Annotated in this window: 39 protein-coding genes and 1 pseudogene; 19 read left to right on the plus strand and 21 right to left on the minus strand. The window is 72.2% G+C overall.

Features of this window, described 5'->3' with window-relative positions:
* A partial coding sequence (locus tag XM48_RS05495; RefSeq protein ID WP_052961317.1) for an ATP-binding cassette domain-containing protein occupies positions 1–1,414 on the plus strand: 1,414 nt, incomplete at its 5' end.
* Here the strand turns inward: XM48_RS05495 and XM48_RS05500 are convergent.
* Positions 1,411–3,168 carry an ABC transporter ATP-binding protein gene (locus tag XM48_RS05500; protein ID WP_052961318.1) on the minus strand — a complete coding sequence of 586 codons (1,758 nt, stop codon included), beginning with the start codon at positions 3,166–3,168 and terminating at the stop codon, positions 1,411–1,413. The genes XM48_RS05495 and XM48_RS05500 overlap by 4 nt on opposite strands.
* Complete coding sequence (locus tag XM48_RS05505) at positions 3,165–4,835, minus strand: ABC transporter ATP-binding protein (protein WP_046454802.1); 1,671 nt, start codon at positions 4,833–4,835, stop codon at positions 3,165–3,167. The genes XM48_RS05500 and XM48_RS05505 overlap by 4 nt, the downstream gene beginning before the upstream one ends.
* A gap of 99 nt (positions 4,836–4,934) precedes the next feature.
* Between XM48_RS05505 and XM48_RS05510 the strand changes: the two genes are divergently transcribed.
* The 11 genes from XM48_RS05510 to XM48_RS05560 all read left to right on the plus strand — a co-directional run bounded on the left by XM48_RS05510 (position 4,935) and on the right by XM48_RS05560 (position 16,823).
* Positions 4,935–5,747 (plus strand): AraC family transcriptional regulator, encoded by an 813-nt coding sequence (locus tag XM48_RS05510; RefSeq protein ID WP_046454803.1) that lies wholly within the window; start codon positions 4,935–4,937, stop codon positions 5,745–5,747.
* A 187-nt stretch (positions 5,748–5,934) separates the two neighbouring features.
* Entirely contained in the window at positions 5,935–6,993 is a 1,059-nt protein-coding gene (locus XM48_RS05515) for an iron-siderophore ABC transporter substrate-binding protein (protein WP_046454804.1), read from the plus strand.
* 8 nt (positions 6,994–7,001) lie between these two features.
* Positions 7,002–7,922: a siderophore-interacting protein gene (locus XM48_RS05520; protein ID WP_046454805.1), complete on the plus strand. Its 921-nt coding sequence runs from the start codon at positions 7,002–7,004 to the stop codon at positions 7,920–7,922.
* The gene (locus XM48_RS05525) at positions 7,919–8,983 is read left to right on the plus strand and encodes an iron ABC transporter permease (RefSeq protein ID WP_046454806.1); all 1,065 of its coding nucleotides are present in this window, start codon (positions 7,919–7,921) and stop codon (positions 8,981–8,983) included. The genes XM48_RS05520 and XM48_RS05525 overlap by 4 nt, the downstream gene beginning before the upstream one ends.
* Positions 8,980–10,080 carry an iron chelate uptake ABC transporter family permease subunit gene (locus tag XM48_RS05530; protein ID WP_231580813.1) on the plus strand — a complete coding sequence of 367 codons (1,101 nt, stop codon included), beginning with the start codon at positions 8,980–8,982 and terminating at the stop codon, positions 10,078–10,080. The genes XM48_RS05525 and XM48_RS05530 overlap by 4 nt, the downstream gene beginning before the upstream one ends.
* The gene (locus XM48_RS05535; RefSeq protein WP_046454807.1) at positions 10,077–10,931 is read left to right on the plus strand and encodes an ABC transporter ATP-binding protein; all 855 of its coding nucleotides are present in this window, start codon (positions 10,077–10,079) and stop codon (positions 10,929–10,931) included. The genes XM48_RS05530 and XM48_RS05535 overlap by 4 nt, the downstream gene beginning before the upstream one ends.
* A gap of 166 nt (positions 10,932–11,097) precedes the next feature.
* Complete coding sequence (locus tag XM48_RS05540) at positions 11,098–11,820, plus strand: VIT1/CCC1 transporter family protein (RefSeq protein WP_046454808.1); 723 nt, start codon at positions 11,098–11,100, stop codon at positions 11,818–11,820.
* 135 nt (positions 11,821–11,955) lie between these two features.
* Positions 11,956–13,179: a M20 family metallopeptidase gene (locus XM48_RS05545; RefSeq protein WP_231580814.1), complete on the plus strand. Its 1,224-nt coding sequence runs from the start codon at positions 11,956–11,958 to the stop codon at positions 13,177–13,179.
* A complete protein-coding gene (locus tag XM48_RS05550; RefSeq protein WP_197074152.1) occupies positions 13,172–14,011 on the plus strand; it encodes a GNAT family N-acetyltransferase in 840 nt (279 codons plus the stop codon). Before XM48_RS05545 ends, XM48_RS05550 begins: the two co-directional genes overlap by 8 nt.
* Positions 14,008–15,126 carry an o-succinylbenzoate synthase gene (gene menC / locus XM48_RS05555; RefSeq protein ID WP_046454810.1) on the plus strand — a complete coding sequence of 373 codons (1,119 nt, stop codon included), beginning with the start codon at positions 14,008–14,010 and terminating at the stop codon, positions 15,124–15,126. The genes XM48_RS05550 and menC overlap by 4 nt, the downstream gene beginning before the upstream one ends.
* Before the next feature lie 59 nt (positions 15,127–15,185).
* Positions 15,186–16,823, plus strand: a complete 1,638-nt coding sequence (locus XM48_RS05560) for a CdaR family transcriptional regulator (RefSeq protein WP_046454811.1) — start codon at positions 15,186–15,188, stop codon at positions 16,821–16,823.
* A gap of 44 nt (positions 16,824–16,867) precedes the next feature.
* On the opposite strand, the gene XM48_RS05565 is transcribed toward XM48_RS05560, so the two are convergent.
* From XM48_RS05565 to XM48_RS05610, 10 genes are all read right to left on the minus strand, one after another.
* Positions 16,868–17,794 carry a hypothetical protein gene (locus XM48_RS05565; RefSeq protein ID WP_046454812.1) on the minus strand — a complete coding sequence of 309 codons (927 nt, stop codon included), beginning with the start codon at positions 17,792–17,794 and terminating at the stop codon, positions 16,868–16,870.
* Between the two features lie 113 nt (positions 17,795–17,907).
* Complete coding sequence (locus XM48_RS05570) at positions 17,908–18,294, minus strand: hypothetical protein (protein WP_046454813.1); 387 nt, start codon at positions 18,292–18,294, stop codon at positions 17,908–17,910.
* Between the two features lie 129 nt (positions 18,295–18,423).
* Positions 18,424–20,511, minus strand: coding sequence for a prolyl oligopeptidase family serine peptidase (locus XM48_RS05575; RefSeq protein WP_046454814.1), 2,088 nt, complete (start codon positions 20,509–20,511; stop codon positions 18,424–18,426).
* Positions 20,508–21,806 (minus strand): erythromycin esterase family protein, encoded by a 1,299-nt coding sequence (locus XM48_RS05580; protein ID WP_046454815.1) that lies wholly within the window; start codon positions 21,804–21,806, stop codon positions 20,508–20,510. Before XM48_RS05580 ends, XM48_RS05575 begins: the two co-directional genes overlap by 4 nt.
* Before the next feature lie 5 nt (positions 21,807–21,811).
* Positions 21,812–23,665: an ABC transporter substrate-binding protein gene (locus XM48_RS05585; RefSeq protein ID WP_046454816.1), complete on the minus strand. Its 1,854-nt coding sequence runs from the start codon at positions 23,663–23,665 to the stop codon at positions 21,812–21,814.
* 43 nt (positions 23,666–23,708) lie between these two features.
* A complete protein-coding gene (locus XM48_RS05590) occupies positions 23,709–24,662 on the minus strand; it encodes an ABC transporter permease (protein ID WP_084821018.1) in 954 nt (317 codons plus the stop codon).
* A complete protein-coding gene (locus XM48_RS05595) occupies positions 24,659–25,609 on the minus strand; it encodes an ABC transporter permease (RefSeq protein ID WP_046454817.1) in 951 nt (316 codons plus the stop codon). Before XM48_RS05595 ends, XM48_RS05590 begins: the two co-directional genes overlap by 4 nt.
* On the minus strand, positions 25,606–27,708 hold the full coding sequence (locus XM48_RS05600; protein ID WP_046454818.1) for an ABC transporter ATP-binding protein: 2,103 nt from the start codon (positions 27,706–27,708) through the stop codon (positions 25,606–25,608). The genes XM48_RS05595 and XM48_RS05600 overlap by 4 nt, the downstream gene beginning before the upstream one ends.
* Positions 27,709–27,836: 128 nt before the next feature.
* The gene (locus tag XM48_RS05605) at positions 27,837–28,955 is read right to left on the minus strand and encodes a dipeptidase (protein ID WP_046454819.1); all 1,119 of its coding nucleotides are present in this window, start codon (positions 28,953–28,955) and stop codon (positions 27,837–27,839) included.
* Positions 28,952–30,439: a serine hydrolase gene (locus XM48_RS05610; RefSeq protein WP_084821019.1), complete on the minus strand. Its 1,488-nt coding sequence runs from the start codon at positions 30,437–30,439 to the stop codon at positions 28,952–28,954. Before XM48_RS05610 ends, XM48_RS05605 begins: the two co-directional genes overlap by 4 nt.
* A gap of 392 nt (positions 30,440–30,831) precedes the next feature.
* Between XM48_RS05610 and XM48_RS05615 the strand changes: the two genes are divergently transcribed.
* A complete protein-coding gene (locus XM48_RS05615; protein ID WP_046454820.1) occupies positions 30,832–31,170 on the plus strand; it encodes an MGMT family protein in 339 nt (112 codons plus the stop codon).
* A complete protein-coding gene (locus tag XM48_RS05620; protein ID WP_046454821.1) occupies positions 31,167–32,072 on the plus strand; it encodes a LysR substrate-binding domain-containing protein in 906 nt (301 codons plus the stop codon). The genes XM48_RS05615 and XM48_RS05620 overlap by 4 nt, the downstream gene beginning before the upstream one ends.
* On the opposite strand, the gene XM48_RS05625 is transcribed toward XM48_RS05620, so the two are convergent.
* Both XM48_RS05625 and tdh read right to left on the minus strand, forming a co-directional pair.
* Positions 32,069–33,286: a glycine C-acetyltransferase gene (locus XM48_RS05625; protein ID WP_046454822.1), complete on the minus strand. Its 1,218-nt coding sequence runs from the start codon at positions 33,284–33,286 to the stop codon at positions 32,069–32,071. The genes XM48_RS05620 and XM48_RS05625 overlap by 4 nt on opposite strands.
* Complete coding sequence (gene tdh / locus XM48_RS05630) at positions 33,286–34,329, minus strand: L-threonine 3-dehydrogenase (RefSeq protein ID WP_046454823.1); 1,044 nt, start codon at positions 34,327–34,329, stop codon at positions 33,286–33,288. Before tdh ends, XM48_RS05625 begins: the two co-directional genes overlap by 1 nt.
* Positions 34,330–34,428: 99 nt before the next feature.
* Between tdh and XM48_RS05635 the strand changes: the two genes are divergently transcribed.
* Positions 34,429–35,343: a LysR family transcriptional regulator gene (locus XM48_RS05635; protein ID WP_046454824.1), complete on the plus strand. Its 915-nt coding sequence runs from the start codon at positions 34,429–34,431 to the stop codon at positions 35,341–35,343.
* Positions 35,344–35,353: 10 nt separating this feature from the next.
* Here the strand turns inward: XM48_RS05635 and XM48_RS05640 are convergent, their stop codons facing one another.
* Complete coding sequence (locus XM48_RS05640; RefSeq protein ID WP_046454825.1) at positions 35,354–36,241, minus strand: neutral zinc metallopeptidase; 888 nt, start codon at positions 36,239–36,241, stop codon at positions 35,354–35,356.
* Between the two features lie 153 nt (positions 36,242–36,394).
* Positions 36,395–37,015: a hypothetical protein gene (locus tag XM48_RS05645; RefSeq protein WP_156174937.1), complete on the minus strand. Its 621-nt coding sequence runs from the start codon at positions 37,013–37,015 to the stop codon at positions 36,395–36,397.
* 483 nt (positions 37,016–37,498) lie between these two features.
* On the opposite strand from XM48_RS05645, the gene XM48_RS05650 reads away from it, so the two are divergent.
* Complete coding sequence (locus XM48_RS05650) at positions 37,499–38,395, plus strand: ABC transporter substrate-binding protein (RefSeq protein WP_046454827.1); 897 nt, start codon at positions 37,499–37,501, stop codon at positions 38,393–38,395.
* Positions 38,396–38,419: 24 nt separating this feature from the next.
* On the opposite strand, the gene pip is transcribed toward XM48_RS05650, so the two are convergent.
* Entirely contained in the window at positions 38,420–39,397 is a 978-nt protein-coding gene (gene pip / locus XM48_RS05655) for a prolyl aminopeptidase (RefSeq protein ID WP_197074153.1), read from the minus strand.
* Between the two features lie 104 nt (positions 39,398–39,501).
* Between pip and XM48_RS05660 the strand changes: the two genes are divergently transcribed.
* The gene (locus XM48_RS05660) at positions 39,502–40,515 is read left to right on the plus strand and encodes a hypothetical protein (RefSeq protein ID WP_156174938.1); all 1,014 of its coding nucleotides are present in this window, start codon (positions 39,502–39,504) and stop codon (positions 40,513–40,515) included.
* 208 nt (positions 40,516–40,723) lie between these two features.
* On the opposite strand, the gene XM48_RS05665 is transcribed toward XM48_RS05660, so the two are convergent.
* Together XM48_RS05665 and XM48_RS05670 are read right to left on the minus strand one after the other, a co-directional pair.
* Positions 40,724–42,820: an acyl-CoA dehydrogenase gene (locus tag XM48_RS05665; protein WP_046454828.1), complete on the minus strand. Its 2,097-nt coding sequence runs from the start codon at positions 42,818–42,820 to the stop codon at positions 40,724–40,726.
* Between the two features lie 229 nt (positions 42,821–43,049).
* Positions 43,050–44,054, minus strand: a complete 1,005-nt coding sequence (locus XM48_RS05670) for a DUF5937 family protein (RefSeq protein WP_046454829.1) — start codon at positions 44,052–44,054, stop codon at positions 43,050–43,052.
* Between the two features lie 78 nt (positions 44,055–44,132).
* Between XM48_RS05670 and XM48_RS05675 the strand changes: the two genes are divergently transcribed.
* A complete protein-coding gene (locus XM48_RS05675) occupies positions 44,133–44,489 on the plus strand; it encodes a cupin domain-containing protein (RefSeq protein ID WP_046454830.1) in 357 nt (118 codons plus the stop codon).
* 41 nt (positions 44,490–44,530) lie between these two features.
* Positions 44,531–44,821, plus strand: coding sequence for a DUF4287 domain-containing protein (locus XM48_RS05680; protein WP_046454831.1), 291 nt, complete (start codon positions 44,531–44,533; stop codon positions 44,819–44,821).
* A gap of 153 nt (positions 44,822–44,974) precedes the next feature.
* Here the strand turns inward: XM48_RS05680 and XM48_RS05685 are convergent, their stop codons facing one another.
* The gene (locus XM48_RS05685) at positions 44,975–46,816 is read right to left on the minus strand and encodes a DEAD/DEAH box helicase (protein WP_046454832.1); all 1,842 of its coding nucleotides are present in this window, start codon (positions 46,814–46,816) and stop codon (positions 44,975–44,977) included.
* A 6-nt stretch (positions 46,817–46,822) separates the two neighbouring features.
* Positions 46,823–47,382, minus strand: a pseudogene (locus XM48_RS18235) (hypothetical protein); the annotation flags it as partial.

Here is a 47,382-nt window from a genome sequence, read left to right on the forward strand (position 1 = left end):
GAAGGATCAGAAGCTCATCCAGGGGCGGGCGGACTACGCCTACGTGGTGATGCCGCGCCTGGCGGAGCGGCGCACCCAGCAGGGCGGCACCCTCTCGGGCGGCGAGCAGCAGATGCTCGCCGTCGGCCGGGCGCTCGTCGGAGGGCCGATGCTGCTGCTGCTCGACGAGCCGTCGAACCACCTCGACGACGCCTCGGCCGCGTACCTCGAGCGCGTGCTCGCCGACTGGCCGGGGATCGTGCTCGTCGCCAGCCACGATCGCGCGCTGCTCGACGCCATCACAACGCGCATGATCGACCTCGATGCGAGCCCCGTGCCCGCGGCCGTGCTCGCCGATGCCCGTTCGGCCGGCATCGGGGTGGACGCGGTGGACCCGTTCGCGGGCCCGCTGCGCACCGCGGCCGAGCACGAGATGCTCGAGGCCGACGACACCGAGGATCCGGGATCCGGTCTCGGCACCCGCGTCTGGGGCGTCGGCTTCTCGGCGGCGCGCGTGGAGCGCGCGGCCGAGATGCGGCGCTGGCGCGAACGCTACGCCGCCGAGCAGTCGGAACTGGCATCGCTCGCGCACGAGATCGCGGTCGGCGCGCACGAGGTGAACAAGAAGTCCGAGTCGAAGTCGGAGTCGCGCATCACGCGCAAGTTCTACGCCGACAAGGACGCGCGGGTCACCTCGCGCAGGGCCCGGAATGCGCGCGGCCGCCTGGCCGAGCTGCAGCGGCACCGCGTGCGGCGCCCACCGGAGCCCCTGCGCTTCGCCGGGATCCCGGTGCCCGTACGCGAGTCGCCGAACGAGCTGCGGCACGAGGACGAGGCGGCGCTGCGCGTCGACCGCGTCGGCTTCGCCGGCAGGCTCGCTCCCGTCTCGTTCGAGCTGGAGCGTGGCGGGCGTCTGCTGCTGCTCGGACCGAACGGCGCGGGCAAGTCGACACTGCTCGGGATCCTCGCCGGTGCGCTCGAGCCGACCACCGGCACGCTCGAGCGGGCCGAGGGGATGCGCTTCGGCTACCTGCCGCAGGAGGTGCGCTTCGCGCGCCCCGAGCGCAGCGCGGCCGACAGCTATGCGGCGCTCGTCGGGCGACGGCGGGCCGACGAGCGCCCGCTCGCCGAGAGCGGCCTGCTCGCCCCGCGCGACGTCGACCGCCCAATCGGTACGCTCAGCGTCGGCCAGCGACGCCGGGTCGCACTCGCGGCCCTGCTGATCGATCCGCCCGAGCTGCTGCTGCTCGATGAGCCGACCAACCACCTCTCGCTCACCCTCGTGGAGGAGCTGGAGGAGGCGCTCGCCGGGTTCGCCGGCACCCTCGTGATCGCGTCGCACGACCGCTGGATGCGTTCGCAGTGGATCGGCGACACCCTCGCGGTGGTGCCCGAGGGCGAGGAGGCGGCCACGGCTCTTCGCCCGTCCCGCTAACCGCTCCAGGCGCGCCACAGGCGCGCGAAGTGCCCGTCGGAGCGGTCGAGCAGCTCGGAGGGCGGGGCGCATTCGACAAGCGCCCCGCCCTCGAGCACCGCGACCCGATCCGCGTCGAGCGCCTGGGTCAGCCGGTGCGCGATTACGATCGAGGTGCGGCCGCGGCCGACCTCGCGCAGGGCATCCTCGAGCACCCCGTCCGGCCCCGCGTGGGCGGTCGCCTCGTCGAGCACCACGACGGCAGGATCCGCGAGTAGCACCCGAGCCAGCGCGATCTGCTGGAGCAGCAGGTGGTCCGGCTCGGGGACGGTCCCGAGGCCGTCTGGCAGCGTCCCGGGATCCCGGCCGACCCGGCGCAGCGCGGCGGCGAGCTGCCCGTCATCGGCGCCGGGATCGGCCAGTCGGAGGTTGTCGGCCACGGTGCCCCCGAACAGGTGCGATTCCTGCGTCACGAGCAGCACGGCGGGCCGCGCGGCGGATCCCCCGCGGCCCGGGAGCGAGGCGGTCTCGGCCGGTGCTCCTCCCACCCGGACCGTCCCGGATCCGGGGCCGCCGATCCCGGCGATGAGCCGCCCGAGGGTCGACTTCCCCGATCCCGAAGCGCCGACGAGCGCCAGGGTCGATCCGGCCGGGATCATGAGGCTGATCCCGCTGAGCGCGTCGGCCCGGGCACCCGGGTAGCGGTAGGACGCGGACTCGATACGGATCGTGGCGTCCTCGATGGGGCGCACCGACCTCCCGGGAAGGAATCCGGCACCGGCACCGACACCACCACCGGCGAGCTGCTGCACGCCGACGAGGCGTTCGAGCCCGGCGAGGGCCCGCTGCAGATCGTCGATGCTGCCGAGCAGCCCACCGATCGGGCCGAAGAGCCGGTGGAAGAAGAGCGCGCCGGCGGTGACACCGCCGATCGAGAGGGCTCCGGCGCCCGCCCGCACGAACCCGATCGCGAGCACCGCGCCGAGCCCCACGAACTCCGCGAGGTTCAGCCCGCCGACGAAGCGGTTGCGCGCCCGCGCGGCCTCCCGCTGCGTCTCGACCGCGCGCAGGCTGGCCTCGGCGATCCGGCCGAGTCGATCCTGCTGCAGGCGGTGCGCGCGCACCGTGTCGGCGCCGGCCACGGAGTCGATGATCACCTGCCCGCGCAGCGCTTCCTCCCGCCGCAGCCGCGTGTAGATCGGGCGCGATCGGCGGAGGAAGCGGACCGTGATCCAGACCTGGATCGGCACCGCGAGGAGCGCGCCGAGCGCGAGCCACGGGTCCACCGCGGTCAGCCCGACGGCGGTCAGCACGATCGTGAATCCGGCCTGCAGGAATCTCGGGAGCACCCCGGAGACGGCGTCGGTCACGGCCTCCACGTCGCCGGTCACCCGGGCGACGATGTCACCGCTCCCGGCCTCCTCCACCCGGCCGAGGTCGATCGAGAGCGCCGCGGCGAAGACGTCCTCGCGCAGCCGGGCGAGTGCCCGCTGCAGGCACCCGACGAGCAGGACCCCACCGCCCCACTCGAGTCCGGCCGCGACCGCGCCGGATCCGAGCAGCGCCGCACAGCGCAGCGCCAGTTCGAGTGCGTCGCGCCCCGCGATCACCGCGTCGACGAGCGAGCCGAGCAGCCAGGGCACGAGCAGGCCGGCCGCCGCACCTGCGGCGAGCAGGAGCGTCGCGGCGGCGAGCCGCCAGGGATCCCTGAGCAGAAGTCCCATCGACGCCCGGGCGGTCGCGCGCGCGGAGGCCACGGGCAGCGCGCGCGTCACCGCGGTGCTCCCGCGGCCATCGGGCGCTCCGGAGGCTCCGGCGCACCCCGCTCGACCACGGTCGCGCAGGAGTCGAGGAGCACCCGGCTTCCGGTGATCACCAGGATCGGTCGTCCCAGGCCCGCGAGCCGCTCGGCGACGCGCTGCTCGGTCACCGGATCGAGCGCGGTGGTCGGTTCATCGAGCACGACGGCGTCGCCTCCGGCGTGCAGGGCCCGAGCGAGGAGCACGCGCTGCCGCTGTCCGCCCGACAGCCGCGCACCCCGCTCGCCGATGTCGCCGTCGAGTCCGCCGAGCTGATCCACGACGTCCTCGAGCGCCGCCGCACGCAGCAGTTCCGGATCCACCGGCCCGCCGCACGACACGTTGTCTCGGAGTGACCCGGAGAAGAGCACCGCATCGTGCGGCGGCGCCACGATCCGTGCGGCGTATCGGTGCGGCCCGAGCACGGGCGCATCGTGCCCGCCGACCCGCAGCTCCCCGGGTCCCGGGGCCCGACGGAAGCCCAGGCGATCGGAGGCCTCCCGTGCGGCGGCCGCGGTGCGCACCCGGAGCCCGACGAGTCCGGATCCTGGCCGGAGCACGATCGAGGGCCCCTCCGCAGGATCCCACCGGAGCGGTTCGGATTCGGGACCGGCCGGAACCGCCTCTGCGGAGTCATCCGCCGCGTGCGTCACCGGCAGCGCGTACGATTCGGCGGCGAGCGCGTGGAGGCGCCGGGTCGAGGCCCGCTTGTGCGCCCAGTTCGCCCCGAAGGTGCCGACGTGGTCGAGCGATGCCTGCAGGAATTGGGCGAGCCCGACCACGGTGACGAGCTGCCCCGGGGTGATCCGTCCATCGACCGCCAGCCATGCGGCGGCGAGCGCGAGCGCCGCGAGGTAGGCCACCGATACCGCCCGGCTGACCGCCTGGTAGGTGAGCAGCATGCGCGCCGCCGCGACCGCGCCGCGCCGCGAGGCCTCGCTCGCGGTCCCGTAGCGCGCCACGGCCTCGCTCTGCGCCCCGAGCCCGTGGACCGTGCGCAACCCCGCGAGGGTGTCGGCGGCGACCTCGCTGGCGCGGGCGACCGACGCCTGCTCGGTCATGCCGATGCGCTCGAGGGGTCGTGCGAGGGTCTGCATCACGACGAGCACGAGGGCCGCTCCGAGCAGCACGCCGAGGCCGAGCGGCACCGAGATCGCGAGGAGCACCCCCGAGGACACGAGCACGGCCGCGACGGTCGCCGTCTGTTCGACGATGCTCCAGGAGACTCCGGCCACCCGATAGGTGTCGCTCGTGACGATCGAGAGCACCTCCCCGTCGGCGCGTCTGCGCCGGAGCCGATGCGGATGGAGGACGCGCGCGACGGCGAGCTGGCGCAGCGCGTGCTCGCCGTGCCCATAGACGCGGACCATGCCGAGGGAGGCGGCCTGGTAGCTGGCCGTGAGCACCGTGAAGACCCCGCCGAGCACCGCCAGCCAGACCAGCAGGGCGACGGGATCGCTCGGCCCGATCGCCCGGTCGACGATCACGCCGATGAGCACCGGCACGGCGGTCTCGCACGCCTGGTGCACCATGAGGCCGACAGCGCCCCAGGCCAGGCGGGATCCGCGACCTTCGCGCAGCAGGGCGAGGCGCAGCATCGCGCGGATCCGGAGCTGCTCCGGTGGGCTGATCGACTCGTTCATCGGCCCCAACCGTAGTGTCGCGGGGTTCGGATCGCGCGACAGGCTGTGTTTCGAATCGGACATCACTAGGCTGAGGCACGATCCCAGGAGAGGACGAACGTGCTGAGACCGCCCGGCGCCGCAGCGCCCTCCGACGTGCCCGCGCACCGTCGGGTCGTGCCCGAGGGCTTCCTGCTGACCACCCGGGCCCTCGGGTACCGCTACCTCGACGATTCCGATGGCTGCCGGGAGGAGGAGCACCGGCACGACGAGCACACGGTGCTCTGGCCGGAGCGCGGGATCGCGGATGTACGGGTATCGGGCCGCACGTGGCGCCTCGCCCTCGGGCAGGGGCTCTGGGTGCCGGCCGGCACCCCGCACGCCGCCGATCGCGACGCGAATTCGACGCTGTGGGCGAGCTACATCCTCTCCGAGGCCTGGCCGCGGGAGGTCGGGTCGGTCGGTCCGGTGGTCGTGAACGCGGCGCTGCGCCACCTGCTGATCCACCTCGCGGCGACCGCGATGCCTCGGGAGCAGCGGCTGCGGGCGCAGGCGGTGTGCATGGATCTGGTGACCGCCGAGACCCGGCCGACGGTGCAGCTCCCGCTCCCCCGGGATCCGCGTATCGCGAGCATCGCCGCCGCGATCATGCGGGATCCTGCCGACGACCGCTCGATCGAGCAGTGGGCCGCGCTCACGGCGCAGAGCGCGCGGACGATCGCTCGAGGATTCCGCGCCGAGACGGGCCTGACCTTCAGCCAGTGGCGCACCGCGGCGCGGCTGGCCCGCGCCGCTCAGCTGCTCGACGAGGGGCTTCCGGTGGGCGTGGTCGCCCGCCGGGTGGGCTACGCGACGAACAGCGCGTTCACCGCCGCGTTCAAGCGGGTGATGCGCGAGACCCCGCGCGAGTTCGCGCCCTCCGGCACGAGCTGACCCGGTTCTCGCGGCGCGGACCGTTCGCGCCGCGAGGCGGCACCCTGGACCCGGCGCGCACCGACGCCGCTGTCCGCTGCGCGATGAAGCGTGTCCGGACCCCGCAACCGCGCGGAACTAACATCAGATCTTGGTTAGGGTAGCCTTCCCTGCATTCTGTGTCCGTTCCAAACGAAAAGGTGCCTCCATGTCCTGGCTCCGCCGGTCCGCTCCCATCGCAGCGCTGCTCGCCGCAGTACTCGCTCTCTCCGCCTGCGCCGGCGGAAGCCCCGCCGAACCCGCGGCGGGCGCTACGGGCGGTGCGGGATTCCCGGTCACCATCGAACACGTGCACGGCAAGACCGAGATCCCGGCGAAGCCGAAGCGCATCGTCACGATCGGCTGGATGACCGAGGACATCGTGGCGGCGCTGGGCACCGCACCGGTGGGCGTGCCCTCCGCTTGGGGCGGCGACAAGGACGGGTTCACCCCCTGGTTCCGCTCGCAGGTGACCGAAGTGCTGAAGGCCGATCTGCCGACGGTGCTCAAGGAGGGGGAGGATCCCGACTTCGAGCAGATCCTCTCGCTGCAGCCCGATCTGATCCTCGCACCGCACTCGGGCGTCACCGAGACCCAGTACCAGCGCCTCAGCGAGATCGCGCCGACCGTCGCCTACGCTGAACGCCCTTGGACCTCCGGATCCTGGAAGAAGCTCACCCGCACGGTCGCGACCGCGCTCGGCGAGAAGGCGCTGGGCGAGAAGCTCATCGCGCAGACCGAGGACCGGATCGACGCGGCCGTGAAGGCCCACCCCAAGCTGCGGGGCACCGACTTCCTCTACGGGCTCACCCTGCCCGAGGGCTCCACCGAGCTCGGCCTCTACATCTCGAAGGACCCGCGCGTCGCGTTCCTCCGCGAATTCGGACTCGTCGACTCCCCCGATCTCGGCAAGGCGCTCGGCAACATCGGCAGCGACGACTTCTACGGAGCCGTCAGCCTCGAGAAGCTCGGCGAGATCAAGAGCGACCTCTTCGTCGGCTGGTCGCGCTCCGCGTCCGAGACGAAGGCGACGCTCGCGAACCCGGTGTTCTCGCGCTGGACCCCGATCGCCGACGGCCGCTTCTACTTCATCGAGGACGAGACGATGGGCATGGCGACCAACGGTCCGACGGTGCTCAGCATCCCCTGGGCGATCGACGCGGGCTTCGTCGACGAGCTCTCGAAGGCTGCCGAGGGCGGCTCGGTCGTGCGTCCGGCGAAGCCGTAGGCCCCGCGATGCGTTCGAACGTTCCCGCGGCCGGCGCCCCCGAGGTCTACGTCCCGCGCGTGCACCGGGCCGAGGTCACCGCCGTGCGCGTGCTCGGCCCGGGCATGTCGCGCGTCACCTTCGCCGGCGACGACCTCCGCGATTACCCGACCACCGGGATCGGCGACGAGTACGTCCGTCTGTTCTTCCCCGACGCACCCGACGACGAACTCCGGATGCCGGCCGTCGACGGCCGCGGCTGGAGCTACCCGGAGGGGGTCGAACCGATGGAGATGCGCACCTACACGATCCGGGATCGTCGACCGGGAGAGATCGACATCGACTTCGTCCTGCACGACGGCGGCATCGCCGCGGAATGGGCGAAGCAGGCGAGCCCCGGCCAGGCCATCGCCCTCAACCCGCCGACGGCGCTCTACGAGCGGCCGACGCACGCCACCCACCAGCTGCTCGTCGCCGACGAGCCGGCGCTGCCCGCGGCGCTCCGCATCGCGGAGCTCACCGCGGGATCGGTCGCCACGACCATCATCGCTGAGGTCCGCAGCGCCGAGCACGAGCTCCTGCCGGAGCTCCCCGCGGGCGTCGACGTGCGCATCGTCTGGGTGCGCGGCACGGGCAACGGCCACGCGCCGAGCGCCCTCGTCCCCGCGCTCCGCAAGGTCGCCGCCGGGCCCGACGCCTACGTCTGGGTCGCCGGCGAAGCCAGGCTCACCCGCGAGGCGCGCAAGCACCTGCGCCACGAGCTCGGGCTCCCGGCCGACGCGTACAAGTGCATCGGGTACTGGACCGAGCGCGGTGAGGAATGGGAGGCGCGCTACGCGGCCCAGGGTCCCGAGTTCGACGCGAAGATCCAGGCGCTCTACGACAGCGACCGGGACATCGAGGACATCATCGACGACGTCTCCCGCCTCTTCGAGGCCGCCGAGCTGTGACCGCGCACCCGATCACCGCCGAGGCGGCGGCCGCGCGCGAGGCCCCGGGAGGGCTCGCGCGCGGCAACGCCGCGCGCACCGTCGGACTGCTGATCGCCATCGCGGTGCTCGTCGCCTGCGTGTTCCTGAGCATCGGAGTCGGTGCTCGCGGCATCGAGCCGGGCACGATCTGGGACGCGGTGTTCGCCTTCGACCCCGCGAACGACGAGCACGTGATGGTGCGCGAGCTCCGGATCCCCCGCACCATCACCGGCCTCGTGGTCGGACCGGCGCTCGGGCTCTGCGGCGCCCTGATCCAGTCGTTCACACGCAACCCGCTGGCCGACCCCGGGATCCTCGGCGTGAACGCCGGCGCCACCTTCGCCGTCACCCTCGCGGTCGGCCTCCTCGGTGTCACCGAGCCCCTCGGGTACGTCTGGTTCGCCCTCGCCGGAGCCGGCATCGTCACGATCGTCGTGTACCTGCTCGGCTCCATCGGCGGCACCCGGGCGACCCCGGCGAAGCTCACGCTCGCGGGCGTCGCGATCAGCGCGGCGCTCGGCGGGGTCACGACCGCGCTGACCCTCGCGAACCGGAGGATCTTCGACGACCTGCGGTTCTGGGGTGTCGGATCGATCGGCGGGCGCGACCTCGAGACGGTGCTGTCCTTCGCACCGTTCATCGTGGTCGGCACCGTGCTCGGCCTCGCGACCGCGCGGTCCCTCAACGCGCTCGCCCTCGGGGACGAGCTCGGCGCCGCACTCGGCGTTCGAACGGCCCGCGTCCGGGTGGTCGTGATCGTCGCGGTCACGCTGCTCGCCGGAACCGCGACCGCGGTCGCCGGACCGATCGCGTTCGTCGGCCTCATGGTGCCGCACGCCGTGCGCTGGTTCGTGGGACCCGACCAGCGCTGGATCTTCCTCTACACCCTGGTGGTATCGGCGATCCTGCTGCTGGTCTCGGACGTCCTGGGGCGGATCATCCTGCCGAGCGGCGAGCTCCGCGTCGGGCTCGTCACGGCCATCGTCGGCGCACCCGTGCTGATCCTGCTCGCACGCCGGAGGACGGTGAGCGGACTGTGACGCTCGGACGGACCATCCACCGGGGCTACCCGTCGACCGTGCGGCGGCACGCGAAGGCGGGCCCGGATCGCGGCTACCGCGCCATCGCGCTGCGCCGCGGACGCTTCTCGGGCGTCGTGCCCGCACGCACCCTCACCGTGTGCGCAGCCCTGCTGCTCGGGATCCTCGTGCTCGGCGTCGTCGCCCTCGGGATCGGCACCGTGCCGCTGTCGCCCGATCAGGTGATCGGCGCGTTCCTCGGCACCGGCGACCCGCAGTCGAGACTGCTCGTGCTCGGCTGGCGCCTGCCCCGCGCGCTCTTCGCCGTGGCCGCCGGGGCGGCGCTCGCGATCTCCGGTGCGATCTTCCAGTCGCTCACCCGCAACCCGCTCGGCTCCCCCGACGTGATCGGGTTCTCCGCCGGCTCCTACACCGGAGCGATCATCGTGATGCTCGCGCTCGGATCCACCCGCTACCTCGACGTCGCGGCCGGATCCCTCATCGGCGGCGGCATCACCGCCGCCTGCGTCTACCTGCTCGCCCTGCGCCGCGGCACCCTGCAGCCGTTCCGCCTCATCATCATGGGGATCGGCGTCGCCGCGCTGCTCTCGTCCGTGAACTCGGCCCTCATGCTCTTCGTCGATTCCGAGACTGCGATGCTCGGAGCGGTGTGGTCGGCGGGATCCCTCAACGGGCTCGGCACGGCGCAGCTGCTGCCGATGGTGCTCGTGCTCGCGGTGCTGCTCATCGGCGTCGCCGCGCTCGCGACGCCGCTGCGCCAGCTCGAGCTCGGCGACGACGCGGCACGGGCGCTCGGCACCCGCGTCGGGCTCGCCCGGGTCGGCGCCGTGATCCTCGGCGTCGCGCTCACCGCGCTCGTGACGGCCGCGGCCGGGCCCATCGCCTTCGTCGCGCTCGCGGCCCCGCAGATCGCGCACCGGCTCACCCGCGGATCCGGGCTGCAGCTCATCCCGTCGGCGCTCGCCGGCGCCCTCATGCTGCTCGCCTCGGACACCCTCGCGCAGCGCCTCGGGTTCCCCGTCGGCGTGATCACCGCGTCGCTCGGCGGCGTCTACCTGGCCTGGCTGCTGGCCGATGAATTCCGGAGGAGAAGATGAAGAACCGCGAACCGGACCCGCTGCACGCGCCCGACGGAGCGAATGCGCTCACCGCCGCCGGCCTCACCGTGGGCTACGACGGCCGGATGATCTGCAACGGGGTCGATCTGTCGATCCGTGACGGTTCCTTCACCGCGGTGATCGGGCCGAACGCGTGCGGCAAGTCGACCCTGCTCCGCGCGCTCGCCCGGATCCTTCCGCGCGAGAGCGGCTCCGTGCTGCTGGACGGACGCGAGATCCTCGATCTGCCCGCAAAGGAACTGGCTCGGCGGCTCGGGCTGCTCCCCCAGACCTCGATCGCGCCCGAGGGCATCCGCGTCGCAGACCTCATCGCTCGAGGCAGGCACCCGCACCAGCGGCTCTTCGATCGCTGGTCGGCGGCCGATGAGGCCGCGGTGGTCCGCGCGCTCGACGCGACCGGCACCACCGAACTGTCCGGCCGGCTCGTCGACGAGCTCTCCGGCGGGCAGCGCCAGCGCGTCTGGCTCGCCATGGCGCTCGCCCAGGAGACCCCGCTGCTCCTGCTCGACGAGCCGACCACCTACCTCGACATCGCCCACCAGTACGCCCTGCTCGAGCTGTTCGAGCGGCTGCGGGCCGCGCACGGGCGGACGATCGTCGTCGTGCTGCACGACCTCAACCAGGCCGCGCGCTACGCGAGCAACCTCGTGGTGATGCGCGAGGGCGAGGTCGTCGCCTCGGGCGCGCCCGCCGATGTGCTCACCTCTGATCTCGTCGAGGAGGTCTACGGGCTGCCCTGCCGGGTCGAACCGGATCCCGAGACCGGTGCGCCCATGGTGATCGCGCGGCGCGGGCTCGCGGCGGTCGCCGAGCGGCGCGCGGCAGCCTGAACCGAGGCCGTCCCGGGGCCGGATCCGGGCAGTCGCGACGGACCCCGAAGTACGTCTCGACGAAGTCGAAGATCCGGCTCAGCGGCCCCTGAATTCGGGGTTTTCACTCTCTCGCGAGGCTTGTTACGGTTGACCGTCCCCGCCCGAGAATCCCCGATGAGGAGCCATGTCAGACGTCGATATCTCACGTCCGCACGACTACGATCACAGCCACGCCGACGTCTCGTCGGGTTGGCTGCGCGCCTCCGTGTTCGGGGCGATGGACGGGCTCGTCTCGAACCTCGGACTCATCACCGGCATCGCCGCCGCCGGCGCCGCGCCGGGCATCGTCGCGATCACCGGCATCTCGGGCCTCATCGCGGGCGCGATCTCGATGGCCCTCGGCGAGTTCACCTCGGTCCGCACCCAGAACGAGCAGCTCGACGCGGAGGTACTGACCGAGCGCGCCGCGCTCGAGCGCAACCCCATCGGCGAGGAGGCGGAGCTCGCCGCGCTGTTCGCCGGGCTCGGCATGGACGAACCGACCGCGAAACAGGCGGCGTCGCAGGTGCACGGCGATCACGAGCGGGCGCTGCGCGTGCACCTCGCGCACGAGCTCGGGCTGCACCCGGAGGAGAAGCCGTCGCCGTGGGTCGCGGCGATCTCGTCGTTCATCGCGTTCAGCATCGGCGCGCTGATCCCGATCCTCCCGTTCCTCTTCGGCTTCGGAACGCTGTGGACCGGCCTGATCTTCGGCGGCGCCGGCCTGCTGCTCGCCGGCGGGCTCGCGGCCTCGTTCACCCGCAAGAACCGAGCGCTCGGAGCCCTGCGCCAGCTGCTGTTCGGCGGCATCGCGGTCGCCGTCACCTATGCCGTCGGCACCGCGCTCGGCGTCTCCTCGATCGGGTAGTCCCGAGGGCTCCGCGCGCGGCGCGTTCATCGCTTCCACCCAACCCGACCCCGCTTTTTCGGACCTTCGGACGGAACGAACGCGCTCGTTGCTCAGCAGGATGGTGGCACCGCGTTCACGATCCGAGGAGCACCGATGCCCGCACGCCCAGCACCCGTCATGCGCGACGGGCTCCTCGACGTCGCAGCGATGACCGACGAGGTGCTCGAGCTGGTCCGCTGCGAGTCGCCCTCCGACGACCTCGCCGCGGTCGCGCGCAGCGCCGACGCGGTGGACGGCCTCGGCTCCCGCTTGCTCGGCCGCCGCGCCGAACGGATCGAGATCGACGGGGTCACCCACCTGCGCTGGCGCTTCGGCGGCACCCCCCGCGTGCTGCTGCTCGGCCACCACGACACCGTCTGGCCCGTCGGCTCCCTGCCCGCGCACCCGGCGGAGGTTCGCGACGGCCGGCTCACCGGCCCGGGATCCTTCGATATGAAGGCCGGGATCGTCATGGCGTTCCACGCCATCGCCGCGCTGCCGTCCCCCGACGGGGTCTCCCTGCTCATCACGGGCGACGAGGAGCCCGGATCCACGACCTCGCGCGCGCTCATCGAGGACGAGGCCCGGGGCTGCGCCGCCGCGCTCGTGCTCGAGGCAGCCGGCCCCGGGGGCGCGCTGAAGACGGAGCGCAAGGGCGTCTCGCGCTACGAGGTGCACGTGCGGGGCCGCGCCGCGCACGCGGGCCTCGAACCCGAGCGGGGCGTCAACGCGACCCTCGAACTGGCGCATCAGGTGCAGGCGGTCGCGGGGATCGGGGCGCCCGGGATCGGGACGACCGTCACCATGACCCGCGCCGAGGCCGGGACCACCTCGAACACCGTGCCCGCGCGCGGGCACTTCGCCGTCGACGTGCGCGCGACCTCCGCCGCCGAGCAGCAGCGCGTGCACGCCGAGATCGGCGCGCTCGCGGCCCATCTGCCCGGCGCCTCCGTCGAGGTGCTCGGCGGCGTGAACCGCCCGCCGCTCGACCTCCGGTCGTCCCGGGCGCTGTTCGCGCGCATCAGCCGGATCGCCGACGAGCTCGACCTCGGCCCGCTCGACTCGGTCGCCGTGGGCGGCGCGTCCGACGGCAACTTCACCGCGGGGGTCGGCACGCCCACCCTCGACGGACTCGGCGCCGTCGGCGGCGGCGCGCACGCGGACGACGAGCACGTGATCGTGTCCGAGCTCGAGCCCCGGGCGCGGCTGCTCTCAGTGCTCATCGCCGAGCTCCTCGCCGATGCCGATGCCGGCGCCAGAAGCGGAACCGGCACCGGCACCGACGCGGGAACCGCCACCGGCGGCACCGAGCCCGGCGAGCGGATCGGCCGTGCGTAGCGACGCATCGGGCCCCGATGCCGACGCCGACGCCCGCCTCGCCGAGCAGCGCTCGGGCATCGCGATCCGCGAACTCGACGACATGCGCTCGCTCGCGGCGGTGCAGCGCCTCTACGAGGCCGTCTGGCGCACCGGCCCCGCCGGCACCCCGGTCACGGCCGATCTGCTGCGCGCGCTCGCGAAGTCGGGCAATCCGGTGTTCGGCGCGTTCGACGGCGACGAACTGCTCGGCGCCTGCTTCGGGTTCAGCTCGCCGCCCGACACCGCGAACTTCCACAGCCACATCGCGGGCGTGACCGCGGGCGCGCAGGGGCGCAGCATCGGGCTCGCGCTCAAGCTGCGGCAGCGCGCGTGGGCGCTCGGGCGCGGCATGCGCACCATGACCTGGACCTTCGATCCCCTGATCCGCCGCAACGCCGTGTTCAACCTGGCGAAGCTGGGGGTGGAGCCGGTCGAATACCTCACCGATTTCTACGGCCAGATGGACGACGACGTGAACCGCGGCGACGCGAGCGACCGGCTGCTCGTCCGCTGGCATCTCGACCGCCCGCTGCCCCCGCACCGCGAGCAGGCCGTCCCGCCTCCGCCCGAGGCGATCCGGATCCCGGTGCCCGCCGACGTCGAGACGCTCCGCCTCGACGACCCGCTGCGCGCCGCCGGGTGGCGGCTCGACCTGCGCCGCGAGCTCGGCGCGCGCATGGCGGCCGGTGCGTCCGTGATCGGGTTCGCCCGCGACGGGCACTACCTGGTCGTCCCGGCGGCGGCTTCCGCCGCTTCGGCCGCCCCACCGGGCACCGCTCCGACCCCCGCAGAGAAGCAGGAGACCCCATGAAGCTCGCAGCGATCGAGACCCGCATCGTCGAGATGCCGCTCGTGACCCCGTTCCGCACCTCGTTCGGCACTGAGACGGTGCGCCAGGTGCTCGTGGTGCGCGCCGAGACCGACGAGGCCGAGGGCTGGGGCGAGTGCGGTGCCAGCGAGGCCCCGCTCTACTCGTCGGAGTACACGGAGGGTGCCGCAGCCGTGATCCGGGACTTCTTCGTCCCGGCGCTGCGAGAGGCGCAGCGCGGCCTCGGCGACGCGTTCGACGCGTACCGGATCGCGCCCGCGCTCGCCCCGTTCAAGGAGCACCGGCTCGCGAAGTCGGCGCTCGAGACGGCGATCCTCGATGCGCAGCTGCGGGCCCGCGGCGTCTCGTTCGCCTCGGCACTCGGCGCGGTGCGGGAGTCGGTGCCGTGCGGCGTCTCGCTCGGCATCACCGACACGATCGATCAGCTGCTCGACACGGTCGCGGCATCGCTCGACGCCGGCTACGTCCGCATCAAGCTCAAGATCGAACCGGGCTGGGACCTGGATCCCGTGCGCGCCGTGCGCGAGCGCTTCGGTGACATCGACCTGCAGGTCGACGCGAACGCCGCCTACCGGCGCAGCGATGCGCGCCTGCTCGCGAAGCTCGACGCGTTCGATCTCACGCTGCTCGAGCAGCCGCTGCCCGCCGACGATCTGCTCGGCCACGCGGCGCTCGCCCGCGAGATCTCGACCCCGATCTGCCTCGACGAGTCGATCACCTCCGCGCGGGCGGCGGCCACCGCGATCGAGCTCGGGGCCGTCCACATCGTCAACATCAAGCCGGGCCGCGTCGGCGGCTACCTCGAGGCGCGCCGGATCCACGATCTGTGCGCGGCGCACGACGTGCCGGTCTGGTGCGGCGGCATGCTCGAGACGGGGATCGGCCGGGCCGCGAACGTGGCCCTCGCCGCGCTCCCCGGTTTCCTGCTGCCGGGCGACACCTCCGCCTCGGAGCGCTACTTCGCGACCGACCTCACCGAGCCGTTCCGGCTCGAGGAGGGGCGCATTGCCGTGCCGACCGGGCCCGGTCTCGGCGTCACCCCGATCCCCGAGGTGCTCGACCGGTTCACCGTGCGGCAGGATCGTCTGCCCTGCTAGCCTCTGGCTGCTGAGCACGCGACGAGCCGCACCCACGAGGCGCTGATCTGGAGGGCGACATGACCGGACGACCGGCGACCCATCGGCCGCAGACGAGCCTGACGCGCGTGCTCGAGGAGTTCGGCACGACGCTGCTCGACGTCGTCGCCGGCGAGATCACGGAGCGCACCGTCGAGGCGATCGTGATCCACGACCCGCTCGACGAGCCGGAGTCGCCGCGCGGTGCGCTCGTGCTCGGTGTCGGCGTGCGCGACGCCGGCGACGCGGTGCGGATGCTGCCCCGGCTCGGCCTGAGCGGGGCGGTCGCGCTCGTGGTCCGCGCGCCGTTCGCCGCTTCGCCCGAGGTGACCGCGGCCGCGGCGGAGTCGGGCGTCGCCGTGCTGTCGCTCACCCGCGGCACCGCCTGGGCGCACCTCGCCGGCCTGCTGCGCGCGCTCATGACCCCGGGCGACCCCGACGACGCCCGACCCGTCACCTTCGGCGGGATCCTCGCCGGCGACCTGTTCGCGGTCGCGAACGCGATCGCGGCCCTGCTCGGGTTCCCCGTCACCATCGAGGATCGCAACTCGCGGCTCGTCGCCTACTCCGCCCGGCAGGACGGCCCCGACGGCCGCGGCCCCGTGCAGGCGGTGCCGCCGCAGTACACCCGGATCCTCGAGGAGCGCGGCCTGTTCCAGGAGGTCTCGCGCAGCGAGCAGCCCGTGCTCGTCTCGGAGCTCGTCGCCGAGATCGACGCGCGCACCGTGCTCGCGGTCCGCGCGGGCGAGGAGGTGCTCGGCACGATCTGGGTGAGCACGGCCGAGCCGCTCAGCGCGGAGCACCTGCAGGCGCTGCACGATGCGGCGAAGCTCGTCGCTATGCACATGGTGTGGCAGCGCACCGACGCCGACGCCGAGCGCCGCAGGCGCGCGGGACTCCTGCGCACCGCGCTCGACGGCGGGACCGACGCGCCCGAGACCCTGCACCGGCTCGGCCTGCGCGACGAGGCGATGGTCGTGCTGGCCCTCACCCTCGTCGACGCGGCCCCCTCCGCACCCGATCGGATCTCGGCCGACCGCGTCTCCCCCGCGCTGCTCGCGGCGGAGCGCAAGCGGGTCGCCGACGCCTTCGCGGTGCACCTGGCGTTCGCGCACCCGCGGGCCGTGACGGGGCTGATCGGCGACGTCGCCTACGGCGTGCTCCCGAGCGGCGACGACGAATCGGCGGTGCGCTTGGCGACCGAGTTCCTCACCCGGGTGCGCTCGGCCCAGCAGCCCGTCGTCGGCATCGGCCGCGTCGCCCGCGACGGCGCCGAGCTCGCCCGATCCCGCTCGGGCGCGGACCGCGCGCTGCGCGTGCTCCGGGCGGCGTCCGGATCCCACCGCGCCGGGCCGGTCGTGCGCTTCGACGACGTGCACGCCGAGGCGCTGCTGCTCGAGCTCCCCGTGCCCGCGAAGGACCTCCCCTCGGGCGTCATCGCCCGGCTCGCCGCCTACGACGAGGAGCATCAGAGCGCGCTCGTCGACACGCTCCGCGCCTGGCTCGACGCGTTCGGCGACGTGGCCGCGGCGTCCGCCGCGATGTACGTGCACACCAACACGTTCCGGTACCGGCTGCGCCGCGTCACCGAGGTGGGGCTCATCGACCTCGACGACCCGGACGCGCGCTTCGCCGCGATGCTGCAGCTGCGCCTGCTCGCCCTCGCATCGGACCGCTGACCGGCGGCGCACCGCGGGCGGCATCCCGCCCAGCCGCGCGCGGCTCACCGCGGCGCGAACGCGCCGATCAGCAGGGGCACCGACACGAACAGCAGGATCGTCGCGACGCCGATCCCCGCCCACACCCAGCTGAGTCCCGATCCCTCGCCGGAATCGCGGACGCGCACCGCCGGAGCCTGCGCGGCGGGCGCGAGCGCCGCCGCGTACCGGCTCGTCTGGTGTTCCAGCAGATCGACGAGCCGCTGCGTGGCGAGCAGGAGGCGCCGCATCTCCTCCGGCTTCCAGAACGCCGTGGACGGCTTCAGGTACAGGGTCAGCCGCCCGTCGACCAGTTCGAGCTCGGCCTCGTGCGAGAACTCCAGCACCGCCTCGATGACGTCGGGGGTCAGCAGGACCAGGGCGTCGATCTGGCCGCCCGGCACGACGAAGAGCCGGAACCGCTCGGCGTAATCGCCCTCGAGCGCGAGCCGCTGCACGCCGCTGCGCGAGATCCCGGCCAGCGGGAGGATGCGCGCGCGGCGGTTCTTGAGGACGAGGTGCGGCACGGGGGTGCCGAGCTCGACCTCGACGAAGACGAACGCCCGGCGCACGTCGGCGGACGAGCGGTGTCCGGAACCGAACGCCCGATGCCGCCCCAGCGCGAAGCCGATCCCGTGCCCGCACGCACGGGCGTCACCCGAGAGCACGTCGCGTTCGACTCCCCGCAGGTGGCTGGGGAATCCGAGCCCGGGGCGCCGCACGTTCTCCTGCCGGGCGGCGAAGGCCAGGCCGTTCGCGCGGGCGAAGCCCTCGAGCCGCGCGCCCCGCATCGCGTCCCGCACGCGGGTGACCGCGAGGTGCACCACGGCGAGGGCCCAGAGCGCTGGGACCGCCGCGAGGAACGGGAGGACGCCCGCTCCGCGCAGCAGAATCACCGTCAGCGCGACGAACACGCAGAACGCGACGGCCGCCGCGCATGCGATCACGCCCACCGGTGGAGACCCGGGAGCCTGAGAGCCCCGCGCGTACCGGAGCACCCGGCGCATTCCGGGCCGGCGCCGCAGGGGCGAGAGATCCGCGTCGGACAGCCCGCCCCCGGGGCTCATCAGCGCCTCGAGAAGACCGCGTCGTACTCGGCGCCCGTCACCTCGACGACGTCGGTCAGCGGCACGTAGGTCGCGCGGTCGAGGAACTTGCGCAGCTGGACGAAGAGCACCCGATCCTTCTTGTTCTGCCACACCACGAGGTGCAGGGGGCCGCTGTCGACGACCGGACGCTTCATCACGAGCTCGCGGAAGTTGCGGGCGGAGAAGAGCGCGAGCGCCTCCTGCTCGTCGGTCCGGCGCAGGTCGAGCCGGGCGTCCGTGAACTGGGTGATCTTGCTCCCGGTCTCGGCCGAGGACCAGCCGAGGCCCATGAGACCGCGGCGCTTGAAGCGCCCCGGATCGGCCGAGAAGAACTCCTGGTGGGATTCCGCGTTGAACGTCGTCATGGGGGGGGCTTCCTTGTCGCTGGGATGAAGAGCGGGGGTCGGTTCCGCGAGTCGGATCGACCGTCTCCGCATCGCGCACATTACCAGACTTCCGTCAGGGAATAGGCGTGATCCGGAACTCGTCAGAGCTCAGATCTCCAGCTCGTCGAGGAGCACCGCCAACCACTCGGAATCCTGCTGCGCGAGGACCTCGGGGCTCGTCGCCGCGCCGTGCCCGGCGTTCTCGAACACGTGCAGCAGAATCGGCGCCTCCCCGCGCTGCGCGGCCTGCAGCCTCGCGACGAACTTGCGCGCCTGCCAGGGCGGGCAGCGGGGATCGGTGGCCCCGGCCTGCACGTACACCGCAGGGAACCGCGCGGGCTCGACGAGCTCGTAGGGCGAGTTGCCCGCGAGCCGCCGAACATCCTCGGCGACGTCGGGATCGCCCCAGGCCTTGCGGATCACGAACTCGAGGTAGGGATCGCGGATCCCGCCGATGAGGTCGAGCAGGGGCGCACGAGGCAGCACCGCGCGCCAGAGATCCGGACGGGTCGTCACGGCGACTCCGCACATGAGCCCGCCGTCGGATCCGCCGGTGAGCGCGAGCCCGCCCTGCGCCGCGATCCCGGTCGCGAGCAGGTGCTCGGCGACGGCGACGAGATCGCCGTCGCGCACGTGCCGACGCTCGCGGTGCGCGCCGCGGAACCAGTCGCTGCCGAGTTCGCCTCCGCCCCGCAGATAGGCCTGCACGAGCGTGCCGCCGGCCGCGACGAACGCGGCGAGGTCGCCCTGGTACTGCGGCAGCAGCGGCACGTTGGCCGCTCCGTAGGCCGAGATGAGCACGGGCGCGGGCGCCGCAGGATCGGCGCCCGCCGGGCGCACCACGTGGAAGGGGATCCCGGTGCCGTCGAGCGCGGTGGCGCAGGCGAGCTCGACCGTCGCGTCGAGCTCGATCCCGGGCGCCCGCAGCGTCTCGAGCGCGCCGGTCGCCGGCAGGTAGCGGTACACGCCCCACGAGGTGGTGAGCGTGGAGAACGCGAAGACGTAACCGTCCCGCTCGCTCGCGGGCGGATTCGCGGCGAGCGCGGTGAGGGCGAAGAACGGGGATCCGATCGCGCCCTCGCCGGGCAGCGGCACCCGGCCCGGCTCTCCGGGCAGCTCGCGTCCGTCGAGCCCGAGGATCCGCACGAACGCGACCGTGCGGTCGAAGCCGTGCAGCAGGAGGCGGTCGCCGACCGGGGTGATCGCGCGCAGCACGGTGTCGCCCTGCGGCACGAGCTCGGTCCAGGTGCTCGGATCGTCGGGGTGCGCGGCGTCGAGCGGGATCGCGACGACGCGCCCCCGCGGGGCGTCGACGTCGGTGACCGCGATGTAGGCGTCGCCCACGATGTGGCCGGCGACCGTGCCTCCGGGGCCGAGCGGGAGCCCCGTGACGAAGGGCCGCCAGGGCTCCCCCGGGGTGTCGAGCGCGCGCACGGCGACCGGTGCGGGGCTGCCGAGCCGGTGGCTCGCGACGGCCCGCCGGCCATCGGCCGAGTACTGCAGCCGGGTGTACTCGCGCGACCCCTCGGGGATCGGCACGGCCTCGATCCGCGTGCCGTCGCCGATGCGGTGCTCGAACACGGCCTGCGCGAAGTCCTCGGGTCGGCCGGTGAGGGCGAAGAAGGAGAATCCGAGACTGTCGGGCCACCAGCTCACGCCCCCGGCCCAGGCGCTGTGCAGGGTCTGCGGCGGAGCGTCGGCGCGCTCCGCGCCGGTGCCGACGTCGACGATGCGGATCCGGTGGTGCTCGCTGCCGTCGGTGCAGACGCCGAGCGCGAGCAGCCGGCCGTCGGGCGAGGGCGCGAGCCAGGACAGGGTGGGGGCGGGCGCGTCGGTCCCGAGCTCCGGGTCGCGGAAGTCGGCGAGCCGCGCGAGCACCCGACCGGGCCCGTAGGGGGTGTCGGCGACGAGCACCTCCGGGCCGTTCGGGCCGGCTTCGGCGCGGAACCAGTGCCCCGCGGCGGGTGCGGGCAGCTCGGGCCGCGCGCCGTCGTCGAAGGCCTCGACGAGCGCGCGAGCGCGCTCCAGGTGCCCGCCCGCGGCGATGGTGGAGACGGCGAGCGCGGCCTGCTCCCGCTGCCAGTCGCGCACCTCGGCGGTATCGGCTTCGAGCCAGCGGTAGGGGTCGGGGATCCGCACGCCCGCGGGCTCCGAGAACTCGGTCCCGGTGCGGGTCGGCGGGGAGGCGGGGCTCACGGCTGCTCCTTCGCGTCAGGGGTCCCGAGGCCGAACTCGGCCCGGAGGCGCTCGAAGGCGCCGGGCACGCGATTGGCCTCGCGCAGGTGCACCACGGCGTCGAACGCCGCGGGGAAGTCGTCGACGGGGTCGAGCTCGCCGCCGGCGAGGATCCCGCTCGCTCCGGCCAGCAGCTCGGCGAGCTCGGGATCCGCGCCGGCGTCGAGGCGCAGCAGCACCGCGACGGATTCCGCGCCCGCGGTCTCGGGTGCGGGCAGGACCCGTTCGAGCGCCGCTTCGAGGCTGCCCGGCACGGGACCCCGGTGGTCGAGCAGCACGTCGCAGTCGAAGGGGCGCGGCGACCGCTGCTCGAACCGCACGAGCGGGCCGTAGGCGTAGGAGGTCGCGATCGCGCGATACGCGGATCCCGGTTCGCCGGCGAGCAGGGATCCGAGGGTCGCCCGGCCGTGCAGCGGGGTCCGGCGCACGTGCGAGTTGTGCGCGAGCAGGATCGTCCGCCCGTACCGCTCGGCGATCCAGCGCACGGTGTCGGCCATGAACCGCTCGCGCGGGTAGGGGCGGGGAGCACCGTCGGGGCCCGGTCCGTCGACGAAGTCGAGCTCGCCGAGGAAGGCCTCGAGCGAGGCCGCGGCCCGCTGCGCGATCCCGTCGTCCTGCGCGCGCACGCGCTCGATGAGACCGCGGATCACGGCGACCAGCTCGGCCCGCTCCGCGGGGTCCATCCGGTCGAGCGCGATGGCCGCCTCGGTGCGTCCGCCGAGATCGGAGCGACGGAGCAGCTCGGCGTCGCCGGGCAGCGCGGGGATCCGGTCGAGGCAGGCCCGCACGGCGGGTCCCGGCGAGGTCGAGGATCCGGGGAGGTCGATGCCGATCACCCGCACGCGGCGTTCCGGGTGGGCGAGGTTCCAGTCGCGGAGCCCGGCGAGCATGCGCTGCACCTGGGGCGAGGCGCCGAACCCGTAGGTCATGCCGTCGCGGGCGACCGCGTCGAGGTCGGCATCGCGGCCGGCGCCGCCGACCCACGCGTCGAGCGCGAGGGACTCGGCGAAGCCGGACTCGATGGCGACCGCGGCGAACGGCGCGACGGCCCCGCCCGGATCCTGCACGAGCGCGCGCACGATCAGGTCCTGCACGGTCTGCACGTCGGCGACGCTGTGCGCGGCCTCCCCGACCGCGAGCACGCGGGCGCCGCGCGCGAGCGCGCGCACCGCAGCGGCGTCCTCCGCGGCGATCGATCCGGGATCGATCGCCGCGGAGTCGACCGCCGAAGCGGCGAAGCTGCGGAGCGCGCGCACGGGGGTTACTTCTGCCCCTCGGTGAAGTACCACTGCTCGGGCGAGTAGATGAAGCTGAGCAGCGCGTTGAAGGTCTCGGGCGGGCCGCTCAGGGTGTCCTTCCACACGACGAGGGTATCCGGCGTCGGCAACCACAGCGCGGGCAGTTCCTCGCCGATCAGCGTGCCCTCGACGGCGAGCGCCTGCTCGTCGAGACCGTAGGTCGAGGCCGAGATGGCCGTGTCGACCTCGGGGTTCGAGTAGCTGCCGAGGTTGAAGCTGCCGTCGGTGTTGAACACGGTGTTGCTCGTCGGGTACCCGGCCGCCTGGTAGAGCGGACCGAAGTCCTGCATCGCCCACTCGTTGGTCTTGGCCGGGGCGAAGCTGTTGCCGTAGTTCTCGTACATGTAGTTCAGCGACTTCGTGACGACCTTGATGTCGATGCCGACCTTCTTCGCCTCGGAGACGAAGGCGAGGTCGCGGGCGCCCACGTAGGCCGGGGTGTTGGCCGACGCGATCGTGAAGCTGATCTTCTGCCCCTGCGCGATCCCCTCGCCGCACTGGCCCGCGCCCGTTCCCGGGTTCGTGCAGGTGGTGCCCTTGGGGTCGACGGTCCAGCCGTTGTCGGTCAGCAGCTTCTGCGCGGCCTTCGGGTCGAACGGGTACGGCGGCTTGTCGCCGAACTTCGGCGGGAAGGGCGACTCCGCGCCGAGCGGGCTGTAGTTCTCCTCGCCCGCGCCGTTGTATACGCCGCGGCTCTTGACGTAGCCGGGCTGGTCGATGAGCTGCTGCAGGGCCTGGCGCACGTACTTCTGCGCGATGACCTTGTCGAACCCGTCGACCGTGTTCTTGAAGTTGATGATGAGCGAGTCGAAGCGGGCCGGCGCCGGTGCACCGTAGACGTGGTAGCCCTTCTTCTGCAGCGCGGGGATCTGCGAGGCGAAGCTCGAGTCGAGCGTGCCGACGGTGAGCTTGCCCGCCTTGTACTGGTTCAGCACGGCCGAGGCCGAGGTGAACGCCTTGAAGTCGACCTGGGCGAGGCGGTGCTCGCCGGGGCCGCTGTACTTCGTGTTCGGCGTGAGCGAGTACGAGCCGGTCGTGGGTTCGAACGACTTCAGCTGGTACGGACCGTTCACGATCTTCCACAGCGGGTTCGTGGCGAAGGTCGACTGGTCGGCGGACTGCGAGGTGAGGTACGCGTAGATCGCCTTCGCGTTCTCGGGCTTCGTGAAGTCGAGCAGCGGGCCGCCCGTCTTCGCGACGCTCCAGTCGGCCGACGGCATCACGTAGATGAGTTCGAGCATCGACAGCAGGTAGGACGGGTTGTAGACCTTCTCGAGCTGGAGCACGAGGGTTTTGTCGTCGAGAGCGGTCGCGGTGACGCCGTCGGGGAACTGGCCGGGCGTGTAGAAGCTCCAGTTGGCGGGGCTCTCGGCGATCGCGGCCTTGAGCAGGGCGAGCGAGAATACCACGTCCTTCGAGGTGACCGGCTTGCCGTTCGACCACTGGTAGTCCTTCATCGTGATCGTCACGGTCTTGCCGTCGGCGCTCGTCTTCGGCAGCTCGGCGAGGCTCGATCCGGGATCCACGATCTCGCCGCCCGTGCCGCTCGGGCGGTAGAGCGCGCGCCAGAGCATGCCGCGGGCGATCACGGTGCCGCTGGCCTCGGCCGGCGGGTACGGATAGATGTAGTTCGGGCTGAGGCCGGGGGTCAGCGCGACGGTCGCGGTGCCGCCGGTCTGCGGCTTGCCCGATTCCTTGGGCAGGGTCGAGTAGTCGGACTTCGCGTCGGTCGGGCCGGCGCAGCCGGAGAGCAGCAGTGCTCCCGCGGCTGCGACGACGACCGCGATGCGGGCGCCTCGGCGGGTGAGGATCGTCATGTGGGTTCTCCTGGTTCGGAAGGGGAAGGGTCGTTCGGGGCGGCTACTCGCCGCGGCGGTCGAGGGCGTCGCGCAGGGCGTCGCCGAGCAGGTTGAGGGCGAGCACCGTGAGCACGATGCAGCCGCCGACCGGGTAGATGAGCCACCAGTAGTCGGAGGCGATGAAGGTGACGCCCGCGGAGAGCTGGCTGCCCCAGTCGGTCACCGGGTAGGTGAGGCCGAAGCCGAGGAAGCCGAGCGCCGCGATCGTGAGGATCGCGTCGGCGACCTGGAAGGTGACGTTCACCACGATCACGCCGACGGTGTTCGGGATCAGGTGGGTGAAGATGAGGCGGCGGTTCTTCGCCCCCATGAGCCGGGCGGCGAGCACGAACTCGCGGACCCGGAGCGAGAGCACCTCGCTGCGGATGAGGCGGGCGATCACGAGCCACGAGAAGCCGCCGATCACGAGCGCGAGGGTGACCGGCGTGGCGGTGAACCGGGCCGACAGGATCAGCACGAAGAACATGAACGGGATCGCAAGCAGGGTGTCGACGACGCGCATCATGAACCCGTCGAGCACCCCGCCGACGAGGCCGGCGATCGCGCCGTAGATGGTGCCGACCACCGTCGCGACGAGCGCCGCGAGCAGACCGATCTGCAGCGAGACCTGCCCGCCGAGCATCATGCGGCCGAGCACGTCGAAGCCGTTGCTGTCGGTGCCGAGCGGATACCCGTCGCCGGGCGGCAGCGCGGCGTTCAGCAGGTCGACGTCGGTCTGGTTGGTGCGGTAGACGAGGGGCCCGACGAAGCAGAACAGGAGCAGCGCGACGAGGATCGAGGCGCCGGTCACGCCGAGCTTGTTGCGCATGAGCGAGCGCAGCACCGCGCGGAAGGAGCGGGGCGGCCGGGTGACGGCGATGAGGCTCGTCGGATCGGGCTCGGGCTTCGCGGTCGAGGTCTGCACGACCGCTTCCTCGGCGACGGCGGCAGCGGGCTCGTGGTTCGATGCGGTCATTTCTTCAGCTCGATCCGTCGGTCGGCTCGCGCGACCATGAGGTCGGCGATGAAGTTGCCGGCGACCGTGAGGACGCCGCCGATGAGGGTGTAGGCCAGCAGCACCGGGTAGTCCTCGCGGTGCAGGCTGTTGAGGAACAGGAGCCCGAGGCCCGGGTAGTTGAACACGGACTCGACGATCAGGTTGCCCGCCAGCAGGATCGGGATCTGGATGCCGACGAGGGTGATGAGCGGGATGCATGCGTTGCGCAGCAGGTGCTTCGTGAGCACCATGCGCTCCGGCAGGCCCTTCGCCCGCGCCACCTTGATGTAGTCCTGGCCGAGCTGCTCGAGCGCCGAGGAGCGCTGGTACTGCGAGAACACGACCACGTTGGTCACGGTCAGGGTGATGAGCGGCAGTGCCATCGCCCTCGGATCGGTGAAGATCACCCACGGCGAGGACGACTGCGACGCCTCCGCCGGGAAGATCGGGATCGCCTGGCTGAGGATCGCGATCAGCAGCAGCGCGATCAGGAACGAGGGCGTCGCGTAGAGCACGTAGGAGACCGCCGTCGCGGCACGATCCATGAAGGAGTTCTTGCGGACCGCCTGCGCGATGCCGAGCGGGATCGCGATGATCAGCGACAGGATCAGCCCGGCGAACGAGAGCATCGCGCTGCGACCGGCGTTCTGCCACAGCAGCACCGAGACCTGCTCGTTGAGCTTGTAGGAGCGGCCGAGATCGCCCCGCACCAGGTCGCCCAGGTAGCTGACGTACTGCACCAGCACCGGGCGATCGTAGCCGTGCTCCTCGTTGAACGCGGCCACCGCCTGGGGCGATGCCTGCGGGCCGAGCACCGCGCGGCCCGGGCTGTCCGAGATGAAGTGCAGCATGAGGAACACCACGAGCGAGAGCCCGAGGAGCACGAGCAGCGAGACGGCGATGCGCCGCAGGACGTACATGGTCATCGTGCGCCTCCCAGCGCCGGTTCGGACTGGGGCTCGACCCCGGATCGCGGCGCCGCCGCGGACGCGACGAGCTCCTGCAGCGGGAAGTGGCAGGCGACGCCGTGCGTGGCGGTCACCGCGCGCATGGCGGGCTCCTCCGTCGCGCACCGCTCGGTGGCGAGCGGGCAGCGGGTGCGGAACCGGCACCCGCTCGGCGGATCCAGCGGGCTCGGCAGCTCGCCCGTGATCCGCTCGCCCGCCGGCTGCGCCGCCGCCTCGGGATCGGCCACCGGCACCGCCGAGAGCAGGCCGGCCGTGTACGGGTGCGCGGCCGAACCGTACACCTCGTCGGTCGATCCGACCTCGACCAGCTTGCCGAGGTACATCACGCCCACCCGATCCGACAGGTAGCGGACCACCGAGAGATCGTGCGAGATGACGACGCTCGACAGCCCCCGCTCGATCTGCAGGCGGCGCATCAGGTTGAGTACCTGCGAGCGGATCGACACGTCGAGGGCGCTCACCGGCTCGTCCGCGACGAGCACGCGAGGATCGAGCGTGAGCGAGCGGGCGAGACCGATGCGCTGGCGCTGCCCGCCCGACAGCTCGTAGGGGTAGCGGTCGAGGATCCCGGCGCCGAGCCCCACGCTGTCGAGCAGCTCGCGCGCCGTCGCCGTGCGCTCCGCCTGCGTGCCGATCCCCTGGATCGCGAGCGGCTCGCGCAGGATCTGCCCGATCCGCATCTTCGGATCGAGCGCAGCGCTCGAATCCTGGAACATCATCTGCAGCTGCGTGCGCCGCACCCCGAGCTCGCGCGGCTTCAGCCCCGACACCCGAGCCCCGTCGAGCCGCACCTCGCCCGACGTCGGCGCGTCGAGCGCGACGAGCATGCGGCCGAGCGACGACTTGCCGCAGCCGGACTCGCCGACCAGACCGAAGGTCTCGCCCGCGCCCACCTCGAAGCTCACGCCGTCGACCGCCTTCACCGTGCGGCGCTTCCCCGTCAGCCGGAAGCCCGAGACGGGGTGCTCCCGCCGGACATCGACGACCCGCAGGCGCGGCTCCTCGGCGCCGGTCGCGGCCTCCGCCGCGTTCGCGGCCTCCTCGGCCGCATCCGTCGGTCGCGCGAACGCCCGCTGGCGCACCGTGATCGTCTTCGCGATCACCGGGTTCCAGCACGCGAACCCGTGCCCCTCCGCCGACGCCTCGAGCGTCGGCGGATACTCCTCGCGGCAGCGCGCGCTCGCCGCCGAGCAGCGGGGCGCGAAGCGGCAGCCCGGCGGCTGCTCCGCGGGATCGGGCGGCGATCCGGGGATGCTGAACAGCTCGACGTCGCGATCCTGCTCGAGCGACGGGATCGACGACAGCAGCGCGTGCGTGTACTGGTGCCGGGTGTCGCTGAACAGCTGCGCGGTCGGGCCGGTCTCGACCAGGCGCCCCGCGTACATCACGCCGACGCGATCGGCGTAGCGCGCAACGACGCCCATGTCGTGCGTCACCAGGATCATCGACATGCCGAGCTGCCGCTTCAGGCCGTCGAGCAGTTCGAGGATCTCGGCCTGGATGGTCACGTCGAGCGCGGTGGTGGGCTCGTCGGCGATCACGAGCTTCGGCTCGCACATGAGCGCCATCGCGATCATCACGCGCTGGCGCATGCCGCCGGACAGCTGGTGCGGGTAGTCCGAGAGCCGCTCGGACGGTCGCGGGATCCCCACGAGCGCCAGCATCTCCTCGGCTGCCTTCAGCGCCGCGGCGCGGCTGCCGCCCCGGTGCAGCCGGTACGGCTCCGCGATCTGCTCGCCGATGCGGCGCGTGGGGTTCAGCGAGGTCAGCGAGTCCTGGAACACCATCGCGATGTCGTTGCCGCGGATCCCCCGGTACGCCTCCGGCGCCAGCCCGACGAGCTCGCGGCCGTCGAACTCGATCGACCCGCCCGTCACCCGTCCGCCCGCGGGCAGCATGCCCATCACCGCGAGGCCGGTCATCGACTTGCCCGATCCCGTCTCGCCGACGATCCCGAGCGTCTCGCCGCGCGCGACCGACAGGCTCACCCCGGTGACCGGCCGCACGAGGCGGTCGCCGCGGCGGATCTCGACCGTGAGATCTCTGATCGTCAGCATGCTGCGCTCCCTTGCGCGATCTGGAACCGGGTCCCGGCTCGGAGTGGTGGATGGTTCAGTGGCTCATGTTCGATGGTGCGGGAGCGGGCCCCGCGACGGTTCGTCGGCTCCTGCGAAGCCGCGGCGGATCATTCGTCGGGCGCGACGAACGCCCCCGCTCCGGTCCCCGCGGAACCGACGGTGCGACCGGCCGACGGCACCCCGAGCTCGGCGCGGAAGAGGCGGCGCACGTTGCCGCCGAGTACCGCGAGGATATCGCCCTCCCGCCACCCGCGACGCAGCAGCGCGTCCGTGAGCAGTGGGAGCCCCGCGGGCCCCTCCAGGCCGGGCAGGTACGCGTCCGCGGCGACACCCGCCACCTCGGTCGCCTCGCAGCAGGGCGGCGTCGTCTCGGCGAGCACCTCCTTCAGGAAGTCGGGGCCGAGGCCGACGTGCTCGATGCCCGCGACCGACACGAGGTGCTCCAGGTGGTCGACCAGCCGATCGACCGAGAAATCGGACGCGTGCAGGAACGGCGCGTAGAAGTTCGCGCAGACCACGCCTCCGCCCACCGCGATGCCGCGCAGCTGCTCATCGCTGAGGTTGCGGTGGTGATCGAACAGGGCCCGCGCCGAGGAGTGCGTCGCGATCACGGGCCGGCTCGCGAGCTCGAGCACATGACCGACGCCCGCGGCGCCGAGGTGGCTCACGTCGAACAGCATGCCGAGCCGCTCCATCTCGGCCACCGCCCGCACGCCGGCGCTCGTCAGCCGGCTCCCCGTCGCATCCTCTCCGCTGCCGTCGGCGAAGCCGCCCCGCCCGAAGTGGGCGAGCGACGCCACCCGCACCCCGAGGCGGTGCACCGTCTCGAGCAGCTCGACGTCGTCGCCGATCCCGTGCGCTCCTTCGAGCGCGAGCACCAGGCCGATCCGCCCGGACTCCGCGGCGGCATCGAGATCCGCGCCGTCGAGGCAGAGACGCACGGCGTCCGCGTTCTCCGCGGCGGCGCGCCGCCCGGCCTCGAGCATGCGGAGCGTGCGCCGAAGCGCCCCCTCCGGACGGTAGGCGTCCTCGATGAACACGGGCAGCACCTGCAGGTCGACGCCGCCCGCCCGCAGCTGCGGCACCCAGCGCTCGCCGAAGAAGCTCCCCCACCGATCGACCGGTCGGGCCACGACCGCGCACAGCAGGTCGTTGTGAGTATCGGCGACGTAGGCGCGGCGATGCAGTTCGGCGGCCGCCGGCGACGGCGCACTCCCGGCGCTCACGCGTCCACCCGCACGTCCGCGCGACCGGTGTGCAGGATCCCGGCACGGCCGCGCGCGTCCGGCGCGAGGAACGCGACCGGCTGGTGCACCCCGCCCTCGGGCTCGACCGGCAGCAGCGCGTCGCCGCGCCAGCCCACGAGCTCGCTGCGATAGGGCAGGTCGCCGAGCTCGGCGACGATCCCGACGGGGACGCGCTCGAGCCAGAGCCGGCCGTCGACGTCGATCCGCACCTCGGTGATCGCGGTGCTCGACGCGTAGCGGCCGGTGAAGCGCTCGGGATCCGCCGGCAACGGCGCCGGATCGTTCGCCGGATCGGCCGCCGGGCGCGGCGGCTCCGCCGGAGCGATCCCGGCGAACTCCTCGAGCACGCGGTCGGCGATCTCGGCGAACACCGGCTTCGCATCCCCGCCGTTCGTGAGGACCGCGACCGCGATCCCGCGCGCGGGCACGAGGCGCAGCAGTGCGGACTGCCCGATCGTGCTGCCGTCGTGGCCGATCACCCAGCCGCCGTCGCGCTGCCACATCTCCCAGCCGAGCCCCCAGGCGGTGCCCTGCGCGATCTCGGGCAGCAGGATCTGCGGGTGCTGCATCTCGCGGATCGCGCTCGCACCGAGCAGCTCCTCCCCCGGAACCGCGCGTCCGCCTGCGAGGTGCAGGCGCGCGAACGCGATCAGGTCCTCGGCGCGCATCGCGAGCCGGGAACCCGCCGGCGAATTCGACCGGGCCATCGCCCAGGTGCGCGTCGGGGCGAGCGGAGCGTCGGGATCCTCGCGCACGTGCCCGACCGCGGCCGCCTGCAGGATCGCATCCCCCGCATCGCCCGCCGCGCGGTCGAGCCCGAGCGGATCGAGCAGGCGCTCGCGCAGCGCGCGATCGAAGGGGACGCCCTCGATCACCTCGATGATGCGGCCGAGCACGCAGATGCCCGCATTGTTGTAGGAGAACATCGTGCCCGGCGCGAAGAGCTGCGGGGTCGTCGCGAGCTCCGCGACGTAGCGCTCCAGGCAGTCGTCGTTCTCACCCGTGTCGGTGAACACGTCGCCCTCGAAACCGGAGCTGTGGCAGAGGAGCTGCCGCACCGTGATCCGTTCCGCGGCCGCCGCGTCGGCCAGGGCGAACTCGGGCAGGATGCTCCGCACGGTCGCGTCGAGGTCGAGACGCCCCTCGTCGGCGAGGCGCATCGCGAGGGTCGCGGTGAGCACCTTCGTGACGGAGCCGATCTGGAACACCGCGTCGCTCGTGACCGGCACGCCGGTGCGCAGGTTCAGCACGCCGGCCGCGACGGTGATCGTCTCGTCCCCGATCGCGACCGCGAGCGAGGCGCCCGGCACCCCGTGCTCGGCGAGCAGCTCGGGCAGGCGCGCGGCGAGGTGGTCGCGCAGGGCGCGCGTGCGGTGGCTTATGCGGTCGCTCGGTCCGGCGTCCGCCCGGTCGTCCGTACGGTGGCTCGGTCCGGCGTCAGCCCGGTGACTCGTTCGCGGCATGATGGCCCCCTTCACCCTCGATGCGCACGAGCCTAGGGAAAGCGCGGAAGCCCTGATTCGTCGAACCCGACGAGCCGCCCGGGCCGCGCTCGTCGGCCCGGCCGAACCCTTGGCATGCGTTCGCGGTGGAACTGCGGTTTTCGGAGATGGCGGTGTTCGTGCCGAGGAACGGTGTCGGTGTCGAGAGCCGGTCCGCCTTTCCAGAATCGGTCCGCGTGGTGAGGATGGGGGCAGAATGACGACATTCATGCGGGGCTCTCGACAGGAGCACCGTTCCCCGACACGAGCACCGACTCTCAGCAGGAATGCCGCTCCTCGAAGGGCAGCCCGCCCCTCGACACGACCACCGCCCGCGGCGGAGCGGACGGCCGGGCACCGCCTATCCTGGTTCCATGCCGTCCGATGAGTTCGTGGAGCAGGTGCTCGCGGTCGTCGCGCGCATCCCCGAAGGGCGGGTGATGACCTACGGCGATATCGCCGAGGCCATCGGATCCCGTGCGCCGCGCGCCGTCGGCAAGGTGCTCGCGCTGTTCGGCCACGCGGTTCCCTGGTGGCGGGTCGTCCCGTCCTCGGGCGAGCCGCCCCGTGGCCACTCGGCCTCCGCACTGCCGCACTACCTCGAGGAGGGCACGCCGCTGCGCGGCGAGCCGAAGCCCGACGGGTACCGCATCGCCCTGTCGAGCGCCCGTCTCGGCTGGGACCATGAGATCTACGAAGGGATCGCCCCGTGAACGCACCCCTGCGCCTCGGATTCGCCCGAGGGGTCGCCCCCACCAAGTGGGCGAACCGGTGGAAGGCGATCTTCCCCGAGACCCCGCTCGTGCTGGTTCCGCTGACCCCGGCCGGGCGTCTGCCCGCCGGCGAGGAGCCCGTCGACGTGCTGCTGGAGCGGGTCGCGCCGGGCGGCGAGGCCGAGTCGTCCTCGGGCGAGGATCGCACCCGGCACGGCGTCCGCCTCTACGTCGAGTCGCTCGCGCTCGTGCTGCCCGTCGAGCACGAACTCGCCGAGGCGACCGTGATCGAGCCCGACGGTCTGGCCCTGGTCCACCTGCTCGACCACCCCGACCACGCGGCCGAGTGGCCCGAGCCGCAGCCCTGGGCGGATCCGTCCTGGGCCCCGAAGAACGTGCGCGCCGCGCTCGAGCTCGTCGGGACCGGCCTGGGCGGGATCCTGCTGCCGCTGCCGTTCGCGCGCCACCTCGCGAACAAGCGCGCGCACGTGATCGTGCCGCTCTCTCCGGCCTTCGAGCTGCCCGGCACCGAGATCTGGGCGAGCTGGGACCGTTCGCGCGACGACGCGACGGTGCAGCAGTTCATCGGCGTGCTCCGCGGCCGCACGGGCCGCAGCTCGCGCGGCGAGGATCCGGGCGCGGATGACGCGGCCCAGGCGGATGATGCTGCGGCGAGCGCCTCGGTCGGAGCCGGGCAGTCCGGCGGGCCCGAGCGGAAGCCCGCCGCGAAGAAGCCCGCGGCGAAGCAGGCCGGTGGCCAGGCGGGCGCGAAGGCGCCCAAGCGGGCCCTGCCGAAGAACTCCCGCGGGGCGCAGCTCGCCGCCGCGGCCGAGAAGCGCGAACGCGCGAAGCGGGCGAAGGCGGCCGAGAAGCAGAAGCAGGCGAAGCGCCGCAAGCGCTAGTCGCCGGCCACGTCCTCCCGGGCCGCGACGAACGCCGCGACGCAGGCGTCGATCTGTTCGGGGGTGTGCGCCGCCGAGAGCTGCACGCGGATCCGCGCCTCTCCCTTCGGCACCACGGGATAGCTGAACGCCGTCACGAACACGCCCCGCGAGCGCATGCCCTCGGCCACCCGCTGGGTCAGCACCGCGTCGCGGAACATGACGGGCACGATCGGGTGCTCGCCGGGCAGCAGCTCGAACCCCTCGGCTTCCATGGCCGAGCGGAACCGTGCGGCGTTCGCGACGAGCCGCTCCCGGGCGTCGTGCGCGCCCTCGGCGATGTCGAGCGCCGCGAGGGTGCCTGCGACGATCGCCGGCGAGAGGGTGTTCGAGAACAGGTACGGGCGGGCGCGCTGGCGCAGTAGCGCGATGACCTCGCGATGCCCGGCGACGTAGCCGCCGGACGCCCCGCCGAGCGCCTTGCCGAAGGTGCCGGTGAGCAGGTCGATGCGCCCCTCGACGCCCCGCAGCTCGGGGGTGCCGCGCCCGTGCGCTCCGAGGAACCCGACCGCGTGCGAATCGTCGACGAGCACGAGCGCGGCGTACTGCTCGGCGAGGTCGCAGATCGCTTCGAGCGGGGCGATGGCGCCGTCCATCGAGAACACGCCGTCGGTGACGATCACACGGAAGCGCGCGTCGGCGGCCTCGCGCAGGCGGGCTTCGAGCTCGGCGAGATCCCCGTTCGCGTAGCGCAGACGGCGGGCCTTCGAGAGGCGGATCCCGTCGATGAGCGAGGCATGGTTCAGGGCGTCCGAGATGATCGCGTCCTCGGCGCCGAACAGGGTCTCGAAGACGCCGCCGTTCGCGTCGAAGCACGACGAGAACAGGATCGCGTCGTCCACGCCGAGGAATCGGGCGAGGCGGCGTTCGAGGTCGAGGTGCTGGGTCTGGGTGCCGCAGATGAACCGGACGCTCGCGAGACCGTAGCCCCACTCGTCGAGCGCGTCCTTCGCGGCGGCCACGAGCCGCGGATCGTCGGCGAGGCCCAGGTAGTCGTTCGCGCAGAAGTTCAGCATTTCGCGCTCCCCGGGGGCGGTTCCGTCGCCCGCGTCGGCTCCGGCGACCCGGATCCGGGGGCCCTGCGCCCCGCGGATCCCGAGCTCGCCCTTGGTGAGGCCCGCCTCGTCGATCCCGCGCAGCTCGTCGGCCGCGTGCTCCTTGAATGCTCCGTACATCACAGCTCCGTCCAGTCGAGGATGATCTTGCCCGTGCTCGCCGCGCCCGCGGCGGCGAACGCCGATTCCCACTCGCGCGCGGGCCGCACCTCGGCGATCACCGAGGAGATCCGCTCGCGCAGTTCGGCGCTCGTCTGCAGCATCGCGGCCATGGCGTTCCAGGTCTCGAACATCTCGCGCCCGTAGATCCCCTTGAGCGTGAGCATGTGAGTGACGACCTTGCCCCAGTCGACCGCGAAGTCCGAGCTCGGCAGTCCGAGCATGGCGACGCGGCCGCCGTGGTTGAGGTTCTCAAGCATCTCGGGCAGCGCGGTCGGTGCCCCGCTCATCTCGAACCCGATGTCGAAGCCCTCGCGCATGCCGAGCTCGCCCTGAGCGTCGCGGATCCGGCGCTCGGCCACGTTGACGACCGCGTCGGCTCCGAGGCCCTGCGCGAGCGCGAGCCGCTGCGCGCTGACGTCGGTCGCGGCGATGAAGCGCGCCCCGACGTGGCGGGCGATCGCGATCGACATGAGCCCGATGGGCCCGCAGCCGCTGACGAGCACGTCCTCGCCGACGAGCGGGAAGGCGAGCGCCGTGTGGACGGCGTTGCCGAGCGGATCGAAGATCGCGCCGAGCTCCGGCGCGATGTCGCCCTGGTGCACCCAGACGTTGCTGGCGGGCAGGGTCAGGAACTCGGCGAACGCGCCGTCGCGGTGCAGTCCGAGCCCGACGGTGCGGATGCACATCTGCCGACGGCCCGCCCGGCAGTTGCGGCAGGTGCCGCAGACGATGTGGCCTTCGCCCGAGACCCGGTCCCCGATCGCGACGTCGCAGACCTGGTCGCCGACCTCGACGACCTCGCCGTAGAACTCGTGCCCCGGGATGAGCGGTGCGGCGATGTTGCCCGCCGCCCAGTCGTCCCAGCGCATGATGTGCAGGTCGGTGCCGCAGATCCCCGTGCGGAGGATCCGGATCTTCACCTCGCCCGGCCCGCAGATGGGTTCGGGCACGTCGGTCAGGGTCAGTCCCGCGCCCGGCGCGGTCTTCACGAGTGCTCTCATGCGTCCAATCTCGCGCCCCCGAGGATTCAGAACAAGCGCTAGTGTCTTCACTATCTCTGTAGATAGACCTTCATCATCGAAGTCGGGATCGGAGCGCTGATGGAACTGCGGCAGCTCGAAGTGCTGCGCGAGCTCGAGGCCCTCGGCAGCGTCACCGCCGTCGCCGAGATGATGCACGTCACCCCCTCGGCCGTGTCGCAGCAGATCGCCGCGCTGCAGCGGGAGTTCCGCACGCCGCTCACCCGCAGGCAGGGTCGCGCGCTCGCGCTCACCGAGGCCGGTCGCGCGCTCGCACGGGCCGGAGTCGACGTGGTCGAGGCGATGGCCGCCGCCCGCCACGCGGTCGAGGACTTCGAGCAGTCGTCGACGGGCGCGGTGACCCTCAGCGGCTTCCACAGCGTCGGGCAGGCGCTCTACGGCCGCGTGCTCGCCGAGCTCGAGGCGCTTCCCGAGCGCCCGGAACTGCACCTCTCGGACGAGGACGTCTCGCAGGAGGAGTTCCCGGCGCTCACGGCCCACCACGACCTCGTGCTCGCGCACCGCCTCGAGCACAGCCCTCCGTGGCCGGCCGACGGCCTGACGGCGCTGCCCCTCGCGCAGGAACCGATCGACGTGGCTCTCGCCGTGGGCCACCCGCTCGCGTCGCGCTCCGCGCTAAGCCCCGCGGACGTCGCCGGGGAGCGCTGGGTGACGAGCCGCGGCGGTTTCTCCCCCGACGATCTGCTCGGATCCGTCGCGGCGCTCGCCGACCGCCCGCTGACCGTGGCGCACCGCATCAACGACTACGGCTCGGTGGCGTCGGTGGTCGCAGCGGGAGGCGCGATCGGACTGGTCCCCCGCTACACGGTCGGCCGCGCGGCGGAGGGTCTCGCGCTGCGCCCGCTCTCGGGGATCAGCGCCACGCGGCGCATCGACGTGCTGACCCGTCCCGAGAACCTGCACCGGCGCTCGGTGCAGCTCGTCGTGATGGCGCTGCGCTCCGCCATGGCCGGGCTCATCGCGCTGGGGTCCTGACCGGGATCTCCTAGAGCTGGTTCGCCGCCACGTCGAAGGTGCCGCAGGAGTTGGGGCCCTTCTCGTAGCCGGTCATGAACCAGCGCTGCCGCTGCTCGGAGGTGCCGTGCGTGAACGCGTCGGGGTTCACGCCGCGGCCCGAGCGCTTCATGATGTTGTCGTCGCCGACCGCGGCGGCCGCATCGAGCGCGTCGGCGATCTGCGCCTTCGTGACCGGCTTCAGGAGCAGCACGCCGTTCTTGTCGGGGATCGTCGACGCATCCTTGACCCAGGCGCCCGCGAAGCAGTCCGCCTGCAGTTCGAGGCGCACGGACCCCGAGCTCGCGCCCGAGGCGTTGCCCGCGCTCTGGAGGGATCCGATGAGCTTCGAGATGTGGTGCCCCCACTCGTGCGCGAGCACGTACATCTGAGCGAGCGAACCGGCGGAGGCGCCGAAGTCGGTGCGCAGCGTCGCGAAGAACGTCGGGTCGATGTACACCGTCTCATCGCTCGGGCAGTAGAACGGGCCGGTCGCGTTCGAGGCCGTGCCGCACGGCGAACTCGTGACCCCGTCGTAGATGACGAAGCCGGGCGAGCGGTACCCGCCGACCTGCTCCGCCCAGTACCGGTCGAGCGAGTTGCTCGCGCCGGCCAGACGGCAGTCGTCGTCGCGGTTCGCGTCGGCGCCCGAGGCGCACTGATCCATGCCCGTGGCCTGCTCCTGGCCCGTCCCGACCGGATCCGTCGTGATCGAGTTCGCGAGCGGGGTCAGGTTGACGCCGAGGATGTTGGAGAGCGCGAAGAGCACGATCATGCCGACGATGCCGATGCCGCCGCCCACGGCGACCTTGCCGCCGGCGCCGCCGCGACGGCGCTGCACGCCGCTGGTGTCGATCTGGGCGTTGTCGTTGAAGGTCAAAGCTACTCCCGCTGGTGATCGCCTGGTGCTGCGAGCATTGATTTCATGCGGATCTTTGGCCGCCTGTTGTGACCGATTCTAGGGCGTGATGAGAGGTTTTTCGGACTCCTTGCGGACCCGCGTGACGCCATTTTCCTTGAGAGCAGCAACGATTCACACTGCATCGAGGCTCTCGTGCGAGCGTCGCACCTTCTCATTTACGGCGAACCCCTCCTCATCATTCCCAGCGACGTAGGCGTCGATCCACGCCTCAAGCAAGCCAGCAAGCTTCCCGTGCTCAGCTGCGTAGTCGGCACCCGTGGGAATACCAGCGTTGACCCGCTGAGCAAGCGTGATCGCAACGCGGTCATGAAGATCAATGATCCGTGAGTACTCGGCCCGCCGGCTTGCCTGGAGGTGAGACATTATGGCTCGGTTCAACGCAAGAATCTCGTACCGTCTCGCGGCGTACTTGTCTCGATCGAGGTGCGTGGTCGCAATGCGCTCAAGGTCCAGAATTGCTATTACAACGTTGAACCGTAGACGGAGAATCTCTCGATGAGTGGCGTCCGTCCGCTCAAGATCGAGTTGCTTCCGCAACAGCGCTTCGTTCGCATCCCGCTGTTCGAGAAACTGTTTTCTCTGCGCTTCAAGTTGCTCCCGGTGCTGCCGAGTTTGGACGCGCAGAGTGACGATAAGGACGAGAACCATGACGAGACCCGAGAGCAGAGCTCCAAGGAATCCGCTCAAGAGCTGGAAGACGTCTGGACTGGTCACTGTTCCAAGAATCTGCATGCCCTGAACATAGCGCCACCACAACGCATACAGGCGGGGGCGAATCCTCACACTCTTCGTTACGCGCGGGTGGAGTGGTCGCTGACCGTCCCGCCCGAACACACGTTCCGTCTAGCTGGTGTCCACGAGCAGGTTTGTCCGCGAAAATGCCCACGGAAACTAGCTCCAAATCCGCAGGATCACACGATTTCCCAGTCCACATGACTGACTTTGCGAACAGAAGGTCATGTCGCGCTCCCGCTGGTGCTCCGCCCGTGCGGTGCGCACCGACGGTTCGCGGCCGATGACCGCCCGCTGCGACCGATTCTATGAGGTCCCCCGAGGTTCGCGCAGGTCGGATCCGACGGAACGGGACCGCGCCCTCGGCGGCCCGGACTCGGCGAGCCGCCACGGGCGCGGAGAGCAATGTCACCCTTCCCGTATTCCGATTCGGTAACCGGTAGCCTGATCCGACCTCCCCGACACGCAGAAGGATCCGGATCGATGAAGATTTCCCGCCTCACCGCACCTCTGGCCGCGGCAGTGCTCCTGTTCGGAACGGCAGGATGCACGAACGACGACGGAGGCTCGCGCAGCAGCGTCGATGTGAGCCTCATCTCGCACATCGCGCCGGACCCCGCCGCGGAAGAGCTGCTCCCGCAGGACGTGCGCGACCGGGGCGTCCTCCGCATCGGGATCAACCCGAACTATCCCCCGAACGAGTTCAAGGACGCGAGCGGGGCACCCGCCGGATGGGGCGTCGACCTCGGAGACGCGGTCGCTGCGAGACTCGGACTGAAGCCGCAGTGGCAGTCCATGCAGTTCGACAGCATCATTCCCCGCATCCACGGAGGGACCCTCGACATGAGCTCTTCCTCGTTCACCGACACCGTCGAACGCCAGAAGTCGGTCGACTTCGTCGACTACTACGAAGCAGGATCCCAGTGGGTCTCCCCCAAGGGGAAGCCGGTCGATCCGAACCGGGCGTGCGGTCTGCGGATCGCGGTGAAGGCGACGACCGTGCAGGAGACCGTGGAGCTCCCGGCCCGCAGCGAGAAGTGCGTGGCGGCGGGGAAGGAACCGCTGCGGGTCGTGGCGTTCAGCCTGCAACCGGAAGCCACCCAGGCCGTCGCCTCGGGAGGCGCTGACGCCTTCTCCGCGGACTCTCCGATCGCCGGCGACGCCGTCGCGCAGCTGGGCGATCACTTGCAGCTGTCGGGCGACGTGTTCGATGCCGCGCCGTACGGGCTGGTGACGCCCCGCGGCAGTGCGCTCACGCGGGCGGTGCAGGCTGCGGTGCAGTCCCTGATGGACGACGGCACGTACGGGAAGATCCTGCGCGGCGCCGGATTCGAGTCCGGCGCCGTCGACCGCGCGACGGTCAACGGCGCCCGGGCGTAGCGGTCCCGGCGGAGACGGCTGCGATCAGCGATCCGCGAACGAGTCCGTCGCGCGCACGAGCGCGTCGACGATGCCGGGCTCGCTCGCCGCGTGGCCCGCGTCGGGGATCATCTCGAACGACGCCTCGGGCCAGGCGCGGTGCAGATCCCACGCCGTGGTCGCCGGCGTGCAGGCGTCGTAGCGACCCTGCACGATCACCCCGGGGATCCCGGCGAGCTTCTCGGCGGCGTCGCGGATCAGCTGGCCGTCCTCCATCCACCCGCCGTTCGAGAAGTAGTGGTTCTCGATGCGGGCGAAGGCGACCGCCATGGCCGTGTCGGTGCGGGCTGCAGCGATCGCCGCGGTGTCGGGGATCAGCCGGATCGTGGAGTGCTCCCACACGGTCCAGGCGACACCGACGGGCGTGTGCACGGCCGGGTCCGCGTCGAACAGGCGGCGGTGGTACGCCGCGACGAGGTCCCCGCGCTCCGCTTCGGGGATCACCGAGAGGTACTCCTCCCAGACGTCCGGGAACAGCTGCGAGGCGCCCTCCTGATAGAACCAGTCGATCTCGCTGCGGCGCAGCGTGAAGATACCGCGCAGTACGAGCTCCGTCACGCGGTCGGCGTGGGTCTGCGCGTAGGCGAGCGCCAGGGTCGACCCCCAGGATCCGCCGAACACCTGCCAACGGTCGATGCCGAGGTGCTCGCGCAGGCGCTCGATGTCGGCGACGAGGTGCCAGGTGGTGTTCGTCGACAGGTCGGCGTCGGGCGCGCTCGCGTGCGGGATGCTGCGGCCGCAGCCGCGCTGGTCGAACAGCACAATGCGGTATCTCGCGGGATCGAAGTACCGTCGGTGGTCGGGTGAGCCGCCGCCGCCCGGACCGCCGTGGAGGAACACGACCGGCTTGCCCGCGGGGTTGCCGCTCTCCTCCCAGAAGACCTCGTGCCCGTCGCCCACCGGCAGCAGGCCGGAACGGTTCGGTTCGATCGCGGGGTACAGGGTGCGCAGCGGTGCGGTCATACCCTCAGCCTAGTGAGGGTGGTTCGCGCCGAAGCTCCGAGCGACTTATCCACAGGCATTCATCGGGCGTTCCGTTCCAGCGTCCGATCGACCAGGCTCCTGCCATGGCGCATGAAACACCCGACCGGCGGCTCGCTCGGCTCCAGTCGCTGCTCACCACTCGGTCCAGGCTCAACTCCGCGATGGTGAACGATCGCTGGATCGCGGCGGCGGTCCAGCAGGGCAGGTTGGTCCGCGTCGCGCGCGGCCGGTTCGTCGAGGGAGCGGTCTGGCGGCGTCTCTCCGCCGAGGACCGACATCTGCTCGCGATACTGGCGGTGCGCAGCAACCTCGGGCCGGAGGACGTGTTCTGCCGCACCTCGGCGGCGGCGATCCATGGACTCCCGGTGTACCGCTTCCGGGCGTCGACGGTGCATCTCATGACGCTCGGAGACTCCCGACGCTCACGGGCGATGCGCTCCGTCACGCGGCACGCGGATCGCTTGGATCCGGAGGAGGTCACAACGGTCGCGGGCCTCCGCTGCACGACGCTGACCCGTACGGCTCTTGACATCGCTCGCACGGCGCCACCGGAGGTTGCCCTCGGCTGCGCGGACGCCGCGCTCCGAGCACTCTCCCGCCCCGGCTCGGATCCCTCAGAAGTCGGGCCGACCCGCGCACGCTTCCTCTCCGTGCTCGAAACCATGCCGGGCGCGCGTGGGGTCCGCGCGGCCAGGACCGTGCTGGAGCTCGCCGATCCGCGGGCGGAGTCGCCGCTCGAAAGCGCGAGCCGTTGGTTCCTGACGAAGTTGGGCTTCGAGACCGAGCTGCAGGTGCCGGTACCGTCACCGAACGGCGGGACCTACTGGGTCGATCTCGAGCTCAGCGGCCTCGGCATCCTCTGCGAGGTTGACGGGCGTGCGAAGTACACCGCTTCGGCGGCCGACGGCGACCGGGGTGCGCGAGATCGCGCGGTCGAACGCGCGCTCTACGCCGAGAAGCGGCGGCAGGACTGGATCACGGGCGTAACGGAGAAACGACTCATCCGCTGGGGTCATCCCGAACTCGGCTCGATCGGAACGTTCGCGTCGATGCTGCGCTCATTCGGCGTCCGGATCCCCCGCGACCCCTTCGGCTGAGACGCCACTCCCCTGCTCACCGAGACACCGCTCCGCCAGCGAGACACCAGGCAGCCAAGCGGTGTCTCGCGGGCAGCGCGGCGTCTCGGGCGGATTGGAATCTGGCAGGCGGGAGGAGCGGCGGACCCGGATCGCGCGGATCGGACCGAGTAGCAAGGTTCGGGCCACTCCCGGCGGGGAGGGACCCGAACGCCCACTCCGCGGAACCCTACCCCTGCTGCTGCTTGCGCAGCTGCTTCTCGTGGATCGGCCAGGTGCCCGCCGCCTGCTGCTCCCGCACGTAGTCGGCGGCCTCCTGCTGCCGCTCGGCCTCGATGCCGGTCGCGATCTCGGCGCGCAGCATGCCCGGCGTGAGCCCGAAGGCGTCGACGAGGTCGAGCGCGTGCTCGCGCACGCGGCCGATCAAGCGATCCACGTAGGCGGTGATCGCCTCGACGCGGTGCCCCGAGAGGCGTCCGTGCACGAGGTACCAGGTCGCGTGCTTCTCGAGCAGGCCGAGCCCGAACAGGTCGCGCAGCCAGGTGAGCACGCGCAGGGTCTCGCCGTCGAAGCGATCGAGCGCCTCGGTGAACGCTTCCCACTGCAGCAGCTCGGCGTGCGCGCGGGCGGCTTCGATCAACTTGTGCTGCTGCGCGTTGAACGCGTCGGCCTGGGCGATCGCCTTCGCGCGCTTGTCGCCCTTGGGCACGTCCTTCGTCGCCTCGCGCATCGCGCCCGCGATCTCGGCGACCATGGTCTGCACCCGATCGGTGAGCAGCGTACGCTGCGTCTCGGTCTCGCGCAGCTGCTCGACCGAGCGCGACACCTGGCCGAGATCGGCGACGCTCTGGCCGATCTGGCGCAGGCCGAAGCGGCTGACGCGGTCGCCGAGCTGGCTGGCCGCCGCCTTGGCGAGCGCGGCCTTGTCGCCGCCCGCGAACTGCGCGGCGTAGTCGGTGAGGAGGCGCTTGCCGACGAGCTGCAGCAGCACGTTGTTGTCGCCCTCGAAGGTGACGTAGATGTCGAGGTCGGCGCGCAGCCCGACGACGCGGTTCTTGGCGATGAACCCGGCGCCGCCGCAGGCCTCGCGCACCTCCTGCAGCGTGTCGAGCGCGGCCCACGTGGAGAGCGGCTTGAGCGACGCGGCGAGCGTCTCGAGATCCTCGCGGTGCGCGTCGTCGTCGCGCACGCCCGAGAACACCTCGTCGAAGGTGGTCAGCAGGCGCTCGCTCGCGAACGCCATGGCGTAGGTCTCGGCGATGCGCGGGATGAGTCGGCGCTGGTGCAGACCGTAGTCGAGGAGCACGGTCTCGCGGCCGTCGGGGCCGGGGAACTGCCGGCGCTCGGATCCGTACCGGATCGCGATGGTCAGCGCCGCCATCATCGCCTTCACCGCCGAGCCGTCGAGCGAGACGCGACCCTGCACGAGCGTGCCGATCATGGTGAAGAAGCGGCGCCCGGGGCTTGGGATGGCCGAGGAGTAGGTGCCGTCCGCTGCGACGTCGCCGTAGCGGTTGAGCAAGTTCTCGCGCGGGATCCGCACGTGCGAGAAGTGCAGGCGGCCGTTGTCGATGCCGTTCAGGCCGCCCTTCACACCGTCGTCCTCGCTGCCGACGCCCGGCAGCATCTCGCCGTCGGGAGTGCGGATCGGGACGAAGAAGGCGTGGACGCCGTGGTTGACGCCCTTGGTGATGAGCTGGGCGAACACGACAGCGGCCTGGCCGTGCAGCGCCGCGTTGCCGAGGAACTCCTTCCAGGCCCCCGCGAACGGGGTGTGGATCTCGAACTCCTCGGTGGCGGGATCGTAGGTCGCCGTGGTGCCGATCGAGGCGACGTCGGAGCCGTGCCCGATCTCGGTCATGGCGAAGGCGCCCGGGAGCTTGAGGCTCATCACGTCGGGCAGCCACTTCTCGTGGTGCGTGCGCGTGCCGAGATGCAGGATCGCCGCGCCGAACAGCCCCCACTGGACCCCGCTCTTGATCTGCAGCGAGGGATCCGCGAGCACGAGCTCCTGGAACGCCGCGATGTTGCCGCCGTGGTTGTCGCCGCCGCCCAGGTCCTTCGGGAACGCGCGCTGGATCGCGCCCTCCTCGACGAGGATGCCGAGCTGACCGAGCGCGCGCTCGCGGTGCTCGGGCATGGGCTGACCCGGGATCGTCTGCAGCCGCGGGTCCTCGACGAGCTTGCGGGACGCGAGGCGCTCCTCCTTCCAGCGGCCGAGCAGCGCATCGGCGACCGCCGGCACGTCGATGCGGGCGGGTTCCTGCTGCGGGGCTGCGGTGCGGTCGGCGGCGCTCTGCTGGGCGACGGTCTGCGTTGCGGTCATCTGTGCTCCTCGACGATCCAAGACGAACGGCTGCGCCCGCGCGCATCGCGGCGGGCGATATCGCCAGGCTACGAGCGACCTCCGGCAACGGCAATCGATCCGATTCGACCCCACAAAGCGGTGCCGCATCGACGCCCGGGCCGATTGTGCGCATTCTCCAAACAGAAGCGCTCCTCGCTGTCGATCAGCGCCATGCGCCGCGCACGCTGTCGGACCGACGAATGCGCCCTCAGATCGCCTGACCGATCACCGCCTCGCCGAGCGGGGTGCGCAGGTGCAGCACGCGCGCGCCATCGCGGGTGCTCGACACGAGACCGGCCCCGCGCAGCACCGAGAGGTGGTGCGACGCCGTCGAGATCGCCAGGCCGGCGTCGGCCGCGACCTGCGAGGTCGTGCGCGCGACGTGCGCCGCGAACAGGATCTCGGCCCGCGCCGCCCCGACGAGCGCCGCGACCGCGTCGCGCGCCGCACCGGAATCCCGCGCCCACTCGGCGGTCACCCCGCGTGCGGGGTAGTAGAGCGTGGGTTGGGCGGGCGGCTCGGTCAGCACCATGCACCCCCAGGAGCTCATCACCGAGGGCACGAGCACCAGGCCGCTCCCCCGGCAGTCGACCTGCTCGCTGTGCTTGCGCAGCACGACGCGCACCGCGCCGTCGCCCCAGCTCACCGCGGGGTGGATCCGCGACGCCATCGCCGCCAGCCCGTCGGCCGAGACCGTCCGCGAGCGCACCGCGATGTCGGCCCGCAGGATCCGCTCGAGCTGCGGCCACACCGGAGCGAGCGCGGCCTCCCACACCTGCGCCCAGGCATCGGCGATCCGCGCGCGGGCCCGCTCGGGATCCGCGCGCATCCGTTCCAGCGCGGCCCGCCGCTCCCCGCTCGATCGATCCACCATCTTGCCGAGGTCGACGCGCATGCCCGGCAGTGCCGCCGCGCGCAGCGCCGCGAGCTCGGCCTCGGGAGTCAGATCCCAGCGCGCGGTCGTCGTGAGGAAGTCGGGCAGGTACCCGTCGGCTCCGATGACCTCCGAGAGCAGCCCGAACGGCTCCCGCGGCATCCGATCCCGCACCTGCTTCAGCCATCCCCACTGCAGCGGGTAGTGAGCCGGGCGCAGGAGCACCCGCACCGCGTGCGCGAGCTCGTGCCCGGGCGAGATCCCGAAGCGCACGGCCTGGATATCGCCGGGACTGAGCCGGAAGTCGACGTGATGCGACTGCGCCGTCTTTCGATCCATATCGAAACTCTACGCGTCCGGAGCCGTGGACCGGGAGAGTGGATCCAGCGCAGGATCACCGACCGAGAGGAGCGCATCATGACCGAGAACCCGGCCGCAGCGACACTGGTCGCACCGGAGGAGATCGTGTTCGGAACGGGCGGCACCCGCCGCTTCCAGGGCATGGACCACGGTGCGGGCGTCTCCTACTTCTCCATCGACTACGCGCCGGGCCGCGGCACCGGTCTCCACTGGCATCCGTACGCCGAGACCTGGATCGTGCTCGAGGGCGAGGCGACCTTCACCGTCGGCGGAGCATCCATCCGCGGCACTGCGGGAGACACCGTGACCGGCCCGCCCTGCATGCCGCACCGCTTCGAGAACTCCGGATCCGGGCCGCTGCGCGTCATCGGGATCCACGCCTCGCCCGTCATCATCCAGACCGACCTCGACTAACCACCCGGCCGGCACCGACCACCCCATCGAAGGAGACCCCCATGTCGTTCCAGAGCTACCTCGACAACATCGAGGCCAAGACCGGGCTGACGCCGCGCCGCTTCATCGAGCTCGCCGACGAGCGCGGGTTCGGGCCGGGCACGAAGGCCACCCCGATCCTCGAGTGGCTACAGGCCGACTACGGCCTCGGCCGCGGACACGGCATGGCGCTCGTGCACGTGATCACCAAGGGACCGCAGATCAGCGACAAGCACGTCGGCTCCGACGGCACGCACGCCGACGCGAGCGACGTGCTCTGGCTCGACGGCAAGGATTCGAACCCCGCGAGCTGACCGCAGGCAGCCGTGCCGCTCGCGACGACGCCGGATCAGCGCCGTCGCGCGCTCAGCCGGATCTGAGCGCTCAGCCGGATCGGTTCGAGGAATCGGTCCGGCTGAGTGCTCGGATCCGGCTGAGCGAACAGCGACCGCGGGATGGCCCCGCCGCTACAGCTCGTCGCCGGGCGCGAAGTCGCCGAAGGAGTCGGGCTCGATCCCGAGCTGCTCGAAGAGCTCGCGCGTACGCTTCTGCCGGGTGCGCGGGATCACCGTCAGCACGGCCCCGTCGCGGCCGGCCCGGCCGGTGCGTCCCGCGCGGTGCACGTAGGTCTTGGCGTCGCCCGGCGGATCGGCCTGGATCACCAGGTCGACGTCGTCGACGTGCAGGCCGCGGGCGGCGACATCGGTCGCGACGAGCACGGGAACCTTCCCCTCTGCGAAGCGCTGGAGATTGCGCTCGCGCTTCGCCTGAGCCAGGTCGCCGTGCAGCGCGGTCACGCGGAGGCCTTCTTCCGCGAACAGCTCCGCCAACCGATCGACGTAGGCGCGGGTGCGGCAGAACACGATGACCCGCTTGCCTCGGCGCGCGAGCTCGACCAGCGCCGCGTCCTTGTCCTCCCGCAGCACGACGAGCACGCGATGCGTCACGTCGCCCTGCACCTCGGCGTCCTCCGCGATCTCGTGCACGGCGGGGTTCTGCAGGAACTCGTCGACGAGGTCGCGCACGCCCCAGTCGAGCGTGGCTGAGAACAGCAGGCGCTGCCCGCCGCGTTCGGTGCGGCGCAGGATCCGCTGCACGGGCTCGAGGAACCCGAGCTCGCACATGTGGTCGGCCTCGTCGAGCACGGTCACGTGCACGTCGCGCAGTTCGAGGATCCCGCGCTGCGCGAGGTCCTCGATGCGGCCGGGCGTACCGATCACGATGTCGACGCCGCGGTGCAGCGCGTGCAGCTGCGGTTCGAACGGGGATCCGCCGACGAACTGGCCGGTGTAGAGCCCGACCGACCGTGCGATGGGCTGCACGGTGCGGTCGATCTGCAGGGCCAGCTCGCGGGTGGGTGCGAGGATCAGCGCCTTCGGCGCGCGCACGCTCGGCTTCTCGCCCTTCTGCCGCTTCTGCGCGACGCCGCGCTCGCGGCGCTGCTTCGGCGGATCCGGGCGGAACACGCCCTCGGCCTTGAGCTTCAGGATGCGCTCGACGAGAGCGGCGCCGAACGCGATGGTCTTGCCGGATCCGGTGCGGGCCCGGCCCAGCAAGTGGCGTCCCTCGACGGCGTCCGGGATCGTGGCGGCCTGGATCGGGAACGGCCGCTCGGCGCCAAGCTCGGTGAGCGCGCGCACGATGTTGCCGCCGAGGCCGAGGTCGGCGAAGCCGAGACCCCGCACGTCCTCCGCCGAGGTGCGCTTCGCCTCGAGCCGCTCGAAGGAGACCGAGTGCTCCTGCGACCCGCGCTGCGGCGGTTCGCGTCGATCCTGCGGGCGATGACCGGCAGCCTGCGGGCGGTGCCCGCGGGACTCGCCGTGCTCGCGATGCGGACGCTCCGAACGCGGTCGCTCCCCGCCGGGCGCAGCACCGCCGCGGGGCATGCCGTCGGCATCGAAGGAGAAGACCCGCGCACCGCCGTTCTGCGCGGCGGCGTCGCGGTGCGACTCGCGCTGGCGTCCCGAGCCGTGGCCGGATCCGCGATCCCTCGACCCCTCGGTCGCGCGATCGGGGCGCTCGCTCCGGGCGGCACCGCGGTCCCGCGGATCCCGTCGGGCGCGGTCGGGGCGACCGGCGTCGCGGCCGGTGTCCCGGCCTCCGCGATGGTCCGAACCCCGGCGCTCGGCGCCGCGGTCCTGCCCGGCGCGCGGATCGGAGTCGCGCCGCGGACGCTCCGGGGAGTCGGCGGGGCCGTTCTGCCGGTCGTCACCGAATCGCCCGCCCGGGCGCCCTCGGCGCCCGGAGGACTTGCCTCGGTTCGGGTTGTAGTCGGATGGTGCGCGATAGCCGCGCCGACGCTGATTCATCTCTGCCTATCGCTGGGCGGCGGGGCCGGAGCCCGGGCCGTCGTGCTGGTCGCCGTCGGGTTCGGCGTCGTGCGTGGCCTGCCACATGAGCTCGGCCCAGTCGAGCTCGCCGGTGACCGGCGGAGCCGGCTTCGCGGGATCCGGCTCGGGGGCCGCGGGCAGCTCGATGGGATCGAGTGCGGGAGCTGCGGGCTCGGGCTCCTGCTCGGGCTCGGGTTCCGGCTCCGATGCAGGCTCGGGTTCCCGCTCCGGCTCCGGTGCGAGTTCCGGCTCGGACTCGATGCGGGCCTCGGGGAGCGCTGACGGCAGGTCGGCCCAGGCGGCCTCCGCGGCCACGGGTGCGGCCGTCTCGGTCACGGACTCGGCCGGTTCGACGGAGTCGTTCTCGGGCTCGGCCGGCTCGGCTTCGGTGTCGAGGGGGAGGCCCAGACGTCCGAGCAGCGCGGAGAGCTCGGGCGAGACCTCGGCCTCGGCGCCCTGGTCGGGGTGCACGTCGGATCCGCTGGAGTCGGCGTCCGCCTCGGCTGCGGTGACGGACGGCTCTCCCTCCGGCTCCGGCTCCGGCT

The sequence above is a fragment of the Leucobacter sp. Ag1 genome, assembly GCF_000980875.1.
GTDB lineage: Bacteria > Actinomycetota > Actinomycetes > Actinomycetales > Microbacteriaceae > Leucobacter > Leucobacter iarius.

Excerpts from the sequence above, each read along its gene's own strand:
- XM48_RS05505 (WP_046454802.1), bottom strand. The coding sequence starts at position 4,835 with ATGAACGAGTCGATCAGCCCACCGGAGCAGCTCCGGATCCGCGCGATG.
- XM48_RS05515 (WP_046454804.1), top strand. The coding sequence starts at position 5,935 with ATGTCCTGGCTCCGCCGGTCCGCTCCCATCGCAGCGCTGCTCGCCGCA.
- XM48_RS05520 (WP_046454805.1), top strand. The coding sequence starts at position 7,002 with ATGCGTTCGAACGTTCCCGCGGCCGGCGCCCCCGAGGTCTACGTCCCG.
- XM48_RS05535 (WP_046454807.1), top strand. The coding sequence starts at position 10,077 with ATGAAGAACCGCGAACCGGACCCGCTGCACGCGCCCGACGGAGCGAAT.
- XM48_RS05540 (WP_046454808.1), top strand. The coding sequence starts at position 11,098 with ATGTCAGACGTCGATATCTCACGTCCGCACGACTACGATCACAGCCAC.
- XM48_RS05545 (WP_231580814.1), top strand. The coding sequence starts at position 11,956 with ATGCCCGCACGCCCAGCACCCGTCATGCGCGACGGGCTCCTCGACGTC.
- menC (WP_046454810.1), top strand. The coding sequence starts at position 14,008 with ATGAAGCTCGCAGCGATCGAGACCCGCATCGTCGAGATGCCGCTCGTG.
- XM48_RS05560 (WP_046454811.1), top strand. The coding sequence starts at position 15,186 with ATGACCGGACGACCGGCGACCCATCGGCCGCAGACGAGCCTGACGCGC.
- XM48_RS05570 (WP_046454813.1), bottom strand. The coding sequence starts at position 18,294 with ATGACGACGTTCAACGCGGAATCCCACCAGGAGTTCTTCTCGGCCGAT.
- XM48_RS05585 (WP_046454816.1), bottom strand. The coding sequence starts at position 23,665 with ATGACGATCCTCACCCGCCGAGGCGCCCGCATCGCGGTCGTCGTCGCA.
- XM48_RS05590 (WP_084821018.1), bottom strand. The coding sequence starts at position 24,662 with ATGACCGCATCGAACCACGAGCCCGCTGCCGCCGTCGCCGAGGAAGCG.
- XM48_RS05595 (WP_046454817.1), bottom strand. The coding sequence starts at position 25,609 with ATGACCATGTACGTCCTGCGGCGCATCGCCGTCTCGCTGCTCGTGCTC.
- XM48_RS05600 (WP_046454818.1), bottom strand. The coding sequence starts at position 27,708 with ATGCTGACGATCAGAGATCTCACGGTCGAGATCCGCCGCGGCGACCGC.
- XM48_RS05610 (WP_084821019.1), bottom strand. The coding sequence starts at position 30,439 with ATGCCGCGAACGAGTCACCGGGCTGACGCCGGACCGAGCCACCGTACG.
- XM48_RS05615 (WP_046454820.1), top strand. The coding sequence starts at position 30,832 with ATGCCGTCCGATGAGTTCGTGGAGCAGGTGCTCGCGGTCGTCGCGCGC.
- XM48_RS05625 (WP_046454822.1), bottom strand. The coding sequence starts at position 33,286 with ATGTACGGAGCATTCAAGGAGCACGCGGCCGACGAGCTGCGCGGGATC.
- tdh (WP_046454823.1), bottom strand. The coding sequence starts at position 34,329 with ATGAGAGCACTCGTGAAGACCGCGCCGGGCGCGGGACTGACCCTGACC.
- XM48_RS05635 (WP_046454824.1), top strand. The coding sequence starts at position 34,429 with ATGGAACTGCGGCAGCTCGAAGTGCTGCGCGAGCTCGAGGCCCTCGGC.
- XM48_RS05645 (WP_156174937.1), bottom strand. The coding sequence starts at position 37,015 with ATGCAGATTCTTGGAACAGTGACCAGTCCAGACGTCTTCCAGCTCTTG.
- XM48_RS05650 (WP_046454827.1), top strand. The coding sequence starts at position 37,499 with ATGAAGATTTCCCGCCTCACCGCACCTCTGGCCGCGGCAGTGCTCCTG.
- pip (WP_197074153.1), bottom strand. The coding sequence starts at position 39,397 with ATGACCGCACCGCTGCGCACCCTGTACCCCGCGATCGAACCGAACCGT.
- XM48_RS05660 (WP_156174938.1), top strand. The coding sequence starts at position 39,502 with ATGGCGCATGAAACACCCGACCGGCGGCTCGCTCGGCTCCAGTCGCTG.
- XM48_RS05665 (WP_046454828.1), bottom strand. The coding sequence starts at position 42,820 with ATGACCGCAACGCAGACCGTCGCCCAGCAGAGCGCCGCCGACCGCACC.
- XM48_RS05670 (WP_046454829.1), bottom strand. The coding sequence starts at position 44,054 with ATGGATCGAAAGACGGCGCAGTCGCATCACGTCGACTTCCGGCTCAGT.
- XM48_RS05675 (WP_046454830.1), top strand. The coding sequence starts at position 44,133 with ATGACCGAGAACCCGGCCGCAGCGACACTGGTCGCACCGGAGGAGATC.
- XM48_RS05680 (WP_046454831.1), top strand. The coding sequence starts at position 44,531 with ATGTCGTTCCAGAGCTACCTCGACAACATCGAGGCCAAGACCGGGCTG.
- XM48_RS05685 (WP_046454832.1), bottom strand. The coding sequence starts at position 46,816 with ATGAATCAGCGTCGGCGCGGCTATCGCGCACCATCCGACTACAACCCG.